This is a genomic window from Aliirhizobium wenxiniae, assembly GCF_014201355.1.
GTDB lineage: Bacteria > Pseudomonadota > Alphaproteobacteria > Rhizobiales > Rhizobiaceae > Neorhizobium > Neorhizobium wenxiniae.
The window spans coordinates 789,070-845,382 of sequence record NZ_JACHEG010000001.1; the positions used below are offsets into that span (position 1 = coordinate 789,070).

A 56,313-nucleotide genomic window follows, 5' to 3' on the forward strand; every position below is an offset into this window, starting at 1 on the left:
TCGAAATTCCTCGTAAGGAACGTCGAAATTCTGATATAGTGACCCTACATTTTGATATTGCGATGGTTCCGAAGTTCACGCTCCGGAACCTGTTTCTTTTTGTGTTCGCGGCATCCGCGGGCACGCCCCTGAAGGACAAGAAAATGGTTGAAAAGGTACCGATGACGCAGAACGGCTTTGTCCAGCTGCAGGAAGAACTGCGCTGGAGGCAGCAGGAGGAGCGTCCCCGTATCATCGAAGCGATTGCGGAAGCGCGCGCCCATGGCGACCTTTCGGAAAACGCTGAGTATCACGCTGCCAAGGAAGCCCAGAGCCACAACGAAGGCCGCATTACCGAGCTGGAAGACCTGACAGCCCGCGCAGAAGTCATCGACCTTTCCAAGATGTCCGGCTCCAAGGTAAAGTTCGGTGCCACTGTAAAATTGGTCGACGAAGATACCGAAGAGGAAAAGACCTACCAGATCGTCGGCGATCAGGAAGCCGACGTGAAGGCCGGTCGCATCTCAATCTCCTCCCCGATCGCCCGCGCTATGATCGGCAAGGAAGCAGGCGAATCGATCGAAGTCGTTGCACCTGGCGGCTCCAAGGCCTACGAGATTCTTTCCGTTTCCTGGGGCTGATACAGTGACCGAAGGCGAAACGCCTGCACAAGTGGGCGCAAGCAGCGTCGACATCAAGGATGTCGACGTCATCGCACCAAATTTCAAGAAGCGACTTTCCGGTGTAACCTCCACCATCGTGCAGCTGGTCCCTTACCAGATGAAATTGGGTATACGGATCGCAACGCTTGGACCTGGTCTTCCGGCATATCTTCCGCATATCCGCTGGACGGGCCTTTTCGGCCTGTGGCGCCCGCCAGTCGGGCGGCGCCACCGTATCTGGCATGCCCGCCGTAATAATGAGATGCTCGCCGGCCTTATTCTCAAATACGTGCTGAGCATGCCGCTAAAACTGATCTTCACCTCGGCTGCCCAGCGCCATCACAGCTCATATACTCGCTGGCTCATCCGCAGAATGGATGCCGTAGCCGCTACCAACAGTCGCTCAGGTGGCTTCCTACAAGTCGAACATACGGTGATCCGTCACGGCGTTGACCTAGACCTTTTTCATCCTCCGCAGGCTCAAGACGACACGATAGCCGCCACAGGCCTGCCCGGAACCCTGCTCGTCGGCTGCTTCGGACGCGTCCGCCACCAGAAAGGTACCGACCTCTTCGTCAAGGCGATGATTGAACTTCTACCGCAATATCCGGACTGGACGGCAGTAATCTCCGGTCGAATAACGCCAGAAAACAAGGGTTTTGCCGACAGCCTGAAGGCCGGCATCGCAAAAGCAGGACTGGAAAGACGGATTGTATTTCTCGGTGAAGTCGACGACATCAGGCCCTGGTACCGTCGGCTTGACCTTTACGTCGCCCCTTCGCGCAATGAAGGCTTTGGCTTGACCCCACTGGAGGCGATGGCATCGCAGACCGCAGTCGTTGCGAGCGACGCCGGCGCCTACGCAGAAATGATCGTTGAAGGCGAAACCGGTGCCTGCGTACCGGCCGGAGATTACGGCGCATTGCGTGATGCAATTTGTACCTACCTCGCGGCACCGTCACTCGCTGCGTTGCATGGAAAGGCAGGTCTCCGACATGCGCGCGACACGTTCGCGCTGGAGAATGAGGCAAGGTCTTTAAATCGTCTATATGAAGCGTTGATAGGGTGAGACCTATCCGATGATCAAGAAAATCAGCTCGCCTAAAAGAGATGTGAAATGACCACGACCGACAACGGACAGACCATACCGGCTTTGACGACAGAAAATTTGTGCTCGCATGAGGAATGGCAGAGCTTCTTTTCCAGGTTTTCCCATTTCGTGCTTGTCGCCAACAGCGACGACCAAACGCTCGACGCTATTCGTTCGTCCTACCCCGACACGGCTCTCTTCATTTTCTTCAATCGCGTCAACAAGGTGTTGAAAGAACCATTCGTCGGCAACTCCATCCTTGTCACGCGCAGCAATCAGGCAGGATCAGAACTCGTTTATCGAGACATTCTCGGGCAAATGGTTGCGCTTCTGCCTGCTCCGGGTTTTCTCGGCGTGATGAACATGAGAACTGTCGAATTCGAACGACTGATGGAGCCTTCGCAGTTCAAGCAGGCCCCGGCAGGAACCCTCGATCTCGCCGAATACTTCCATGATCTTTACCCACAGGAACACACGGCAAGCTCAGGCTTTGCCATGGCCCTTTGGCTTTATGAACATGTTCCGGCTTCAAAGATCGTGCTGACCGGATTTTCGGCCACCCGTGGCAAAAAGTGGAAATTGTTCCTGGTTCACGACTGGGTCTTCGAGCAATCCGTGCTCAATCTCCTTGCAATAAACGACCGCCTCGAATTTTCCGGAAAGACCGTTCGAAACCCCTATGCCCGGCTTCTCCAGCGCTTCCCGGATCTGAAGACCGAAGATGTTCTGTTCGCATCCTTGCAGACGCTATCTATGCAGCTTGAAGGCAATAAACGCCATATCGACCGATTGATTTCCGTCACCGCGCCGTTGCGTTTCCTCTATGACGGCTTCAAAGCTATGAAACGCAAATCCAAGAAAGACCGAATTCTGGCAGCCGAGCGGAAATAAACGCACTCCTCCTGCAAAAATCTTTTGCCTGACCTGCAAAGCAACCGGTACAGCACGCAAGCCCTGCACCGGCATGCTGCTGTGTCAGCTTACGACAGATCGATATCGTGCTTTTTCAGGAAGTCGATCATTCCGCAATCTTCAATGGTATCCGCTTCAACCCGCTGCAGAGTTCGCAATACGCTTTGCCGATATCGCTCGCTTGATCTTCCGTTCCCACGGTCGATTTTTTCCATGAGTTCCTGCATGGAGCGGCTATAGTAGTGATTGAGTTGCAGGAATTCCGACGAATAGAACGCTTTTTCCTTCCGCCCGTCACGTGTCGCACGCTTGCCCGCATCGTTGGAATTTATTTCACCGAACGTCCGGGTCCAGAAATGATGCACTCCCACCTGCTCGACTTCACAAGGGTCGACTATACATTTGAATGCCATCCCGTTCTTTTTGTCATTGCTCGGAATGACGCTACGCATAGTGAAGTTCAAAAGGCTCGAACCGACGGGCTTAGTCTTGTGACCGCTGGTACCAAACATATGCCATGGCAGCGACACGGCGGGGAATCCGGCAGCCCCCTCTAGCGCCTCCTCAATGGTTCTTCCCTTTTTGGGTAGCAGGAATTCGTCGACGTCTATGAAGGCCATCCATTTACACGACGCGCCGAAATTCAGGATCGCGTGCGCAAAAGCGATGACCTGCGTGTCGAGAAACTGCTTCGACCCCTCGTCGACCATCCGGCTGCTCCATGGAAAAATGGTGAACTCCTCCGGGGAGAGCACTTCCCTGATGACGTCGCAGGTCCTATCCGTCGATCCATCGTCGTAAATGTAGAAGTGACGCACTCCGACGGCCCGATGAAACAGAAGCCAGTCCGCGATGTAAGGCGCTTCATTCTTAGCCCGCGCCGCGATCACGATACCGTGTCGATCATCGCGCGGCTGCGGTGGAGAAATCAGCAGGTTTCTGGTGAAGATCTTCTTTTTGCCAAACAAGCGCATGTTCGTTTCCGTGTATTGGAAGCCGCGAAAGGTCTCGACGGCGATCAGGCCGATGCCGTACATCAACCTGCTAAAATTAGCCTTCGGAATTTAGGGATGCAAAGCGGTCATCATAGGGAAAACCGCATTTCAAAAGCGCCGACACTGAAGAAAAATTGAGCAACTCTATATTTCGCTCAGCCGCCACCTCCTTAACAAGGGAAAAGAAGGAGAGGATGCGGGCCTCAGCCCTGGCGATACCTGAGTAGGCGATATCGTTCTTCGTTTCATAGAAGCGCGGCTGGTTGGCATTGGAAATATCGATCCCGAACATTCCGATCCTCTCGGGCGCGCAATAAAGTGCAAATTGGAGGGCGCTGATTGCGACCGAACCTCCCTGGAACACTCCGGCATCGGGATCGAGCGAGATGGCTGCCTCTCCCTCGCTTTTCGCGATCGGAATACCAAGCTCGCGGACCTGCGGAATGGTGCGCCGAGCCACCCTATATGGTTTGCGAATATTGTCGATGAGAATGATCGTCTTGTCGCGCAGCCATTCGCGATCGCGTTCGCAGATAGCCCTGATAACGGCGACGGAAAAAAGACATATCATGCCCGGCCGTATTTTCTGGCGCATGAGATCGAAATGTCGCCAGACGAAGCGTTCATCCTCGATAGCCAATCCTAGTGGTTCGGCGACGGGCGAACCGATAAGACTGATAGCTCCATTGAGTAATATACCAGTTCCGCGGCCCATCCGGCCCATGTCATTTCGCATCAGCGATGGACCTGAGCCGACAATATGGATTATCGGACCTGCAGCCGCCTTGAGAACGGACGCACGGTAGAGCGATACGATACGATCATTTTTGTAAACGACAGCCCCTTCGCTGCAATCTGTGACTCGCTCAATTTCGAGACCGGGAAGCCAATCCTGCGCATGGGACCATTGCCGTCCGAAAAACAGCTTGATGGCAAGCTTCGTCGCGGAGCGGAAAAATGGGCGATCAGGTCGCGATATCAGCGTCAAACTTCCACCAAACCCAGTTGCTTCACCTGCCGGATCGTCAGCATTGTCCTCACGGTATCGACATGTTCGTCAGCAGTCAGCACCTCGATAACGAAGTCCTGGAATTGCGTCAGGTTCTCTGCGGTACAGCGCAACAGAAAATCACTGTCTCCATTCACCATCCAAGCCTCTCGCACCAGCGGCCATTGCTGCACTGTGGAGGAAAATCCCTTCAGGTCGGCATCGGACTGACGTTTCAATCCGACCATACAGAAGGCGGTAAGGTCAAAACCTAGTTTCTGGCCGTTCAGGAGCGCGTGATAACCCTCGATGATGCCGGCCTCTTCCAGCTTGCGTACACGCCGAAGACAGGGTGGCGCCGAAATGCCGACACGTTCGGCCAGCTCCACATTGGTGATGCGCCCGTCCTGCTGGAGCTCCTTCAGAATCTTTATATCGATGGCATCGAGATCGGCGCGGAGCACGGTATTCCCCCTTGGATGGGATGGCTTTTAATCGAAACAGCGTTTAACGCAAGGCGTAAGCAAATACAGCCCCGCGGAACCGCGCACCAGATGTTGCAAGCAAAGTTCGCAGGGATATTTGGGGACGTTATTACAATCCGCATGCCAAATCCGGTTCTCGGCGCCATACGCTCGCGACCAACTGTCCTGTTGTTAATGCAAGCCTGCCCTTGCACTGACGCATGGATCGACATTAGATGACAGTCAAAAAGCGGCAGAACAAAAACGCCCTTCCTATATGGGGCGGAGTTCCTATCCGCGCTTGAAAGGAAATATTCATGTCCGCTCGTCACACGGAAGTGCTGATCATCGGTTCAGGCCCCGCTGGATACACCGCCGCCATCTATGCAGCACGCGCCATGCTGAAGCCGGTCTTGATCGCCGGCATGGAACAGGGCGGCCAGCTGATGATCACCACCGATGTCGAAAACTATCCGGGCTTCGGCGATCCGATCCAAGGGCCATGGCTGATGGAGCAGATGCTCAAGCAGGCAACCCATGTGGGCGCAGAGATCGTCAACGACCTCGTGACCGAAGTCGAGACGACCGCCCGCCCCTTCACCGTCAGGACTGATTCCGGAACAGTCTGGACTGCGGACACGATCATCATTGCGACCGGCGCAAAAGCAAAATGGCTGGGCATTGAAAGCGAACAGCATTTCCAGGGCTTTGGCGTATCGGCCTGCGCTACCTGCGACGGCTTCTTCTATCGCAACAAGGATGTGATCGTCGTCGGCGGCGGAAATTCCGCCGTCGAGGAAGCGCTTTATCTGTCGAACATCGCCAAGTCGGTCACCGTCGTGCATCGCCGTGACGAGTTCCGCTCGGAAAAAATCCTGCGCGAGCGCCTCTTCCAGCGCCCCAATGTCAATGTCCTGTGGAATACCGAGATCCACGAGATCACCGGCAAGCCTGCAAAGCCGCCGCTTCCGCCTTCCGTGGAAGGCGTCAAGCTGCGCAACACGCTGACCGGCGCAATCACCGAACAGCCGATCGACGGCGTCTTCGTCGCCATTGGCCATGCGCCGGCAACGGAACTGTTCAAGGACAAGCTCAAGATGAAGGCTGGCGGCTATCTCTGGACCGCGCCCGATTCGACCGCAACCGACGTGCCCGGCATCTTTGCCGCGGGCGACGTGACCGACGACACCTTCCGGCAGGCGATCACCGCGGCCGGCATGGGCTGCATGGCCGCTCTTGAGGCCGAGCGTTATTTGGCCGGCATCCAGCCGGTCTCCATAGCTGCGGAGTAAGCATGGGCGTTCCTTTAGACTGGGATAAATTGCGCATTTTTCATGCGGCAGCCGAAGCCGGTTCATTCACGCATGCCGCCGACAAGCTGCATTTGTCCCAGTCGGCGATCAGCCGCCAGGTCAGCGCCCTCGAACAGGACGTGGGCGTAAAGCTGTTTCACCGCCATGCCCGCGGCCTGATCCTGACCGAACAGGGCGAACTGCTCTATCGCACCGCCCATGACGTCCTGCTCAAGCTGGAAACCGTCAAGGTCCAGCTGACGGAGACGACGGACAAGCCTTCCGGCAAGCTGCGCGTCACCACCACGGTCGGCCTCGGTCAGGGCTGGCTGACAGACAAGGTGCAGGAATTCCTGCAGCTTTACCCGGAAATGTCCGTGCAGCTGATTCTCGACAACGAAGAAGTCGACGTCAACATGCGCCATGCCGATTGCGCCATCCGGCTTCGCCAGCCACAGCAGTCGGATCTCATCCAGCGCAAGCTCTTCACTGTGCATATGCATGTCTATGCAGCACCGTCCTACATCAACCGCTTCGGTGAGCCACAAACCGTCGAAGATCTCGACAACCATCGGATCATTACCTTCGGCGAACCCGCGCCGAACTATCTGCTGGATGTAAACTGGCTCGAATATGCTGGCCGCAACTCTGATAACACGCGCGCCCCGCATCTGCAGATCAACAGCCAGACCTCAATCAAGCGGGCCTGCCTGCTCGGCATCGGCATCGCCGTTTTGCCGGATTATATCGTTGGACGGGATCCGGGACTGATTCAGCTGGCCATCAATGCCGACATTCCGACCTTCGACACATATTTCTGCTACCCGGATGAAATGAAGAACGCGGCAAAGCTGAAAGCCTTCCGCGACTTTATCGTCACGAAAGCCAGAAACTGGAATTTCTAAATTCCGGCACACAAAGCAAATCCAACGTGTTGCTGCCTGACTCTTGCATTTATGCAAGTTTTAAGACAAAGCCATGCGCCCAAAGCATGGCAGTCTTGCACAAAATATGATTGCGCAATGCACAAAAAACCATCATATCGCACTCAGCTGATGCACATGGTGGCTTTCCTCCCAGTTCCACCGCAGCAGCTGTTCCCCTCTGGAGGTTCATTTTTGACCTTCACACTTCAAAGGGCCCTGGAGCGATCCGGTGGCCCTCTTTTTTTGCCTTTTGCACCTAATCGCACAAAGCTGCGCCAATCTGCTGCAGCAATAATCATGTCTCTGCGTTTAATATCTTCACCAAGCCCCTTGTGTGGAGCCGTGTGCAACCCCATATTGATATCAGTCGATGGCACGATGGTTTCCCGCCATCCGCGTCGACTGTTCCCCTCTGGAGGTTTTTTGACCTTCACACTTGACGGGCCGCGGAGAAATCCGTTGGCCCGATTTTTTTGCCTCTTTAAATCGAAAAATTCCGATCTACATATCGAATGGAGGCGATATACGATGACAACCGACAAGACGGAAATTCTAAAAGCGTTAGCCCACCCGGTGAGGGTATCCTTTCTTGAATGGATGCGAACACCTGAGGAGCACTTCTGCAACCAGGCTCATCCTCTGGAAATGGGCATCTGCGCCAACCAGTTTGAAAAGAAGTGCGGGCTGTCCCAATCAACGGTCTCCGCCCACCTTGCCACACTCGAAAAGGCAGGACTGCTCAAGACGAACCGCGTCGGCCAGTGGGCATTTTACAGCCGCGACGAAGAAAATATCGCTTCCTTCCTGAATGAGCTGAAATCGACACTCTGATTCAGCTTACCTCCTCCACTACGCCAAAGGTAAAAGGACTTCTAGAATGACCACCCTCTTTGACCCGGTGAAATTTGGTGACATTGAACTGGCGAACAGGATCGTCATGGCGCCGCTAACGCGCAATCGCTCGCCCAAAGCTATTCCGAACGATCTCAACGCCGCATATTACGAACAGCGCGCCTCAGCCGGACTTCTGATAACCGAAGGTACGCCCGTGACTCAGCAGGGTCAGGGCTATGCAGATGTGCCAGGCCTCTACCTCCCTGAGGCCATTGCAGGTTGGAAAAAGGTAACTGACGCCGTTCACAAGAAGGGCGGAAAGATCGTCACCCAGATCTGGCATGTCGGCCGCGTATCGCACGTTTCGCTGCAGCCGAATGGCACAGCACCCGTCGCCCCTTCGGCAATCCCGGCTGGCGGCAAGACGTACATCATCGATGAAAATGGAAATGGCGCCTTCGCCGAGACCTCTGCTCCGCGCGCATTGGAGATCGCCGAAATTTCTGGAATTGTCGCCGATTATGCAAAGGGTGCGCGCGCCGCAATCGATGCCGGCTTTGACGGCGTGGAAATCCATGGAGCAAACGGCTACCTTATCGACCAGTTCCTCAAGGACGGCGCGAACCAGCGTACGGACGAATACGGCGGTTCGATCGAAAATCGCGTTCGCTTCGCGCTCGAAGTTGTCGATGCTGTGGCGAAGGAAATCGGTGCTGGTCGCGTCGGCATCCGCCTCTCGCCGGTGACGCCGGCCAATGGCATTACTGAAAGCCAGCCCCAGCCATTGTTCAACCACCTTGTGCACGAACTCGGCTCGCGCGGCCTTTCCTTCATTCACGTCATAGAAGGCGCAACGGGCGGAGATCGCGATTTCACCCAAGGCGGCAAGCCGTTCAATTATCACGAATTGAAGGATATCTACCGAAAGGCCGGCGGCTCAGGAGCATGGCTGGTCAATAATGGCTACGACAAGGCCGCAGCCGAGCAGGCCGTGGAAAGCGGGTATGCCGATGCAGTGGCTTTCGGCAAACTGTTCATCGCCAACCCGGATCTGGTAGAGCGCTTCCAAACGAACGCTGAGCTCAACGAGCTGGACAAGGCCACTCTCTACGGCGGTGGCGCAAAGGGCTATACCGATTATCCCAACCTCGATACGGCTGCCTGAAAGTAATCAACGAAACCGGGGGCCGCTTAACGCGGCCCTTTTGCTGTCATGGGCGAACTCGAGTTCGCGACGATCACACGTGAGCTAGCGCGCACCTGCCTGCTCGCCGTCACCATCCTGAACCTCAGCCTCAGGGCGATCGCCTCCGTCGCTGTGTTCACTGTGCCAGACACCCTTGTCGTCCTGCCAGCTGATCTCTTCCGGTTCGCCGCCAACCTGCTGTTCCGCCGCCACGATGCGCGCAGCCTGCATTGCATCTGAGCGGCTTGGAAAAGTCTCGGAGAAAACATCGCCGAGACGATAGGCCCAACCGCCGTCATGCGGCACGATCTTGTAAACGACCTTGGTCATAAATCCTCCTTAACGCGTGGCCGCATCACAACACATCGGACATCTGTCCGCCTGCGGCACCGTGGTGAAGATGCAAAAGACCGTAACAGAGTTCCAGGCCACCAAAGAAATAATGGCATTATCGTCCAAATAGCGCAAATGCTCGCCCTCTTATCAAAGGGTGCTTGATGCGCTGCACTGCAGCGTTAGATGATCGGTACGAACAGGAGCGCATTCAAGATGACGGCAATTTTGAAACAGGAGAGCTTTCTTCTTATCGCATTCGGATTTGCGATCCTCTCCTACCTGTTCGAACACACACTGCTGGAGCAAGGGCAATTCGTGTCGATGATCGCGGCCTGCGCGCTTATCGTCGTGATTGTCATGGCCTCCACCCGTGTGGCCCACCATGCTGAGGTCCTGGCACATAAGGTCGGTGACCCTTACGGCACGATGATCCTCACCCTTTCCGCAGTCGCAGTGGAAGTGCTGATTCTTGCGATCATGATGGGAAGCAGCAGCTCGCCGACCTTGGTGCGTGATACGATCTATTCGGCAGTCATGCTCGATATCAACGGCATCCTCGGGCTCGCGGCTCTGCTCGGCGGCTTGAGGCACGGAGAGCAGCCCTATAACGACGATTCGAGCCGCACATACAGCGCCATGATCCTGACGGCGATGGGCATATCCATGATCGTCCCGGAATTCATTCCGGAAGCCAAATGGCACTATTATTCCGCCTTCACCATCTTTGCGATGGTGGCCCTTTATGCGCTTTTCCTCAAGATGCAGGTCGGTACCCATAGCTATTTCTTCAGCTATAGCTATCGCAGCCAGGCTACGGCTGCAGCCGCTTCCGGTGTCGGCTCTGCTGCCGCGCCCACGCACACCCCGCCCAAGCCGGCCGAGGAGACCGAAGAACGGGAATCTGCCACAGTCTCCATCACCATCATCCTGGTCGGCGTCCTGATTATCGGCTTTCTCGCCGAATTCATGTCCGCCTTCTTGAATGAAGGGCTTGAGGGAACAGGTGCCCCACCTGCCCTGATGGCTGTTGTCGTCGCGTCGATTTCGGCGGCCCCCGAAATTCTGACCGCACTGCGCGCGGCGCTCAAGAACCGCATGCAATCGGTCGTCAACATCGCCATGGGCGCATCTCTTTCCACCGTCATCCTAACCGTACCGGTCATGGAAGCCATTGCGCTTTACACCGGTCAGCCCTTCCTCATGGCGATGACACCGGTCCAGACGGTCATGGTGGCAATCACTCTCATCGTTGCGGCGATCAACCTCAATGACGGGCAGACGAACGCGATCGAAGGCATGACGCATTTTGTGCTCTTCGCCACGTTCGTCATGCTGACCTTCCTGGGCTTATGACGAAAAGAACAGCAGCATCAACCGCCTGGAAAGGTTTCCGGATTCAATCTATCAATGAGTTGCGCTTGCCGCCGGCGTCATAAACTAAACTTGATCGACACGTGTTCGACCCTTTCGGTGCAAGCCCCTATCTCCATCCAAAGAGTTCATTTCAAAGGGAGATAGAATGAAACGCCTCACCCTCATGCTGGCCTGCACGGCTATTGCATCCGCATTCATCTCCACTCCAACTCTTGCCCAGACCACCGGCCAGCCCGCAGAAACGGGCCGCGCAAACGCCCCGGACCAAAAGCCATCCTTCGAAAATCAGACGCGCGCACCGCAACCGGCAACATTGCCGAAGATTAGCACCGAAGTTTTTGCGGATGATCTACCGCATCTGTGGGCGATGGAGTTCCTGCCCGATGGGCGCATGCTGGTCACTGCCAAACAGGGCGCCATGCATATCATCTCTAAGGAAGGCGACGCCGGCCCGGCAATCGCCGGCGTACCCGAAGTGGCGTTCGGAGGTCAGGGCGGACTGCTCGATGTCGCACTCGCACCGGATCATGCAACGTCAGGCATGATCTTCTTTTCCTTCTCGGAACCACGCGAGGATGGAAACGGCACATCTGTCGCCTCGGCGAAACTGGTGGTCGACGATAATGGCGGCGGCAAGCTCGAAGACGTGAGTGTCATCTTCCGTCAGACACCGAGTTACGACGGCCGCTCGCATTTCGGTTCGCGCCTCACTTTCGGCCCGAACAACGAGCTTTACGTAACGGTTGGGGAACGCTCAGACCGCCAGCCGCGCGTGCAAGCCCAGGAGCTCGGCAGCGGGCTTGGAAAGGTCTTCCGGATTGACGCGAGCGGCAAGGCCCTTCCCGACAATCCCTTCGTCAATACGGATGGCGCCCAGCCGGAAATCTGGAGTCTCGGCCATCGCAACATGCAGTCCGCTGCTCTGGACGCTCAGGGACGCCTCTGGACCGTCGAACACGGCCCACGTGGCGGCGACGAACTGAACAGGCCGGAGGCCGGCAAGAACTATGGCTGGCCGGAGGTCACCTACGGCGTTGAATATAACGGAAACGCGGTTGGCAGCGGCATTACGGAAAAAGCAGAAACCGAACAACCGGTTTACTACTGGGACCCGGTAATCGGCCCCTCGGGCATGGCCTTTTATGACGGCGACGCCATTCCCGAATGGAAAAATGCCTTCCTGGTTGGGGGGCTCGTCAGCCAGGGCGTCGTCGTTCTGCACATGAATGATGACAAGGTAGCTTATGAAGAACGGGTACCGCTCAACGCCCGCATCCGCGACGTAAAGGTGGGGCCGGACGGGGCAGTTTATGCCGTTACCGAACAACGGGGCGGTGGAAAATCCACGATCGTCAAGCTCACAAAGGCCTAGCATTGCCTCGACATCGGGCGAGATCAGGCCGTCCGATGTCGACATGATCATCATCATACGGCAGCCGGCGATAAACATGATAAAAATCATCATATTTATTGCAATAGGTTTTCCCGTCATCTAAGAGGCAGTGCTAACCCTTCGGCTTTCGTATCCGAGTTTCTCATGACAGCGCATTTTCGCGCCCCCTCTGCTAGCGAACATGCCTCTTCGGCCGGTGAAAACCCGCTGCTGGATCGGGCCATTCTTGCCTATTACGACGAGCTTTGCGGAAGCGTGCGACGGCGAGGCCATAATCCTGCAAATATACAGGAAATCGTCCACGACCTTTACATTCGCCTGCGCCAGAAGGACGGCGCGCTCGAGAACAAGGTGTCGCTGAAAGCCTTCCTGATACGCGCCTGCATCAATCTCGGCATCGACCGTTTTCGCCGCGAACATTTTGAAGCCTGCCTGTTTTCCGGCAGCGAACAGGAGGCGCTACAGGTCAGCGCACCGGTCGCCTCTCCTGATCAGGCGCTGGACCTCGAACATCGTCTGGGCATATTGAAGGCGGCCATCATGGAAATGTCTTTGCAGCGTAGACGCGTCTTCATTGCCAGCCGTGTCGGCAAGCTCTCGGCCGACGAAATCTCTTGCCGCATGAAAATCAGCCGCAACATGGTCGACCGACACTTGCGAAAAGCCTATCTCCATTGCCTGGATCGATTGGAAGATACGCTCTAGGCATGGCAGACACAAAGGCAAACGAGAAGAAACTTCGCGCACAGGCGGTCGACTGGATGTTGCGGCTTCAGGAATATCCGGACGATGCAGCGCTGCAGGAGCGATTTCAACATTGGCTGAATGAGGATCCAGCCAGAGGTGAGATTTTTGACCGCGCGCGCCGCGCCATGGGCGATGCCAGCCATCTTCTTAGCAATGATCTGGATTTCACTCGAAACGCAGCCCACAAACCGCTGTTGCGCCCGCGCAATGTCGTGGCAGGTCTGCTTTTGGTTATAGGTGGATCTATAGCTTTCACCTTGGCTGATGGGCCAATGCGCTTGCGTGCAGATGTCATGACAGGCACGGGCCAGAAACAAATCGTAATGCTGGCAGACGGCTCCAAGGTCGAGATGAATGCTGAATCCGCCATAGCCATCCATCTCCTGCCAAACGAGCGCAGGATAGCCCTCTTGCGAGGCGAAGCCTTTTTCGAGGTCGCAGCAGATCAGACGCGCCCTTTCATCGTGGAAGCGGGCAAAGGCACGACAACCGCACTCGGCACTGCCTTCGATATCAACCTCACGAAGCTGGAAACCACAGTGGTCGTTACCGAGCACGCCGTGATGGTCGCCTCCGAAAACGGCGATCGGGCGCATCGACTCCACGAAGGTGAGCGGATTTCCTACGATCCCGATGGCCGTCTTCAAGTCGCAGAGGCGGCAGATATGGACACCGCGACCGCTTGGAGGCAGGGCCGGATTGTTTTTGACAACGCCCCGCTGTCTTTGGTGGTGGAGCAGATCGATCGCTACATTCCAGGCAGGATCGTGATCGCGCAGTCCGATCTCGCCGACAGAAGGATTTCGGGAAGCCTGGATCTGGCGCATCCCGATACGGCCCTTGACGCCTTTGCAAACGCGATCAGCATTCGGATTACCCGGCTCGGTCCCTACCTCGCGATCCTGCGCCGTTAATTTTTTTCTCGGCCCTGTCCCAAAAACGCTTCCCCGCCCGTCAACCCGGCAGAAGTACATTTCAACGGACAGGTCCGGGGGACTATGACACATTCGACGACACACAGCAGCATGCACAGACAGCGCCGGCTGCTTGCCGTACTTTTGAGCGGTGCCGCACTATTTTCGACGGTCGAGGCGACACGCGCCCAGCAAGCTGCGACCGTTTCAATTGATATTCCCGCAGGTTCATTGACCAGAGCACTCAATACTCTCGCGGCACAGGCGGGGCTGCAGATCGCTTTCGACGCTTCGGTAGCACAGGGCGTCTCGACATCGGGCATTTCTGGAAACTTGACCGTGGAGGCAGCGCTATCTCGTCTTCTGGTCGGCACCGGCATCTCATATCGTTACTCCGGCGCATCAATGGTGACCTTGAGCAAGGCAGGTGGAGCGGATGCGGCATCCGGCGAGCAGACAACTCTGGAGCCGATCGTTCTTACCGGCAGCCGCTATTATGGCGACGGGGATCCGAGCAAATCAGTGATCGACCAGGCATCGATGGCGCGAATACAGGCTGCCAGCATTCCCGAACTCATAAAACACACACCAGGCGTCTCCATGGGCGGCGGCGTGCGACTTCAGGGGCAGACCATCTCCATCCGTGGCTTTTCCCGCCAGACCGATACACGCATCCTGCTCGACGGTGCTCCGAAGAATTTCGAAAAATACGATCAGGGAACGATCTTCGTCGAACCTGAACTGCTGAAGCGCGTAGAGATAGACAAGGGCGCCACATCTGTGCGTTACGGCAACGGCGGCTTCGGCGGCACTATCCGAATGGAAAGCAAGGATGCGGCCGACATGTTGAAGCCCGGCCAGACCTGGGGTTTCTACGGCAAGACCGCCTACCAGACGGCCAACAGGCAGTTCCTGGAAACCGGCGCACTCTACGGTCGCTCGGATTTCGGAACCCCGGTTACCTATGACGGCATCCTCTCTCTGACGTGGCGCAAGGGCGATGACATGCGGATCGGCGGGGGCGAGCGTTATCTGTTCTCCGATGAGAAGCTGGCCTCGGGCATGGGTAAATTCGGCGCGGAATTCGACGGCCACGAGATCAAGGCATCGCTGCTCTATGGTGAGAGCAACAATTGGGGACCGGTCGCTGCGATCCGCGGACAACTCGAAGTCAACGCAAGCGACATCAAAAAATACGGTTATCAGGAAGCGGTCAGGCGCCGGTTGGCCTGGCGTGAACTCAAGGATCTGACCACCACTTTCGACTATAAGTATACCGGTGCTAGCGAACTCTGGAATCCTCATTTCATGGCGAGCTACTCCTCAACGAGCCAGCACGCCACCCGTCCGGGCGATCAAAGCCCATCTGCTTCCGTTGGCGGACTGGAAAACGACGCAGCTTACTCCGACATTCATCTGGAACTGGAAAACACCTCGGATCTCACTCTGGGCGGAATGCAGCACAGCATCAACTTTGGCCTGCAATACAACGCTCACAAGCGTGACATCTCCATGTTCGACATCGCCAACAGTACAAAGCCAGACTATAATTACGGGCATTACGCCCCCTATTTCATGCCTGAAGGCACGCAGGACACCGCTTCTGCTTTCATCCGCGATACCATCAACCTGACCGACAGCCTGACCCTGACACCGGGTTTGCGCTTCGACTGGGTGCGTTCGGAAGGCGTTCCCAACGCTGCTCCGCGTTACAACAATCCGACTGCCGGCCACGATTTTTCGGCAGTCGATCATCATGGCTTCACTCCGGCCGTAAGCCTGGCCTGGACTGCGACGCCGAATATACGCTTGTTCGCCGATTGGGCTTATGCCATGCGCGCGCCCAACATTGACGAACTATATTCCAACCAGAGCGCACTTAGCTCAGCACCGGCAACGAGCCGGGAACTGCAGGCTGAACGCAACAACACAATCAATCTTGGCGTCGATTTCAACTTTGATGACGTGATCACATCCGGAGATACGCTCTCTACCCGGGTCGCAGTCTTCAACAACCACGTGACCAATCCGATAGCGCGGCGTTTCGGCAGCCGAAATCTGTCAGGCATGGGTGCCGATGGAGTGGACTGGTACTGGAACGTGCCCGCCTACTACACGACCGGCCTTGAGATCCAGGCACACTATGACACCGACTGGATGTTTGCGGATCTCGGTTTCTCGATGATGACAGGTACTCGGCATGGCGCCGTCAACGACATTCGCGGACCAAGGACCTATGTCAACGATCTGGCCCCCACCACGGCCGATCTTACACTCGGCATTAAAATGCCCGATCACGACCTGTCCTTCGGCTGGACCGGCACCTTTGTGAAGGCGCAGGACAAAACACCTATCCGGCAATACATGGGTTCCACTTACGCCCGGCCCGAAAGCCCCGGCTATGCAGTGCATGGCATCTTCCTTGACTGGACGCCGAAGCAAGGTTTCATGAAAGATACCGAGCTGCACGCAGCGATCGAGAATATCTTTGACAAGGAATACGAGCCTTATCTAAACGATGGCATTACCGCCATGCCTGGCCGCAACTTCAAGATTTCGCTCAGCCGTCGCTTCTGAAGCCGCCGCAGATCGCAAACACAAAAAAGCCCGCCGTTTCCAGCGGGCTTTTTCGTAAAAGGTAGGCAGCGATTATCTGCAGGCGCCGCAGAAGCGCTGGATGCGCTTGCAGGCTTCTTCGAGCAGCTCTTCCGAAGTCGCGTAGGAAATGCGGAAGTTGGGACCGAGGCCGAAGGCCGAACCATGAACGACAGCAACGCCTTCCGCTTCCAGAAGTTCGGAAACGAAATCCTCGTCCGTCTCGATAACCTTGCCCGACGGAGCCGTCTTGCCGATCAGGCCGGCGCAGGACGGATAAACGTAGAATGCACCTTCGGGCTTCGGGCAAACAATCCCGGTCGCCTGGTTCAGCATCGACACGACGAGATCGCGGCGGCCTTCAAAGATCGCCTTGTTCTTGGCAACGAAGTCCTGCGGGCCATTCAGCGCCTCGACGGCTGCCCACTGGGCGATTGACGATGCACCCGAGGTCTGCTGGCCCTGGATCATGTCCATGGCCTTGATCAACGGCAGCGGGCCGGCTGCATAACCGATACGCCAACCGGTCATTGCATAAGCCTTCGACACACCATTCATAGTCAGCGTGCGATCATAGAGCTTGGGCTCGACTTCCACCGGCGTCGCAAATTTGAAGTCACCAAAGGTGAGATGCTCGTACATGTCGTCGGTCAGGATCCAGACATGCGGATGCTTGAGCAGCACGTCGGTCAAAGCCTTAAGCTCGGCCGCGCTGTAGGCAGCGCCTGTCGGGTTGGACGGCGAGTTGAAGATGAACCACTTCGTCTTCGGGGTAATGGCGCTTTCCAGCTCTTCAGCCGTGAGCTTGAAATCGTTTTCCTGCTTCGTCGAAATGGCAACCGGCGTACCACCGCACAGCGCCACCATTTCAGGATAGGAAACCCAATAGGGAGCCGGAATGACGACTTCATCGCCCGGATTAAGTGTCGCCATGAAGGCATTGAAAAGAATCTGCTTGCCGCCTGTGCCGACGATCGTCTGCTGCCAATCGTAGTCGAGGCCGTTTTCGCGCTTGAACTTCGCGGCAATGGCCTTGCGCAGTTCCGGAATACCAGAAACCGGCGTGTACTTCGTCTCGCCGCGGTTGATCGCGTCGATCGCCGCCTGCTTGACGTTGTCAGGCGTGTCAAAATCCGGCTCGCCGGCCCCAAGACCGATTACGTCCCGGCCTTTCGCTTTCAGCTCGCGCGCTTTCTGAGAAACGGCGATGGTGGCGGACGGCTTTACACGGGAGAGGGCATCGGCAAGAAAGGCCATAATCGAGGTCCTGAGAGCTGTTGCAACGCGGCGAAGGTCAAAAAAATCGCCCGAAGTTGTATGTCGAATGAGGCCCGCTCTTTCAAGCGGAAAGCTTGAATACGACCTATCAAACTCCGTGAACACTCACTCGTATGGCAGGCGGGATAGTTAACGGAGGCCGACATCAGCTCGCCATATCGGCAGCACCGCCAAGCGTCTTCTCAAGGGCAAGCTCCGCAAAATCAGAAATACGGCTAAATTGCGATCCCAAAACAGGTCAACAAACTCCGCTTACCTGCCCAAGTTGCAGGTAAGCGGATGAATGGACGGCAATCCGGCCGTCCGTGCCAAATCCGTACATTATTCAATACAATCAATGATAGCTGATTGGATTTTATAGCGCCAAAGCTGTCTCGGAGGCAAAAACGCCTACGTTCCAACGGTTTCAGGAGGTTTGCCTTTTCAATCTCGCGGCACAGTTTCGCAAAACTTTTTCTTGCCAATTCCCTATAAACACAGCAATCTGCCGCGGTTCGGGCAATTTACGAGCATGGGAAGACCTATAATAATGCGATCCGAAGGCGCCAAAACTTCGGGCGGTAGACTGGGGGCAATTTGAAAAAATCTATTCCTGCCATTCGCCGCGGTAACACAGGGACCCTTTCTTAAAACTGCCTGCCGCCGCCCCTAGGGGCAATAGTGTTGTGCTGTCCGCCGCTGAACACGGACAGAAAGAAAAGGACCTGCTGCATGGCCGAAACTGGCACTGTAAAATTCTTCAATACCGATAAGGGCTTCGGCTTCATCAAGCCAGACAATGGCGGCGCCGATATCTTTGTCCACATCTCGGCCGTCCAGGCGTCTGGCCTGTCCGGTCTTTCAGAAAACCAGAAAGTAAGCTTCGACACGGAGCCGGATCGCCGCGGAAAAGGCCCTAAGGCCGTTAACCTGCAGATCGATGGCTAAGCCTGTGAGGCTTTGACCCAAGTTGGAGCCCGGCAGTCTTGCCGGGTTTTTTTATGCCATAGATTTCGATCGCGCGCCTCACACTCCTTGTGAAACGCCGTAATCTCGACGTGATCTCGCACACTTACAGATTGCTGGAATGCGTGTGACTGACCGTCTTCCTAAGCCGAATACATATCCTGCAGATAGGGATTGTTTCTGCGCTCTTCGCCAATACGCCCCCCTGGACCGTGACCACACAGGAAACCGACATCGTCGCCAAGCGGCAGGACTTTGTCCCTGATTGAATTGATAAGGGTCTGATGATCGCCACCCGGCAGATCCGTACGCCCTACCGAGCCATTGAAAAGCACATCGCCCAAATGCGCGAGGCGCTGTGCGCGGTTAAAGAAGATGACATGCCCGGGCGCATGTCCCGGGCAATGATAAATCTCGAAAACATGCTCGCCAAAGGAAACGATATCTCCCTCGGACAGCCAGCGGTCCGGAACAAGATTACGCGCCTCCATCCTCACGCCAAAAGACTGAGCCTGCGTCTCCAGCCTTTCGAGTAAAGGCAGATCGTCCACGTGCGGTCCGATGACCTCCACATTCAGGATTTCGCGAAGTTCGTCTGCGCCGCCAGCGTGATCGATATGTCCGTGGGTGATCCATATCTCTTTGATCGACAACCCATTCTCACGCACCGTCTGTTCTATCAGTGAGACGTCGCCGCCCGGATCCACGACCACGCCTTCGCGGGTTTCGTCATCGAAGAAGACTGTGCAGTTCTGCTGAAACGGAGTGACGGGAATGATCCCGGCTTGAAGTTTTCCCATGATCTCCGACCTTGGCTTGATTACGCCTTGCCGGATATATCGCCTACAGAGACAGAAATCAGCCAGAAATTCACTCGCCGGCGGCAACCATGTAGCGTGTATCAGCCGCTACCGGAGGAGCGAGCGATGCGTTGGCCAGAAGGAAAGCGCATACCACGAGCTTTAGGGCAATCACCGTTACAAAAACGGCCCGCAGCGGATGCGGCTTGGGTCTGTCAATCGTGATCGGCGGCAAGGCTGAATATGTCTGCATTAAAACTCTCCTGGGTCTCTGGCTGTTTTAATGAGGAGCACGCCATAAGGTTCCATCGCTCCGCGTAAACCGAACCTGATAGGACAGAACCCGTTAGCGGAGGAACTCGGTCGAAATCACACAAATTCTGTTGATTGTTCAAGCCGATCGCGCTTTATCGAGCACGACGCATTACAATCGCAAGGGTATGTGGCGCGGCATCTCACGCCGCACCGTAGAAAGGAACTGAACGTGTCTCGATCAATGGCGGCCAAACCCGTCAGGAAAGACCAGCTGCCAATGCCGGCAGTCGATGAAAGCCGGATCGACTTCGAGACTATCGAATTGTTCTTTTTCGCCTATCGCGATTTCATTTCCGATCCGGATGCCATTCTGGCAAGGATAGGCATGGGTCGCGCGCATCACCGCGTCGTATATTTTGTCAGCCGCCACCCGGGTTTGATGGTAAGCGACCTTCTGGAAACGCTGCAGATTACCAAGCAAAGTCTCTCGCGCGTCCTGAAGCACCTCATCGATTCCGGTTACATTCGCCAGATGGCGGGAGCGAAGGACAGGCGCGAGCGGCGCCTTTACCCCACCTTGGCCGGCCGGGAATTGTCGCTTGCCCTATCGGAGCCGCAATCATTGCGCATCGCCCATGCCATGGAAAACCTGACGCCGGGTAATCGCGAGGCCGTGAAGGAATTCCTGAAGAAAATGCGAGGCCGCGACGAAAGCCTGCCGCCCGCCGATGATGTGTAGGATGCCCTTATGACGAGAACACCGCCGACAGATGATGCACCTCACCTGCTGATCGTCGATGACGACAAGCGCATCCGCGACCTGCTCAACCGTTATCTGGCGGAACAGGGCTTTCGCGTTACGATCGCTGGCGATGCTGCGGAAGCGCGGCGCAAGCTGGAAGGCCTGCATTTCGACCTGATCATTCTGGATGTCATGATGCCGGGTGAATCCGGCTTGTCTCTGACGAAGTCGCTTTACGAAAAGAAGACGATCCCGGTTATCTTGCTGACGGCGCGCGTCGAGGCGGATGCCCGCATCGAAGGGCTGGAAGCCGGTGCCGACGATTATCTGGCAAAACCTTTCGACCCGCGCGAACTGGTTCTGCGCATCAACAATATTCTGCGCCGCAGCGCATCCGAAACACCCAAGATCGAGCAGGTGATCTTCGGACCGTTCACTTTCTCCATTTCCCGCAAGGAACTCCGTAGAGCGGCTGAAACCATTCGACTGACGGACCGGGAACAGGAAATCATGCTCATGTTTGCCATGCGCGCTGGGGATACCATCCCTCGCCATGAACTGATCGGTGATGATTCCGATGTCGGGGAGCGTACTATCGACGTTCAGATAAATCGCCTCAGGCGGAAGATAGAAGACGATCCGGCCAATCCGGTCTATCTTCAGACGGTTAGAGGCATCGGCTACAGGCTGAGCATCGACTAGCCGACCTGAAACGGTCGGCAATGGAGAAGCAATGGCGTTTTTCGACACGCTGAGACAGAACGCGGCAGCGCTCAGCATTCCGGGCTGGCGTCCATTAACTCGCTGGCTGCGACGTCGGCTGCCGACGGGGCTTTATACCCGCTCGCTGCTGATCGTTATCCTGCCCATGTTGTTACTGCAGACCGCGGTCGCCGCGGTTTTCATGGAACGGCACTGGCGCATGGTGACCGAGCGCCTTTCGGACGGTACCGTCCGAGATATTGCAGCCATTATCGAGGTCATTCGCAGCTATCCCCAAGACAGCAACTATAACGAAATCACGCGGATAGCAGACCAGACATTGGACCTGACGATCGCTGTGGAGGAGAACGGGCAATTGCCTCCGCCCCGGCCGCGGCCCTTCTTTTCAATACTGGACGGCATATTGACCGACCAGATTACCCAACAGATAAAGATGCCGTTCTGGCTCGATACCGTCGGCGATAGCAAACTCGTCGAGATCCGCATCAAACTTGATCAGCGCGTACTCAGGGTTTTTGTTCGCCGTGGCTCCACCTATGCCTCCAACACCCATATTTTCCTGGTCTGGATGGTGAGCATCGCGCTGGTTCTGGTCATCATCTCCATTCTCTTCCTGCGCGGCCAGATCCGCCCAATCCTGTCGCTTGCGGACGCCGCGGAAAGCTTTGGCAAGGGACAGAAAACAGAAGGTTTCTCTCCGCGAGGAGCCGATGAGGTCCGCCGTGCCGGCCTCGCGTTCATCCAGATGCGCGAGCGCATAGAAAGGCAACTGGAACAACGTACCGCCATGTTGGCTGGTATCAGCCACGATCTTCGCACCATACTCACCCGGTTCAAGCTGCAACTGGCGCTTGCCGGCGACAAACCGGAACTCTCCGGCATGACCGAAGACGTCAACGACATGCAGTCCATGCTGGAAGGATACCTGGCCTTCGCCAAGGGCGAAGCGGAAGAGGATTTCGGAACACTGAAGCTCGGCGAATTGCTGGAGCGCTTCCGCAGTGATTTCGAAATGCGCGGCCGCAAGCTGAGCTACGAAATCGACGGCGAAGATGAAATCGCAGTACGGCCCAACGCCTTCGCCCGCCTGGCGGGCAACCTGGTGTCCAACGCCGAGCGTTATGCCAAGACGCTGCACATTCACGCAAAACATAGCGCCAAGTGGCTCACCCTGACCTTGGACGATGACGGCCCGGGCATACCGGCTGAATCACGCGAGGAAGTTTTCAAACCCTTCTACCGGCTCGATGAAGCTCGGAATCTGGACAGTTCCGGCACCGGCCTCGGCCTTGCCATCGCCCGCGACATCGCCCGCGCGCACGGCGGCAACGTCACACTGGGAGAAAGCCCGAGCGGCGGCTTGCGGGCGATCGTGCGGATACCGGCGTGAACGATTTCGATGAGCAGACGGTTCTGGACATCCAACAAGCAGATCAGAGCGATCTGCCTGCCCTGATCGAACTGTATCAACATCTGGCAGAAGGGGATGAGAAACCGCACCTCGAATTGGCACATGGCGTATTCGAACGGTTTCGGGCCTATTCGGGCAGCATGATTGTCATCGGTTTGGCAGACGGCGTATTGGCGACATCATGCACGCTTGTCGTGATCCCCAACCTCACGCGAGGCGGTCGATCATATGGCCTGATCGAGAATGTCGTCACACACCGCAGTTTTCGAAATCGAGGTTTTGGCAAACAGATCCTCCAACATGCCGCGGACGCAGCGTGGAAGGCCAATTGTTATAAGGTGATGCTGATGACTGGCTCGAAACGGCGCGAGGTTTTGGACTTCTATCTCGCGGCTGGATTTGAGCAATCGAAGACAGGTTTTCAGATGCGGCGTCTCGCAGCACGCACGGAAACATAATCAGGCGCCGTAATTTACATGAAAACGAAATGCGAAGTAGCGAAGCTTCCGTCGCCAGCTCACATCATCTTGCGCCCGTTCGGAACACCCCGCGTAACCGAGGCAAGCACGATCGCCCCGTTCTCGTCCTCGAAGCCCAGGGTGAGCACTTCGGAACGAACCGGACCAATCTGGCGCGGCGGAAAATTCACGACACCGAGAACCTGACGACCGATCAGCTGATCAAGCGTGTAGTGCACGGTGATCTGCGCAGATGATTTCTTCACACCGATCTCGGGACCGAAATCGATCTTCAGCTTGTAGGCAGGCTTGCGGGCTTCAGGAAAGGGCTCTGCCTCGACGATGGTTCCAACCCGGATATCGACCTTTTCGAAATCCCCGTATGTAATCTCGTCTGCCATGCATGCTACCTTATCTGCCCAGCTCTTCGGCCCGTGTGCGTGCGGCGGCAATCGCCTTGTCGAAAATCGGCTGTATGCCGTCATCCGCCATCAGCACGGAAAGTGCTGCAGCCGTCGTGCCACCCGGCGACGTGACGTTCTTGCGAAGCTGCGACGCGTCCTCCGGGGACTGGTTCAACAACTCACCAGCCCCCGAGACGGTCTCCCGCGCGAGCCGCATGGCGAGGTCCGCCGGCAGGCCCAACTTGCGACCCGCCTCTGCCATGCACTCGACGAGATAGAATACATATGCAGGCCCGCTACCCGACACCGCCGTCACGGCGTCGATATCGGCTTCGGTTGCGACCCATTCAACGGGCCCGCTGACCCTGAGCAATTCATCGACAGCCTGACGCTGCGCATCACCGACGCGCGCATTGGCGAAAGCACCGGTCACACCACGGCCGATCATCGCCGGCGTATTCGGCATGGCACGAACCATGGCCGCATCGCCGAGATGGCTTTGAAGAAAGCCGAGCGTCTTGCCTGCCGCGACGGAAACGACAACGGTCTTTTCGCCGACAGCCGCCTTCAGGGGCGGCAGAACCGTGTCCATCATCTGCGGCTTGACCGCCAGGAAAAGAATGTCGGCGACCATACCCTCAGGTACGGCAGTCGCATGTCTTGCGCCTGCTGCCGAAATTTTCTCCTGCATCTTCTCCGAAGGAGACGGATCGACAACCGTGATGCGGCGACCCTCAACACCCTTGTCCAGCCAGCCGGACAGCATGGCGCCGCCCATATTACCGGCACCAACGAGGACGATCGATCCGCTGCCCGCCACCATGTTCAGCACTCGCCGACGGTTTCGAAAAGAACCGCGTCCATGGCAGCCTTGGCTTCCATGCCCGACCAGACGACGAACTGGAATGCCTGGTAATAGCTTTCGCAGGCATCGAGCGCGCTGGAAAGCAGCACTTCCACCTGCTGATTGGTCGGTTCGGCACCGCCGGCCAGAAGCAGCGACTGACGGAAAATGATCACATCCTCCTGACGCCACAAGTCGAAATGGCCCATCAGCGTCTGGCCGTTCACATGCGACAGCAGGCGGAGGATTTCGTTCATGCGCGTATCGGGGATCTTGAGATCGAAGGCACACGCGAGATGCAGCGCCTCGAAATCCTCCATCCAGGAAAATGACACGTGGTAGTCGGTCCAGCGGCCTTCCACGGTCATGGCGATTTCGTCTTCGCCGGAGCGTTCGAACGTCCAGTCGTTGGACGCAGCGACGAATTCGATCATGTCGACCGGATTCGATTGACGTTCAATTTCCAATTCCATCAGGCTCATGCGGCACCTTTTCGACCGGAATGAATGCGACGTTGCGAGATACGCCAACACGCGAAACAATTAACCGGAAACAACACTCCCGATGATCTTACGGCGCCGCCAGATTAACGCTGTAACCCTGCCTGGAGCTTACCAGTCCGTTTCGAATCATCATTTAAAATCAGTGTAGCTAGACCACTTCTAGCTTCCACCCCCTCCCCCCATTATTTCGGTGGGTTACGTGTTGAAGCGGTTCGTATCGGAGATCAGCGGAGATGGGTAAATGACTCTGTCGCTTAGCTTTTTCGGAAGTGTCCACAGGGGGGAGTTTTTTGAGGACATTCACAGCTCACCACAAGGGGACATCGTCCCGACACGGCACGGAAAAGTTAATGACAGATACGAATCGGCCTCCCATGCGGACATGAGAGGCCGAAATGATTCTGGGAGACAGGCGGCTCTGCAATCAGCCTTGCTGGGAAGCCAGCTTAGCCTCGAGCGCTTCGATACGAGCCTTCAGCGCGTCATTCTCGTCGCGAGCGCGAGCAGCCATCTCGCGCACCGCCTCGAATTCCTCACGCTTCACCACGTCCATGCTGTTGAGGAAACGATCGGCCTGCGCATGAAAAGCAGTTTCCATTTCCTTGCGTACGCCCTGGGCAGCGCCCGCTGCGTCGGTCATGATCTTTGCGAAGTCGTCGAAAATACGGTTGGTCCCGGTCGACATGTCGTCATCTCCTTGAAGCCGGCGGAAATGCCCCGGCATATCATTAAGTCCATGACAAGGAAGTAGGGCCAGCGGCGGTTTGTTGCAAGCTCCATCCACTACTGTGGTAACCGGTTGCGCGATTCCGGCTTGACCGCCACTTTTGGTAAGGCCATGGTCCGCCGACGTCGGTCAAACCGGGAACAAACATTGTACGAAGCACTGAATCTTCTCGCCATTCTGCCGTTTCCAGACATCGATCCGGTGGCATTTGCCATCGGGCCTCTTGCCGTTCACTGGTATGGCCTGGCCTATGTCGCCGGCATCATGATCGGCTGGCTTTATGCCCGCAAGCTGATCGACCGGCCGACGCTATGGAAAGGCGATGCCGCACCAATGACAAAGACGCATCTGGACGACTTCCTCGTCTGGATTGCCGTAGGTATCGTAGTCGGTGGTCGCACCGGTTATGTCCTGTTCTACGACCTGCCCGTCATGTTGGAAAACCCGATCCGCATCATCCAGATCTGGAATGGCGGTATGTCCTTCCATGGCGGCCTGATGGGCGCGATCGTTGCGATGATCCTGTTTGCTCGCAAGAACATGATCCCGGTCTGGAGCATGTTTGACATCATCGCTGCCGTCGTACCGATTGGTCTGCTTTTCGGTCGCATCGCTAATTTCATCAATGGCGAACTCTGGGGACGGTTGAGCTCAGCCCCTTGGGCGATTGTTTTCCCCACCGGCGGCCCGTTTGCCCGGCATCCGAGCCAGCTTTATGAAGCCGCGCTGGAAGGAATTGTCCTGCTCCTCCTGCTTGCCTCCCTAATTTTCGGCATCAAGGCTTTCAAAACGCCGGGGCTTATCGCAGGCATCTTTGTCATGGGTTACGGTTTGTCGCGCATTTTCGTCGAGTTTTTCCGCGAACCTGACGCGCAGCTGGGATATCTTCTTGGCACAAACTGGCTGACCATGGGCATGGTCCTTTCATCGCCGATGGTGCTGATTGGTCTTTGGGCTGCTCTGCGGGCGCTGGTTGCGGTCCGTACCGCAAAGGCATGAGGGATCGAGTCTGCCATGAGCACACCCCAAACCACTCCCCTGGCCGAAAAGATCAAGAATCTGATCCGGACAAACGGGCCCATCACCGTTACCGATTATTTCGCGCTTTGCCTCGCCGATCCTGAATACGGTTATTACCGCACCCGCGAACCTTTCGGCCGTCACGGCGATTTCATCACCGCTCCTGAAATCAGCCAACTGTTCGGCGAGATGGTCGGCATCTTCATGGTCCATGCCTGGCAGCAGCACGGCACGCCTGAAAATGTCCGTTTGGTGGAGATCGGCCCCGGCCGCGGCACGATGATGGCCGACATGTTGCGCGTCATCAAACGGATTTCGCCCGCCCTGTTCGAGCGGATGACCGTGCATCTGGTCGAAACCAGCGAGCGCCTACGTGGCGTCCAGCGAGTGACGCTCGAAGCCTATTCAACGATGATCAACTGGCACGACAGCTTCGAGGATGTCCCGGAAGGTTTCTGCCTGATCGCCGCGAACGAGCTGTTCGACGCCATCCCGATCCGACAGTTCATCAAGACGCCTACCGGTTTCCGCGAGCGGCTGATCGGCCTGGATATCAATGATGAGCTCGCATTCGCCGCCGGTGTCGCGACTGTAGATCCGGTACTTCTTCCATCTCATACCGGCGCGGTCCCGGACGGAACGATCTTTGAAGTCGCTCCCGCCCGCCAGGCTGTCATGCAGACCCTCTGCGAGCGCCTTGGGCAATACGGCGGCACCGCCTTGATTATCGATTACGGCCACATGGTCACCGGCTTCGGCGATACACTACAGGCCGTGATGAACCATGAGTTCGACCCGCCATTCGCCCATCCCGGCGAAGCGGATCTCACCAGCCATGTTGATTTCGAAGACCTTGCCAAGGTGGCGCTCGCGAGCGGCGTTCACCTCAATGGCGGCCTGCGCCAGGGCGAATTTCTCTACGGTCTCGGTCTCGCCGAACGCGCCACCGCTCTTGCCCGCGACAAGGATCCCTCAGAACAGCGCCTCATCGGCGTCGCGGTCGATCGCCTGGCGGGAGAAGGTGCGGGAAAGATGGGCGAACTTTTCAAGGTCATCGCGGTTTCAAGCCCGGCCGTGAAGCTTATGCCGTTCCGCGCGATTGATTGAACCTTGGCCGAACTGCATTGACAGATTGGCGTATATTGCGCCAATCTCGCCCGCACAAGCAGCCGCATTCGCGTGCATTACCTCGTAAAATCAACAGGATGGACGCATATATGCCGAATACCGACCTGCCTCTGCCGATCGAAAGCGAATTGCTGCGCGAACGGGCAGGCTCACGCATCCGGCACGGCTTTTTCACCCGCAAGGGCGGTGTTTCCGAGGGCATCTACGCAGGACTGAACGTCGGCATAGGTTCCGATGACGACCGCGACCGGGTCATCGAGAATCGCGCCCGTGTTGCAGCATGGTTCGAACTGCCGCTGGAGCGACTGGCGACCGTCCATCAGGTCCACTCTCCCGATGTGGTAATCGTCGACGAACAATCGGCAGCGAGCGAAAGGCCCAAGGCCGACGCGATGGTGACCAATCTTCCCGGCATCGTGCTCGGCGTATTGTCGGCCGATTGCGGCCCCATCCTGTTTGCGGATGCCGAGGCCGGCGTGATCGGCGCGGCCCACGCCGGATGGAAGGGCGCGCTCCACGGCGTGCTCGAAAACACCATTGAAGCCATGGTCTCGCTCGGCGCGGATCGCAGCCGCATCACCGCTGTCCTCGGCCCGTCGATCGGACCGAAGAGCTACGAGGTCGGACCAGAATTCGTCTCCAATTTCAAATCTGCCAACCCTTCCTACGAAATCTTCTTTTCCCCCTCGGTGAAGCAGCACCACGCGATGTTCGACCTTCCGTCACTGACCATCAAGCGTCTCACCGATGCCGGCGTAAAGGCAGAAAACCTGAACCTGGACACCTATCCGGACGCCGAGCGTTTCTTTTCCTATCGACGCACTACCCACGCAAAAGAGCCGGACTACGGCCGCCAGATTTCAGCGATAACGATCCGGGAGGATTGAGATGGCATTGCATTTCGAACGCGACGAATATTCCGCCCGCCTGAACCGGCTTCTCGCCGAGATGCAGGATCAGAAGCTCGATGCCGTGCTGATCTTCGCACAGGAAAGCATGTACTGGCTCACAGGCTATGACACGTTCGGTTATTGCTTTTTCCAGACCCTGATCGTCAAGGCGGACGGGTCGATGACGCTACTGACACGGTCGGCAGACCTGCGTCAGGCACGCCAGACGTCGATCATCGAGAATATTTCCATCTGGGTCGATCGGGTGAACGCCGACCCTACGCTCGACCTGAAGAACCTCCTGAGCGACATGGATCTGCTCGGAGCAAAAATCGGCATTGAATACGATACGCATGGCATGACCGGCCGCGTCGCCCGTCTCATAGACAACCAGCTTTCCACGTTCGGTCAGTTGATCGACGCCTCCTATCTCGTCGGCGGCCTGCGCCTGATCAAAAGCCCGGCCGAAATCGCCTATGCAAGGCATGCAGCCGAACTGGCAGACGATGCATTGGATGCGGCCCTTCCGTTGATCAAAGCCGGCGGAGATGAGTCAGACATTCTGGCAGCAATGCAGGGCGCGGTATTTTCCGGCGGCGGCGATTATCCAGCCAACGAATTCATTATCGGCTCCGGTGAAGATGCGCTTCTGTGCAGGTACAAGGCCGGCCGGCGCAAGCTCGAAGCCAATGACCAGCTGACTCTCGAATGGGCTGGTGCCTCAGCGCATTATCATGCAGCCATGATGCGTACTGTCGTGATCGGCGAGCCGTCGCTCCGACACCGCGAGCTCTACAAGGCCTGCCTGGAAACCATCCAGGCGATCGAGGAAGTGCTTCGCCCCGGCCACACCTTCGGCGATGTCTTCGACACCCATGCCCGCATCCTTGATGAACGCGGCCTTTCCCGCCACCGGCTGAACGCCTGCGGTTACTCGCTCGGTGCCCGCTTCTCGCCGTCATGGATGGAGCAGCAGATGTTCCATGTCGGCAATCCGCAGGAAATCCTTCCCGACATGACACTCTTTGTCCACATGATCATCATGGATTCCGATAGCGGCACGGCAATGACGCTCGGCCACACCTATCTGACGACCGAAGGTGCGCCGGAACCGCTCTCACGAAGAGGCCTCGACCTGATCGTCTGCTGAGCGCACTATTTCCCGCAATTGACACGTCCGAAAAGCCACCTCTAAGCTCGGTTGAGGCGGAGATTAGAGAGGTAAATGGGTGCAGCGATCGGGATCATGGCATATCGCTACAGCTCTTGCCTTCTCGCTCGCGCTTTCAGCCTGCAATACGACCGATGCCCTGACGCCGCAGGTCGATATCGGCGGTGGAACGGAAAGAACCTCCAGCCCGGTCACCCAGGCCGATACCGATCGAATGGTCGGAACCTATAACACCTCGCCGATTCAATCCGCTCCACCTGCCTCGAATATCTATGCCCATAGACATGGCAATACCTTGGATAGCCAGGCGCGGGCCTTGAACGACGGCGAGACCGTTTCGCCATCCTCATCAGGCCCACCGCCGGAATGGCAAGGGCAAGTCGCCAACGGCCAGATAGAGACGCCTTCCTCTGGTAGCCCACGGATCACCTCCCCGGCACATCAGGCGGAATTACCATCGTCATCGGCTGAGAGCGCTGGAACGATCCGTTTCCTCCCAATCATCGGCGCTCCGGTCGAAGCCGTCACACCTCTCTCGCGCCAGCTTGCAGTAGCCGCTCGCACAAGCGGTGTACGCATTAGACCTTCTTCAGATACCAACACCGAACACATCCTGAAGGGCTATTTTTCCGCCCTCTCCGATGATGGCAAGGTGACGGTCGTCTATGTCTGGGACGTACTCGACAATGGCGGCGCGCGGCTGCACCGGATGCAGGGGCAGGAAACACTATCCGCACAAGGACCAGATCCCTGGGCGGCAATACCGGCATCCGTCATGCAGTCGATTGCGGACAAGACCATATCGGGGTATCTCGACTGGCGGCAAACGGCATCCCGGCTGTAATCGGGGCTTTTTTGGGCCTCAAGTCACAGTTCATTCATAAAATTGCGTGCGCATTTGGAAAACGCTCTTGCATTCAAGGGCAGCGGCGGTAAAAGGCCCCCATCCAGCTTCAATACAGGCGGACCGAAATGAAGGTTTTCGCAGGCAATTCGAACCGGCATCTGGCCGACGCGATCTGCAGCTATCTCAATGTCCCAGTCGGAAAAGCCAGTGTAAGGCGTTTTGCAGACCAGGAAATCTTCGTAGAAATTCAGGAAAACGTGCGCGGCGAGGATGTATTCGTCATCCAGTCCACGTCGTTCCCGACCAACGATCATCTGATGGAATTGCTCATCATGATCGATGCGTTCCGGCGAGCGTCCGCACGGCGCATCACGGCGGTGCTTCCCTATTTCGGTTATGCAAGACAGGATCGCAAGGCAGGCCCGCGTACGCCGATCTCGGCCAAGCTCGTCGCCAACCTGATCACCGAGGCAGGCGCCGACCGCGTTCTGACCCTCGACCTGCATGCCGGCCAGATCCAGGGCTTCTTCGACATTCCGACGGACAACCTCTACGCCGTGCCGATCCTGGCGCGTGACGTGAAGGAAAACTACGACCTGAACAACGTCATGGTCGTATCACCCGACGTCGGCGGCGTGGTGCGTGCCCGTTCGCTCGCCAAGCGCCTCGATTGCCAGCTTGCAATCGTCGACAAGCGTCGTGAACGTGCAGGTGAATCGGAAGTCATGAACGTCATTGGTGACGTTACCGGCAAGGACTGTCTGTTGATCGACGATATCGTCGATTCCGGCGGCACGCTTTGCAACGCGGCGGAAGCCCTGTTGAAGAACGGCGCCACCAGCGTCACCGCCTACATCACCCACGGCGTTCTGTCCGGCGGCGCGGTCACCCGCATCTCCTCGTCGAAGCTGAAGGAACTGGTCATCACCGACTCGCTCCAGCCGACGACGGCAGTTCAATCCGCCCCGAACATTCGCGTCATCTCGACGGCGCAGCTTCTCGGCGAGGCGATCAACCGCACGGCGATGGAATCCTCCGTTTCCAGCCTGTTCGACTGATTGCTTCAAGCTTTCAGACGCAATTTTCCAAATCTTTCAGTCGGGCCGAAAGTCGATATCGATTTTCGGCCCGATGTTTTAGGTTGAACTCAATTCAACGGGGAGGAATCACGAATGTCATTCATATCGACCCATATGGCCAAGCTGCCGCTTCTTATACTGCTACCGCTTCTTTCTGCATGCGTCGAAGGTGGTCCGCCCTCCGGCCCAGGAGGATATTATCCACCTCCCCGCCCCGATCGCGGTCCGCAGATGTGCACCATGGACTATCGCCCGGTTTGCGGCGAAAGAGGCGGACGACTGGAAACTTTCGGCAATTCCTGCCAGGCGAATGCGCGTGGTTTCCGTGTCATCGGTTCCGGCGAATGCAGAGGCTCCGGCAGGCCGGATCGTCCGGACTGGGACCGCCCCGGTCGGCCTGACAGGCCGGATTGGGATCGCCCAGGCAGACCTGACCGTCCCGATTGGGACAGGCCGGGCAATCCCGGCAGACCTCAACCCGGTGGCATCTGCACCCGCGAATACCGCCCAGTCTGCGGCCAGCGCGGCGGCCGCACCCAGACCTTCCCCAATGCCTGCGAGGCAAACAACGCCGGTTTCGGGATCATTTCATCCGGCGAATGCCGCCGCTGATAAAAATCGCGGGAAGACAGCTGCAAAACGCCGGGGCAATCGTCCCGGCGTTTTGCATTCGGCAAACACGTTGACTATGTAGGTCCGGTACATCCAAGGAGTCCCGCATGGCCGCCCGCGACCGCTATTCCCGAAAGCTCGAATGTTCCCAGTGCGGCAACACCGGTTTTGCCGAGGTTTCCGAAATCGATGACAAGCGCGCCGCCAACCGGGATTTCCGCATCGACGAACTGCCAAAGAGTTTCCGGACGGAATTTGCCTCCACCGACCCGCGCAAGCACATGATCCGCTGCAGTGATTGCGGCTTCAAGTTCCGCTTCGAGCAAAAGTCAGTCTACGCACCGGGCGGCGAAGCGCGTCGCTGATGCTCCAGCCTCAACTCGTCAGCCAAGGCGGTCAGGCCGCCTCGGTTAGATTTTGCTTGTCGATCGGCATCGGACGCCCAAGAAGATAGCCCTGCGCTTCATGGCAGCCTTCCTGCCTCAGGATATCCAGCTGAATGGATGTCTCGACCCCTTCGGCAAGCACCGGAATGCGCAATCCCTGTCCCAGAGCCAGAATGGCCCGGACCATCGCTTTCGCTTCCTCGCTCCTATCGACATCGGCCAGAAAGCTGCGGTCGAGCTTGATCTTGTCGAACGGGAAGGACTGAAGGGTCTCCAATGACGAATAGCCGGTACCGAAATCATCGATGGCGATGGAAACACCGAGCGCCTTGATTGCCCGTAGCGCATGCAGCGCCCGCTGCTTGTCGCTGAAGATCGAACTTTCGGTAATCTCCAGCTCCAGGCGGCTAGATTTCAATCCCGTCTCGATCAGAACCCGATGAACGAGTGCCGGCATGTCCGTGTGTGCGATCTGCACAGGCGAAAGATTGACTGCAATCTTGTGTGCGACGGGCCAGCCGGCCGCCTCACGGCAAGCCTCGCGAAGCACCCATTCACCGATCGGCAGGATGGCGCCGCATTCTTCCGCAACAGGTATGAAATCTGCAGGGGAAACGAGGCCTCGCTCCGGATGACGCCAGCGCAGCAGCACCTCGTAACCGGTGATTTCTCCCGTGGGAACAGACTTCTGGACCTGATAATTCAGGTGAAGCTGCTTTTCCTCGATGGCGACCCAAAGCTCCTTCGCCATCTTGGTGCGGTCACGGGCGGCCTCATCCATTTCCACGTCGTAGAAGCAGACTTGGCCGGATAGCGATCCTTTGGCGCGATACATCGCAAGATCGGCATTGGCGATGAGCGCCTCCGGCGACTGTCCGTCATTCGGATAGAGTGCAACGCCCATGCTTGCACCGGTGCTCAGGCGATGCCCCTCGACATCCATGGGGCGGTTGAATTCGCTCATCATGCGATCCAGCAACACACTGACTTCGCCGATCTCGTCATATCGCATGGCCGCCACGAATTCGTCGCCGCCAAAACGAGCAAAGATCTGATTGGCCCCGATGACCCTGAGCATGCGGCGGGAAATTTCCTTGAGTACGGCATCGCCGACGCCATGTCCTAACTGGTCGTTGATCTGCTTGAACCTGTTCAGATCGATACCGATCACCGCCAGCCGATGGTCGGAACTCTCCGCATGCAGAACCTCGCTTTCCAGATGGCTCATGAAAGCGGCTCTATTGGGAAGCTCCGTCAGGCTGTCGTGACGCGCCATGAAAGCGATCTGCTCCTCGGAGCGAACCTGCTCACTGATATCCTCGAAGGTCGAAACCCAGCCCCCGTCGGTGAGCACGTTCAGCCCAATGCGAAATGTCTGTCCACCGGCCGTGCGGTGCACGATGCCACGCTGCCCTGATCTCATTGCAGACATATAGCGATTGTAGTGTTCTTGTGCACGCGTCAGAGCATCCTGCGGGTCGAAGTAGGACATCTCATAACCCTTGCGCACGATGTCCCAGTAACTGACCCCCGGCCCAACGAAACCTTTCGGAAACTTGAACATCTCGCGATAACGCCCGTTGCAAAGTATCAGCCTTTCGTGTCGGTCGAAAAGGCAGATGCCCTGGCTCATGTTTTCCAGCGCAAGGTCCAGATTTTGCGTGACCTGAGCGATACGGTCACTGTCTTGTTTTTGTCGGGTTATGTCGCGCGTGATCTTGGCGTAACCGATCAGAACGCCGTCCTCATCACGGATCGGCTGAATTACGACATGCGCCCAGAACCACGTACCATCTTTTCTGTATCGCTTTCCTTCTGCTTCGAAACGACCGCTATCGCGCGCCGTTGACAAGGCCAATTCGGGCATCCCCGCAGCCTGATCATCACGTGAATAGAAACGCGCGAAACTCTGGCCAATAATTTCCTTTGCAGCATATCCCTTTGCACGCTCTGCACCGGCATTCCAGTTGGTAACGACGCCTGCCGGATCCAGCATGTAAATCGCATAATCGGTCACGCCACGAACGAGCAGCTGGAAGTTCCTCTCGCTGGCCTTGGACGATCGCGCGGCGCGGCTCGAAACGATCGCGGCGGTCGCCGCCGACCCGATGAGCGACAGGGACACGACGACGATCGTCGATAACATCAGCGGCCTGGACATCGAGCCAACTTCGATAGCCATGGAAAGATCAGGAACGAAAGTCGCCGCTCCCATGGCGATAAAATGCATGCATATGATCGCCAGCGACAATATGCCCGCAGCCAGGACGACGACCTTTGCGCCTCTCGATAGCGCAATGACAAAGCCTATCGGTGCCATGAACATGGCTGCAGAAATCGCGACAAACACCAGCGAACGATCCCAGACAATCGCGCCTGCAAACTCAATGGCAGACATCCCGGTGAAATGCATGCAGGAAACTCCCGCACCGAACACAACACCCGCCCCGGCAGCCGCGGAGCGCGTCGGAATGATGAGAACGAGGGCTGCTGCTGCAAAGGTTGCTACGAAAGCCAGCCCCAGTGAAACCAGCGTCAGCGCAAAGTCGAAGCGGAAAGCATGCCCGGGATCATAGGCGAGCATCGCGACAAAGTGCGTTGCCCATATGCCGAAGCCTCCGGCTCCTGCAGCAACCGAAGCCCATATTATACGCGCAGCACGATTTGCTTCCCGTGCCCGCCCGATGAATGACACCGTTGCAAGGTTTGCCAGAAAGCAAAGTATACCCGCCACAAGCACGAGCCTAAGATTGTGTTCCTGCACCAGGCAAGTGACGACGCCATACATCAATTTCATTCCTTGAGATCGATGCTGCTTTTCGACGTCGTATATTTAACAAATCCGATACTTACTGGCTCAGTTTGCAGTTTTCGGCTGAACCAGAAGAAACTTACTTAACAATCCTGCAAGAGGTGCCTACCTAGGATGAACAGCGGGCAAATATCCCGCAACAGGTGGATGTGCGACCGCACAAATACAACACGTTGTCATATTCAGGAAACCCTTGCGTCACAGGGGGCATTGTTCTATAGGGGCGCGTCCGCGTAGACACCCTTGGAGGCAACGCGGATGGAACGCGTTCTACGCTTTCCGGTTCAGAGTGACCATTTTGATCGTCTGAACTCTCCAAATAACCTCGAAAGGAAATGCCATGAGCCAGGATTCTTACGAGCTCAAGGCCGAGGCGCGCGAACGGGTCGGTAAGGGGTCCTCCCGTGAACTTCGCCGCAACGGTTTTATTCCTGCAGTCATCTACGGTGACAAGCAGGCCCCGATTTCAATCGCCCTCAACACCAATGAGGTCACCAAGCGTATCCACGCCGGCGGCTTCATGACGACGATTGCCACCATTGATCTCGACGGCAAGAAGTACACTGTACTGCCGAAGGATTACCAGCTGGATCCGGTGCGTGACTTCACCATGCACGTCGACTTCCTGCGCGTCTCCGGTAACACCGAAGTTACCGTCGACGTTCCGGTCCACTTCGTCAACGAAGACAAGTCCGCGATCAAGCAGGGCGGCGTCCTGAACATCGTCCGTCACACGGTTGAGTTCCACTGCCCGGCCAACGCCATCCCGGAATTCATCACCGTCGACCTCGACGGCGCCAAGATCGGCGACAGCATGCACATTTCGGCCGTCAAGCTGCCGAAGGGCGTGCGCCCGGTTATCACCGACCGCGACTTCACCATCGCCACGCTCGTAGCTCCGGCTGCTGGTGTTGCTGAAGAAGAAGTTGCCGCTCCTTCCGAAGAATAATAGATATTCTTCGATTGAGACAGAAAGCCCGCCCCTCGGCGGGCTTTTTTGTTTTCGTCACGGCACGCAGCTCATGCATTTCAGCAAATATTTGGGAGAACGTGTCAGGGAAGTTTAAACATTTGGGTGGAAGGATAGTGGGGAAATACGGGGTGGTATTTTAAAAAGAGCAATATTGGGCCGGGGAAAACAAATGACTCATTCTGTTGAGAGTCGTTTCATTGCCATAATATCTGGCGCGCTTCTCGTCGTCGTGGCTCCGCTTTTTACGCTTTTCCTCGCCCTTTCGTCCCAGCAGGCTTCCCAGAGCATCGGTGAGCATGTTGATGTAGTGATGAACAGCAACACCCAGGCGCTCGGAAAACCGCTATGGGACCTGGATCTGGACAGCATCAGCCAGGTCGCACAGATGATGCTCCTTGATCAGATGGTCCATGCCGTTCAGATCAACGACACCACGGGCAAGCTCAACGTCTTCGAGGCCGATCCCGGAGCGCCAGAACTCAATACTCTCGAAGCGCGCAGCCAGACGGTAATCTATCGATCCCTGCAGGGACCCCGTGAAGTCGGCACTTTGACGATCTATGTCCCGGTTGCCAGTTGGTTCTCGGGTCTGCATCAGATCGAGTTTGCATTCATATCCATTTTCATCATCGCCATTCTGACCGTCTTCGGCGCAGCTGTTTTCGGCAATAGAACCATGGTCGTTCGGCCTTTGACACGCCTGACCGCTGCGATCGAGGCCACCCGCAGACTCGGCTCGCGACACCACGTCGACTGGCGCTCCGCCGATGAGATGGGGAGATTGGCAAAAAGTTTCAACGAGATGCAGCTTCTTCTGGAGCGCGAGGAAAAGGAACTGAAGCGAGCCCATCAGCAGACGATAGAGATTTACAACCTTACGCCGGCAATGCTGTTCTCATTGACTGCGGGCGACACCGTGGCTGCCGTGAGCGACTATTGGCTGTTGGCCACAGGCTACCAGCGAGAAGAAGTTATCGGACAGCATTTTTCGGATTTCCTTTTCGCGGCAGACCGGGCTTCTTTTGAAAATCGCAGAAGGCACGCCATGGCCCAATGCGTCACGATAGAAATCACGGTACGCTTCCTGTGCAAGAACGGCCGCATTCTCGATGTGCTGATCGCCGAAGCCGATCTCGGCGCGACCACCACGCATCTTGCTGGCTCGTTAAGTGTCATGACCGACGTGACCGAACTAAAGCAATCCGAATTCCGCAACCATCAGCAGGCGATAACCGACCATTTGACGGGGCTGCTGAACAGGCAGGGTTTCGAAGCTGCTCTGGACCGTCATATCGTCGAAGCCGACCGGATGGCGACCCAGCTCGCCTGCCTCTTCGTCGACCTCGATCGCTTCAAGGCGATCAACGACAATCATGGCCACGCAGCGGGCGACCTCGTTCTGCAGGAATTCGTCGTAAGGCTGCAACCCATGCTGCACGAGACGGATACAGTCTCCAGACTTGGCGGCGACGAATTCGCCATCGTGATCGCCGGCCCGGACGCCGAGAGCCGCAGTGCTGATCTGTGCCAGCAGATTATCGACATGTTCGAATCGCCGTTTCGTATCGAAGGAACCGGCATAAGACTGAGCGCCAGCGTGGGGGTCGCCTTTTATCCGCAACACGCCGCGACTGCCGCCGAATTGCTGCAGAAATCCGATCTGGCCATGTATGCACGCAAACGTGACGGCAAGAACGGCGCCAGAGTCTACGATCCCGCTATCCTGACAAGAACCAGGGAAAAGGCCGAAATTGAAAGCGACATCGAAGTAGGAATTGCAGCCAACTGGTTCGAAGCTCATTTTCAGCCGATCGTAGGCATGGGAAATGGCATACCCGTCGGGTTCGAAGCACTCATGCGTCTTCGCCACCCTCGCAAGGGCTTGCTTCCCCCGGCTCCGCTAGTCAGCGTTGCGGAAGAAAACGGATCGATTGCCGCAATCGGCAATCTTATTCTTGAAGACGCAATCGCCAATCTCAATCGCGTTTCTCGCCTTCCTGGCCTTGGCAATACATATGTCGCCGTGAACTTTTCGCCCTTGCAATTCGAACGCTGCCTTCCTGCACGCCTGACCAGAATGCTGGGTGAAGGGGGCATACTGCCGGCCCGCCTTGTGATCGAAATCACCGAAGCCGTATTGATGCATGACGACCCGGAGATTCGCAGAACTCTTTCCGAGCTTCACGATCTCGGTTGCCGCATCGCTCTGGACGATTTCGGCACCGGCTATTCATCTCTTAGCTATCTGAACAGATTCCCTGTCGATATCGTCAAGATTGATCAATCCTTCGTTCAGTCGCTCCTTGGTGGCGACACCGATCTGGAGCGAAAAAGCCGGATGCTGATCGAAGGCATTACGACCATTTCGCATCAGATGCAGTGCAAGGTCGTGGCGGAAGGCGTTGAAACGGCGCAGCAGCGGCAACAGCTGATGCAGATCGGCGTCGACTACGCACAGGGCTATCACTTCTCCAGGCCTCGCGAAATCAATGACTTGCTGGCAGATTTTTCTGGACACCCCAGCAAGGCATCGCTCGCCAGCTGAACGGTGAAATGTCACATTTAGATATGCATGCCAATTGCGCAGTTGCGCATGTGTAAGGACAGGCGGTGATATTGGGACATGAAGCGCACAGAGTGCATATGACAGAGCGCCTCAAGCTTCGAGGCACGACGCTTCCAGCAACATTTCGGAGGCCCGCGATGAAGATGATGATTGCACTGATCGGCATGCTCGGAGCAATAGCGCCCGCCTTTGCCCAGGCTGCGGTGACGCTCACGACTGAATCATATCCTCCGTTCATTTATCGTAACGCAGACGGGACATATGGCGGGTCGAGCGTAGAACAGGTCGCCGCGCTGATGGGGAAGGCAGGCATTCCGTTCACCATGGAGATAATGCCTTGGGCACGAGCAATCACCCTTGCCGAGACTTTGCCCATGCACTGTGCCTTTTCCGCTGCGCGCATTCCAGAACGGGAAGACCGGTTCAAATGGGTGACCCCCATCAGCATCAGCCGGCATGTCCTGGTACGCCTTAAGGGGTCTCATGTGACGGCAAGCACACTCGACGAAGCCAAGCGCTACACAATAGGCACGCACCGGGCGGACTTCACGGAGACCCTGTTGCGCGAACGAGGTTTCCCCTCGATCGATCTGAGCTCGGATTTTGAAATCACGCTCAACAAACTCCTGGAACAACGCGTTGACATGATGCCGATGTCGGACAACATCTTTGAAAAGCTAAAACTCGAAGGAAAGCCGGTGGAAATCGCTCTACCCTTTTCGGAAAGTCACTTTGGCATGGCCTGTAACAAGCAGATGCCCGATGACATGATCACCCGCATGCAGGATGGACTGGATGCACTAATCCGCGAAAAAGGCCAGGATGAAATCCTCCAGCGCTACGGACTGAAGCCTCTCCGCTTGTGGGAAAAATAGACCTATAGACATTGACAGTGCCGTCATTTCGCGGTGGTGACAGAGCGCAGAAAGACGGAGAGTTTCAATGTTGATCATTGCTGGCCTTGGCAATCCCGGAGCGCAATACGCAGGCAACCGCCACAATGTCGGTTTCATGGCCGTCGACGCCATTCAGCGACGGGCGGGCTTTTCGCCTTGGTCGAAGAAGTTCAAGGCCGTGATCTCAGAAGGCGAGATCGACGGCGAGAAGGTTCTGTTGATGAAGCCGCAGACCTTCATGAATCTCTCGGGCGAAGCCGTTGGCGAAGCCATGCGCTTCTACAAGCTGACGCCAGCAAATATCGTCGCGATCTACGACGAACTCGATCTGCCACCGGGAAGAACGCGGCTCAAGACAGCTGGAGGCCACGGTGGGCACAACGGCATCAAATCGCTCGACGCCCATTGCGGCAAGGATTATCGCCGGCTGCGCATTGGCATCGGTCACCCCGGAAACAAGGAACTGGTGCACGGACATGTCCTGGGAGATTTCGCCAAGTCTGACAAGGTCTGGCTGGAACCGCTGATGGACGCGATCGCCGACAATGCCGGGATGCTGATCAAGGGCGAGGACTCGCAGTTGATGAACAAGCTGACGCTTGCCGTAGGCGGCAAGCCAGAGCCGGAAAAACCGGCGGCAAAACAGCCGCAACCCCAAAAACCAGCCGGCCAATCCCACATCCGTCAGGCTCGCAATGGCGGAAAGCCGAACCTTCCGTCATCAGGTCCGATGGCTGATATGCTGAAGAAGATGTTCGGCCCAAAGGAGTAGCCGTACGCCGCTATTCCTCAGGCTCCGTAGTGAACATCAGCGGATAGCCCGCTTCCTTCGCAAGATCCACCGCCTCCTTGGCCTTCGTTTCGGCAATATCCTTGGCGCAGACGACAACCACGCAGGAACCAAGCCGATGCGCGGTCATCATCACCCGCAAACCCGCTTCCTCGCTCATGTGAAAAACGGCTTTCAGGACCATGGTGACAAACCCGCGCGGCGTATAATCGTCATTGAGCAGGATGACCTTGTAGAGTTTCGGTCGCTCCAGCTTGGGTTTCGATTTCGTTTTCGGGGTGAGAACCGTATCTTCGGCCATCAGCTTGACCTCCATGTGAGGAAAGCCTCAATCGGGCATAAGAGTTATCTTGCGCCGCAGCAGGAAGATTTCAAGCCATAGCGTCTCCTGAGACGGATGCAGAATATCGCAAGCCTTGACCCGCAAGGCACTTTCCCCCATAGCCACTGCAAACTCAGTTAAACGATAGGTTTCATCCCCGATGGGCTTTAAATGCGGTATCGTCGGACTGCCCAATGTCGGCAAGTCCACCCTTTTCAACGCACTGACTAAGACGGCTGCCGCGCAGGCTGCGAACTATCCGTTCTGCACGATCGAGCCGAATACTGGTGAAGTTGCTGTTCCGGACGCGCGCATGCAGCAGCTTGCGACGATCGCCGGCTCTAAGGAAATCATTCCGACCCGCATCTCCTTCGTCGACATTGCCGGCCTCGTGCGCGGCGCATCCAAGGGTGAAGGCCTGGGCAACAAGTTCCTTGCCAACATCCGCGAAGTGGACGCCGTCGTTCACGTGCTGCGCTGTTTCGAAGATGACGACATCACCCATGTCGAAGGCCGCATCAACCCGGTCGGCGATGCCGAGACGATCGAAACCGAGCTGATGCTCGCCGACCTCGAAAGCCTGGAGCGCCGCGTCGAGCAGACCCGCAAGCGCGCAACCGGCAAGGACAAAGAGTCCGTCGCTCAGCTTCCGGTCATGGAAGCCGTGATCAAGCTGCTGCAGGACGGCAAGCCGGCTCGCCTGCTCCTGCAGACGCTGGAACCTGAAGAGATCGAGATTCTCAAGAGCCTCAACCTTTTGACATCGCATCCGGTTCTCTACGTTTGCAACGTCGCCGAAGGCGACGCGGTGGACGGCAACGAGCATACCAAGGCTGTTGCCGAAATGGCAAAGGCGCAAGGCGCCGAATGCGTCATCATTTCCGCCGCGATCGAATCCGAAGTCGCTCAGCTCCCCGAGGAGGAAGCCAAGGAATTCCTTGGCGCGCTCGGCCTTGAAGAAGCAGGCCTCGACCGCCTGATCCGTGCAGGCTATCACCTGCTCGACCTGATCACCTATTTCACCGTCGGCCCGAAGGAATGCCGTGCCTGGACGATCCGTCGCGGCACCAAGGCGCCGCAGGCCGCCGGCGTCATCCATACCGATTTCGAACGAGGCTTCATCCGCGCCTTCACCATCTCCTACGACGATTACGTCGCTTACAAGGGCGAAGTCGGCGCGAAGGAAGCAGGCAAGGGTCGCGACGAAGGCAAGGAATATGTGGTCAGCGACGGCGACGTCATCCACTTCCGCTTCAACACGTAAGATCGAAAACCACGCGCTACGGCCGGGAAATTCCCGGCCGTAGCCTTATCCTCCATTGCCGAGGCGCCCCATGCTTTACCTCGAGGATTTCACCCCCGGCCGCGTTTTGGCGCTTGCCTCCTGCACGCTCGATGCCGCGGCAATCATCGAATTCGCCAGCGAATTCGATCCACAGCCGATGCATCTCGACGAAGAGGCCGGCAAGGCCAGCATTCTCGGCGGACTGGCGGCATCGGGCTGGCACACGGCAAGCCTCTTCATGCGCATGATGTATGACGGTTGGCTGGCAGATTCCTCATCCGAGGGTTCGCCCGGCATTGAATTCATGGAATGGAAGAAGCCTGTTCTTGCGGGAGATACGCTGTCCGGCCGCTCGACGGTGATCGAGGCGCGGCCGCTCCGCTCGCGGCCCGGTCTCGGCCTCGTCAAATTCCTCCACGAAGTCATCAACCAGAACGGCGAGGTCGTCATGCGCGGCGAAAACCCGATCATGTTCCGCGCCCGCCCTGCCGACGAAACGGCAACTGCGGGAGACAGGGCATGAAACTCGCCGACATCTCCCCACCCGGCCAGACGGTCGTCACCGGCTCGCTGCTATTCACCGCAGAAGACATCATAGCCTTCGCCAGGAAATACGATCCCCAGCCCTTTCATACCGATCCGGAAGCCGCAAAGAACTTTGTCTTTGGCGGCCTGTGCGCATCCGGATGGCATACCTGCGCGGGCTGGATGAAGATGTTTATTGCCTACTGGGCAAAGGAACATGCTCGCCTTCTCGCGGAAGGCATCGAGCCGCCCAAGCTCGGCCCCTCGCCCGGCTTCAAGAAGCTGCAATGGCTGAAACCCGTTTATGCCGGCGATACGATCACCTATTCGGTGACGCTCATCGAAAGCCGCCCGCTGATGTCGCGGCCAGGAACGTCGATCAACCTGACGGCCAACCAGGGCGTCAACCAGAAGGGCGAGACCGTTCTGCGCTTCGAGAGCACAGTTCTGGAATTCGATTAACGTGCAACGACCACGGCAGCCCCTGCGCCGATCATCATTGTCCCCGCAGCGCGGTTGGCCCGCCGCACGATAAGGGGATTGCGAAGCGCATACCGTGCGCGGCTGGCAAGCGCCACATGCCCGCCCACGACGACGACTTCCACGGTGAGGATGATCATCGCCAGCACCACGCCATCCGCAACGGCTAACTGGGTGCTGACTACATTCGGCAACAGCGCGATATAGAAAAGCGGCATCTTGGGATTGCCAAGATTGAGAACCACGCCAGTCAGATAGGCGCCGAGCACGCGTCCATTGGCCTGAGGCCTAAGCGCAGGCACCACCGGTTCAGCCATCCAGAGCCTGATCCCCGTCCAGACGAGATAGATCGCGCCGCCATAGCGCAGGACAGTCATTACGACACCCATCTCGCTGGCGACGACAGACAGGCCGAAAACCGCCAGCGCCAGAAACATGAGAATGCCGGTGCACGTCCCTGCCCCATAGGCAATCCCTGACAAGACACCCTGCCCGATGGTTCGGGCAACGATCGCCACATTATCCGGACCAGGACTGGCAGCAAAAAATAGAAAGGCCGCTGCAAAACCAAAAAGCGCAGTAACGTCCATCTGATTCTCCATCGTAAAGATGAAAAACTATCAGCGTCGCCTCCTCCCGCAATCCTAAGGATCTGGGGGGCACGAAAGAATGGGGCCGCGTCAAAATTCAAGTTTGCTACAAGTCCCGCCATCGCTATATCCAAAGGAATATCACGAACTACTCCTCACCACTGTGGCTGCTCAAAGCCTCCTCCCCTTATCATCAGCCTGGCTTCTCATGACATTTGAACTCATCGTCTCGCAGGGACGCATTGCCGACCGGACATCCGGAGCCATCCCCGGGGCCGCATTGACGGCAAGACTGCTTTCCAACCTCATCGGGCTTGAACCGATCGAGATCGGCAAGATTTCGTCCGCGCGGAATGACCATTGGCCGTCAGCGCTTGTAGAGGCCAATATCACGCTGACGGAGTTACAGCAGGCCGTCTCGCAAACGATCGATCGCGGCAATCGCCCACTCATGGTCGCCAACACCTGCGCCGCTAGCCTTGCCTCTCTGCCGGTCGCGGCACGGGCGCATCCGGAAGCGGTCCTTCTCTGGATCGATGCCCATGGAGACTTCAACACGCCTTTCACGACGGAAAGCGGTTATCTCGGCGGCATGGTTCTGGCAGCAGCCTGCGGCATGTGGGAGAGTGGCCACGGCAGCGGTATTGATCCGAAAAATGTCATTGTCATCGGCGGACGGGACATTGATCCCGCAGAAGCTGACCTGATGAAACAGGCCGGGCTGCGCATCATTCCCCCATCAACCGCGACGCCGCAGGCGATATTTTCCGAAATCGGCGACCGGGAGATATGGATCCATGTCGATTGGGACGTACTTGAACCCGCACATATTCCGGCCGCCTACGCGATTGCCGATGGTCTCTTGCCCAATACACTACGGGAAATTTTCTCAGCACTTCCAAAACACCGGATCGTAGGCATCGAACTCGCGGAATTCGAAGCATCCGGCGAATGGTCGAAAGATGAGAAAGCCCTTGATGTCATCGCCAACATCGTCTCGCCGCTATTGTTCGAAAGCTCAACATGATGACGCAGACAATCCGCATCGCAGCCGCCGTTATCATTCGCGCCGACGGCCAGACACTTCTTGTTCGCAAACGGGAAACGACCGCCTTCATGCAGCCCGGCGGCAAGATCGAGCCGAAGGAAACCCCGTCATCCGCTCTTCTGCGCGAACTCGTGGAGGAAATCGGCCTGCATGTTTCACCTGAAGACCTGCACCCTTTGGGCTATTTCGAAGCGCCAGCCGCCAATGAAGCAGGTTTCACCGTCTCAGCCGATGTCTTCCTGATCGAGATCGGTAATATCCATATCGCCAGATCTGCCGCGATTGAAGAACTGCGTTGGATAGATCCGGAGAAGCCGGGCGATATCACCATGGCAGAACTCACCGAGCACCACATCCTGCCCGCCTTTCTGCAGAAACGCGCCGGGGGTTAACCCGACGCGCTTGAAAGATCACGGCTCACACCGAGGCCATGCCCCGGCTTGCAAAAGGTCAGTGACCGGAGAATTCAGCCAGTGTGCGGACCTCTACGCCAAGCGCTTCGAGGTTCTTGCGGCCGCCGAGATCCGGCAGGTCGATGACGAAGCAGGCGGAGACGACTTCCGCACCGATCTGGCGCAGCAGCTTGACGGCGCCGACAGCAGTACCGCCGGTCGCGATCAGGTCGTCGCAGAGGATTACTTTTTCGCCCGGCTTTACCGCATCGACATGGATTTCCATCTCGTCGGTACCGTATTCCAGCGCATAGGCCATGCTGACCGTGCGATAGGGCAGCTTGCCCTTCTTGCGGATCGGCACAAAACCGGCCGAAAGCTGATGCGCCATAGCGCCACCCAGAATGAAGCCGCGTGCTTCCATGCCGGCAATCTTGTCGACGCCGAATCCCTCATAGGGCTTCACCAGTTCATCCACCGCGAGACGGAAGGCTGCTGCATCACCCAGCAAGGTGGTGATATCGCGAAAGATGATGCCGGGCTTGGGATAATCCGGAATGGAGCGGATCGCAGCGGCGAGGATGTCTTTGGTTGAGGCAGTCATGATAACCCTGTTAGTCGTCTTACGGCGGCATGCCTTCCGCCATTCGAACGAATGGCCTGATGGAAGATGCGCGCGCATGAAAAAGGCGGCCGAAGCCGCCTTCACTATCTTTGACCCGGCTTCGGATCAATGTTCCTTATTGGCATAGACCGACTTCTTCGTCAGGTAAATGAGCCCGCTGAAGATCACCAGAAATACCATGACCATGAAACCGGTACGCTTGCGTTCCTCCAGATGCGGCTCTGCAGCCCACATCAGGAAGGCGGCAATGTCCTTGGCATACTGATCCACCGTCTGCGGTGAACCGTCGTCATAGGTCACCTGATCGTCGGCAATCGGCGGCGCCATGGCAAGCGAGGCGGCATTGGCGAAATAGGGATTGTAATGCCCGCCTTCCGCCACTTCCACGCCTTCAGGCGGCTCCTGATAGCCGGTGATCAGCGAGTAGATATAATCCGGCCCGCCTTCCTGATACTGCGTGAAGATGTCGACGACGAATTGCGGGAAGCCGCGCGTGATACCGCGCGCCTTGCCGAGCAGCGAGAAGTCCGGCGGCGCAGCCCCGTTATTGGCCGCCGCAGCGGCCTGGTGGTTGGGGAACGGCGACGGGAAGTGGTCGGACGGCACGCCGGCACGTTCGAACATTTCGCCATCATCATTCGGGCCGTCCTGGATCTGATAGTTGGCGGCAAAGGCTTTCACCTGAGCTTCCGAATATCCAAGCTCACCGAGCGTCCGGAAAGGCACCAGCTCCATCGAATGGCAGGCAGAACAGACTTCCGTATAGACCTTCAAACCACGCTGAAGCTGCTGCTTGTCGTAATGGCCGAAAGGTCCGGCAAAGCTCCATTTCACATTCTTTGGATGGTGGATCGGATAATGCGGTGTAGCACCCTCCGCATGGGCTTCAGCCCCAGCGGCGTCGTGGTTTTCCTGCGCATTGGCCTGGGCGATACCCAATCCGGCCAGAAGCGCCAGGGAGAGAAGGCTTGTAGCAAGCTTTTTCATGTGTCGATCCCTCTCCGCGCTCACGCCGTAGCCTTGGCCGGTTCGGTCGTATCCGAGCCTGCCTTCTTGCTCTTCTGCTCCAGCACCGCTTCGGTGATCGAGTTCGGAATTCGCCGTGGCGTTTCGAACAGGCCGAGAAGCGGCATGATCACCAGGAAGAAGCCGAAGTAATAGAGCGTGCCGAGCTGCGAATAGCCGACATAATTGCCCTTCAGTTCGCCGCCGAACAGCAGCGAGATCAACCCGCCACCCTCTGCCGGCATGGCGCCGAGCCAGCCGAGGAAGATCGAGTTGGCAACGAAAATCCAGAAGAACAGCTTGTACCACGGACGATAGACGGCCGACCTGACCTTTGACGTGTCGAGCCAGGGCAGGAAGAACAGGATGATGATCGAACCGAACATCACGAGCACGCCGCCGAGCTTTGAATCGATCGGGCCGACATTGAAGGTGATCGCACGCAGCATCGCGTAGAACGGCAGGTAATACCATTCAGGCACGATATGCGCCGGTGTCTTCAGGGCGTCGGCCGGGATGTAATTGTCCGGATGGCCGAGATAGTTCGGCATGTAGAAGATGAACCAGGCATAGACGATCAGAAAGATCGACACGCCGAAAGCATCCTTCAGCGTAGCATAGGGCGTGAAAGGCACCGTATCGGTCTTCGACTTCACCTCGACGCCGGTCGGGTTCGTCTGGCCGGTGACATGCAGCGCCCAGACGTGCAGGACAACGACGCCGGCAATCATGAACGGCAGCAGATAGTGAAGCGAGAAGAACCGGTTCAGCGTCGGCTGGTCGACGGCAAAGCCGCCGAGCAGGAACTGCTGAATCCATTCACCCACCAACGGGAAGGCGGTGAAGAAGCCGGTAATGACGGTTGCGCCCCAGAAGGACATCTGTCCCCAGGGAAGCACGTAACCCATGAAGCCGGTAGCCATCATAAGCAGGTAGATGACGACGCCGAGGATCCAGAGGATTTCGCGCGGTGCCTTGTAGGAGCCGTAATAGAGACCGCGGGCAATATGCAGATAGACCGCGATGAAGAAGAAGGATGCACCATTGGAGTGCATGTAGCGCAACAGCCAGCCGTGGTTGACGTCGCGCATGATCTTTTCGACAGAGACGAAAGCCTCGGCGGTCGACGCCGTGTAATGCATTGCCAGCACAACACCACTCAGGATCTGCACGATCAGCATCACCGAGAGCATTGCACCGAATGTGTAGGCGTAATTCAGGTTACGCGGCACCGGATAGGCGACGAAACTGTCATACACCATGCGCGGCAAAGGCAGCCGCTGGTCGATCCACCGTTCGATCCCCGTCGACGGTTGATAAGACGAATGTCCACTCATATGTCAGCCCCTCACCCGATCCTGATCACGGTATCGCTTGCGAATGCGAATGTCGGAATTGCAAGGTTCTGCGGTGCAGGACCTTTTCGGATGCGGCCCGCAGTATCGTAATGCGAGCCATGGCAGGGACAGAACCATCCGTTGAAATCGCCGGACTGACCGAGCGGAACACAGCCGAGATGGGTGCAGGAGCCGATCATCACGATCCAGTTCTCCTTACCCTCACCGGCAGAGCGGTCGAGGCCAGTCGCCTCTGCATCTGCCGCGATATTGGCATTGCGGGCAACGGGATCCTTCAGGTCGGACAGTTGAACGGCATTGGCTTCTTCTACTTCCTTGGGCGTGCGGTTGCGTATGAACACCGGCTTGCCGCGCCATTTGACGGTCAGCGACATGCCCGGTTGCAGCGCTGCGACATTCACCTCGATCGAGGCGAGTGCCAGTGTTGACGCATCCGGGCGCATCTGGTCGATAAATGGCCATGCAACGGCCGCAGCACCCACAGCGCCGGCCATGCCGGTCGTCAGATAGAGGAAATCGCGGCGCGTGGGTTCGCTCACCGTTCCTTCACTTGGATTATGCTCACTCACGGTTCAACCATCCTCTCATGCAATGTCCCTGTCATCCGCATGCCTCCTCCTGGCTGTGGTCAACCTCCGTCACCATAGATCGAACACCGATTCCCCAGCAAGCCAGTGCGATCTTTGATTTGATCGCAGATAAACTTGCCGCTTGGCAAGGCCTACGACCGGATGAAGGAACATGATTTCTATTTTGGCATGTAATCGACAGGGCACTGCAACATTGTCTTGCGACACTATGCAGCGGCCATGATTTAACCTGCGATATCAATGGGGAACTTGATTTGGATCAAGCGTATTTTGCAGCCGGGTTGTGCAAACATGTTGCGTTGCAAGAGACATTTGCGCGTGCTAATTCATCCATCAAGTGAAGCTTCGGACCCGATCATGACCTCAAGAAAGATCCTTTCCGTCGCAATCTGCGTCATCGTGTCGCTCGTAATACTGGCAATCGGCACGCGATACCTGCATCCCCACTGGATGTTCGCCACACTTCATAGCCTGCAATTGCACGCGGCCGTGGCATGCAGTCTGGTTATGCTTTTTGCCTTGGCTCTTCACCGCACCCTCGTCTCCATGCTTCTGCTTGCCGGATCGCTAGCCCTTGCCGGTCACGCCGTAATCATGGGATGGGATTACACAGGGATGGCGAAGGAAAACGACGCAAATGCCCCCAGCTTCAGACTACTCTCCTTCAACATTCTGAAGGAAAATGAGAAAAACGGCGAAGCCATTGCGAGAATGATCGCCAATTCGGGCGCCGATGTCGTCAACATCATGGAAGCTGAACCACTTGAGGCTCACCTCTCATTGCTTGGCTCAAGCTATCCCTACCACATTGGCTGCGGTGTTCTGACCGCCGGATGCGATCAGCTGATGTTATCGAAAACACCGCTCGAGCGAGGAACGATCCGAAGCCTGAGCACACTGTTCAGCGACCGTTTCATTCTGGCCGAAACGGAAATCAGAGGACACAAGGTCAATATTGCCGGGATCCATACAACCAAACCCTATTTCGATGAATTCCAGACCGTAGAACTGGTGCACGCCACCCTCGCCATGGAAAAGGTGCAAGGCCCGCTTGTCCTTTCGGGCGATTTCAACGCCTCCTCGCTAGCTCCCAATATCCGCAGCTTCTTCACTTGGACAGGGCTTAGATCGGCATCGTATGAACCACCGACATGGCCTGTCAGCCTCGGCAAGTTCGGACTGCCGATCGACCATGTCTATGTCCGGGCACCGTTGAAGATCAGATCGATCTCCACTCTGCCGAGCGCTTATGGGTCAAATCATGCCGGACTGATGGCAGAGCTTGTCATCAGCAACCAGTGAAGACCTATTGTGCGGCATCGGCGGCAAGAAAGCCGCCTGTCTGCCGTGACCAGAGTTCGGAATAAAGGCCGCCTGCGGAAACCAGTTCGCTATGCGTCCCTTCTTCCACGATCCGCCCCTTGTCCATCACGATCAGGCGGTCGAGCATCGCAATCGTTGATAAGCGATGGGCAATGGCAAGCACTGTCTTGCCCTGCATAAGACCGTCGAGGCTGGCCTGGATCGCAGCCTCGACCTCTGAATCAAGCGCCGAGGTCGCCTCGTCGAGAATGAGGATCGGCGCATCCTTGAGCATGACGCGGGCAATCGCGATCCTCTGGCGCTGCCCGCCCGAAAGCTTGACGCCACGCTCGCCCACATGCGCATCGAAACCTCTGCGCCCGCGCTGGTCCACCAGATTGCAGATGAACTCGTCGGCCTGCGCCTTCTCGGCCGCGGCGAGCAGTTGCGCGTCCGTTGCATCCGGACGGCCGAAAAGAATGTTGTCGCGGATCGACCGATGCAGCAGCGACGTGTCCTGAGTGACCATGCCTATCTGCGCTCTCAGCGTTTCCTGGCTGACTTTGGAAATATCCTGGCCATCGATCTCGATCTGGCCGCCTTCCAGGTCGTAGAATCGCAAGAGCAGATTAACGAGCGTCGACTTACCCGCTCCCGAACGCCCGATAATGCCGACCTTTTCGCCGGCACGAACGGTCAGATCCAGATGATCGATGACACCTTTTTCCTTTCCGTAGTGGAAGCTGACGTCATTGAACCGGATCTGCGGCCGCTCGACCTTGAGCGCCTGCGCGCTGGGCACATCGGTCAACCCGATTGGCTGAGAAATCAGCTCTGCCGCGTTTTGTACCGTGCCGAAATTGCGCATGATCCCGTTGAACTGCGTCATCAGGCGACCAAGCAGGAAATTCAGTCGCAGCACCAGTGCCAGCGTGAAAGCGACCGCACCGGAGCTGATATTGCCCTGCAGCCAGAGATGAATGCAGAGCGCCGCCATCGACGTGATCATCACACCCGACAGCAGCGCCATAGATGCCCGAACGCCGGTGATGAACCGGGTAAACATCAGCGTCGTCGACTGGAACGTGTTGAACCCCTCTCGCATGTAGCGGTCATTCGCCTCATCGCGACCGAACAGGCGCAGCGTCTGGATATTGCTATAGGCGTCGACCATCCGGCCCGATAGCATCGAGGCAGCCTCCGCCGTCTCCTTCGAATGGTAGCGGATACGCGGCACGAAATAACGTGCGAGCGCAGTAAAGATCGCCACCCAGGCTAGCACCAACACCGCCAGCCGCCAGTCGAGCCCGCCGACCAGCATCAGCATCGACACCGAATAGATGCAGACGAACCAGACACTTTCCATCAGCGAGGTCACGAGGTCGCCCGCCGCCTGCCCGCCCGACCAGACCTTTGTCACGATCCGCCCGGCAAAATCGTTCTGGAAGAAGGACAGGGATTGCCGCGCCACATGCTGGTAGGACTGCCAGCGAACCAGATTATAAAACCCCGGCGTGATGATCTGCTGATCGACAAGCGCGGTTGCCAACGTCACCAGGAAGCGTATGGCGCCAATCAGCACCAGCATCCCGCCCAGTTCCCAGCCATGCACGGCCAGAAGACCGTCCCATCCCTGCGCGCGATCGATGCTGGCCAGAATATCGACGAGACGGCCGACAAACCAGAATAGTGCCGCCTCGATTGCAGCCGTCAGCCCGCCGAGAACCAACATGGCGAGGAATGGCGTCTTGGCCTGCCGTACATAGAACCAGATGAAGGCAATCGTTCCTTCCGGCGGCCGCAGATCCCCCTTTTCTGCAAAGGGGCTAATACGTGTCTCGAAAAAGCGGAAGAACTGGGTGATGGCCATGGCAACGGATATATGCCGGTTCCGCAATGCGGCAAAGGGCACCGAGATTACATTTCGGCAAGGATATCCGAGAGCCGGACACGCAAACGGCGGCCGAAGCCGCCGTCTGTTCAGATTTTGTCAGGTGGAACTTAGAATTCCGACCATTCCTGCTTCACCGCCGCAGCCGAAGAACCGCCGCCGAAGGCCGAGGCGATCTTGGCACCGAGCGCACGGGCCGGTGACGAAGCAGGGCGCGATGCAGTCGTTGCGGCACGTGGAGCAGTTCCTGCCATCCTCGTACCTTCACCCAGATTGAACTGCGCCAGCAATTCGGTCAGCGCCGCTGCCTGGGTCGCAAGGCTGTGGCTTGCAGCCGTCGTCTGCTCCACCATCGCAGCATTCTGCTGTGTGCCCTGGTCCATATGGTGAACCGAGGTGCTGATCTCGGAAAGACCAGTGGACTGTTCCCGTGCCGAAACGACGATCGAGCCGACATTGGTGTTGATCCGCTGCACTTCGGAAACGATCGTCTCCAGCGCCTTGCCGGTCTCGCCCACCAGCGTCACGCCATCGCGTACCTTCTCGCCGGACTTGGTGATGAGGCCCTTGATCTCGCGAGCGGCATTGGCCGAGCGCTGGGCAAGCTCGCGGACTTCCTGCGCGACAACGGCAAAGCCCTTGCCCGCTTCACCAGCACGGGCCGCCTCGACACCGGCATTGAGAGCAAGCAGGTTCGTCTGGAAGGCAATTTCATCGATGACGCCAACGATATTGCCGATTTCTGCCGAGGACTGCTCGATCGCTTCCATCGCGGCAACTGCCTGTCGAACGACCTCGCCGGAACGCTCGGCGCCGACACGCGTCTGGTCAACCAATTTGCCCGCTTCACCCGCACGCACAGCCGAATCCTTGACCGCCGTCGTTACCTCTTCCAGTGCCGCAGCCGTCTGCTCGACGGAAGCCGCCTGCTGCTCGGTCCGCTTGGAAAGATCGTCAGCCGCCGAACGGATTTCATTCGCACCCGCATCGATCATCCGCGCATTGTCACCGACGGAACGCAATGTCGTCTGCAGCTTGCCGACAGATTCATTGAAGTTGACGCGCAGCTGATCGAGCTGCTCTGCAAACTGCTGGTCCAGCCGAACAGTCATGTCGCCATCGGAAAGCTTCTTCAGCCCGCTGGCGAGGGCGTCGACGGCGAACGACACATCAGCCGCCTCGCGCGCCTTGCGCTCCTCGTTGGCGATCCGTTCGCGCTCGCCCATCGAGCGGTTGGCTTCGGTTTGTTCCTCAAGACGAACCCGCTCCAGCGCATTGTCGCGGAAAACGGCAACGGCAGCTGCCATGTCGCCGATTTCATCCGCGCGACCGGCATAAGGAATGGTGATCTGGTTGTTGCCCGCAGCCAGAGACTGCATGGAATCGGTGATCTCCGTAATCGGACGCGTCACGCGGAAAAGGCTGAGCATGGCTGCGCCGATGGCGATAGCAACGGCAAAGAGAACGCCGATGATCGTCGAGACATAGACGAACTGCGCCATCTCCTTGGTGATCCGGCCGTCTTCGACGCTGCGAACCTTGTTGTCATCAATCAGACCCTTGAGCACATCGCTGGCCTCGGCGCCCTTCGGCACCATCTGGGCGATCATATCTCTGGCTTCATAAATCCGCGACGTGCTGATCAACTGTATGAACTGGGCGCCCATGGCATCGTAATCGGCGACGAGCTTCTGCAGGGCTGCGTATTTTTCCTTCGCAGCCGGGATGGTGATGCCCTGCTCGTAGTTGTCGAAAGCTTCGGCACGCACCTTGTTGGCCGCCTGAAGCCGCTCGATCATCTGCTTTTTCTCGGCGGCGTTCGGCGCGGCAAGCGTCATCAGATATAGCTGCCGGACATCTGACAGCACACGGTCCATGTTGGCGATCAGGAGCGCGCGCTCCATGCGGCGGCCGATCGTGTCCGCCTGCGTCTCGATCTGGGCGACCGATCGCATGCCCAATGCGCCCTGAACGATAAGGATGAGAACGGTGATACCGAAAAGGGCGGGAAGAAGAAATTTGATTTTTATCGTGTTCATCGTCTCAAACCATCAAGAATACGCAATGGTGCCATGCACCGTATGCATCCCTGACAGTTACAGATAAACAAAGGCTTACCAGCCGATGCTAATTGATAGCATCGAAAAAAGTGCGACAACGAATACCCCTAAAAAGAACTGGGCGCGTATTTGTCCTTACGCATTACGTCGCAGCGGCGTCACCTGCGTGCCATATAAAAAGGAAACGGCGGATTACTCCGCCGCCTCGTCTTCAGTCAATTGATCGCCCAGGAAACCGCCGGACTGACGGTGCCAGAGATCGGCATAGATCCCGCCGCCCGAGGCCAGTTGTTCATGGGTTCCGGTCTCCACGATCCGCCCCTTGTCCAGCACGATCAGGCGATCCATTTCGGTCAGCGTCGACAGCCGATGCGCGATCGCGATCACCGTCTTGCCCTCCATCAGCGCAAACAGGTTTTCCTGGATCGCAGCCTCGACTTCCGAATCGAGCGCCGATGTCGCCTCGTCGAGCACCAGGATCGGCGCATCCTTGAGGAACACGCGGGCAATTGCGATTCGCTGTCGCTGGCCGCCGGAAAGCTTCACGCCCCGCTCACCCACATGCGCGTCGAGACCGGTGCGCCCCTGCAGGTCGGACAAGCCTTCGATGAACTCGAAGGCATTCGCTCGTTTTGCCGCCTGGATGATCTCGGCATCGGTTGCATCCGGACGGCCATAGGCGATGTTGTCGCGGATCGAACGATGCAGCAGCGAGGTGTCCTGCGTCACCACGCCGATCATGCCGCGCAAACTGTCCTGCGTTACCGCAGAAACGTCCTGCCCGTCGATGGTGATCCTGCCGCCTTCCAGATCGTAGAAGCGCAGAAGCAGGTTCATCAACGTCGTCTTGCCGGCGCCCGAGCGACCGACCAAACCGACCTTTTGGCCGGCAGCGATATCGAGCGTCAACCCGTCGATCACGCCCTTGCTCTTCCCGTAATGGAAGCGGACGCCATCGTAATGGATATGGCCCTTCTTCGTCGCCAGCGCGCGAGCCCCGTTGGCATCCGTCACGTCATGCGGCTTGGTCATCATGTTCATGCCGTCATAGACGGTACCGATCGCTTCGAAGAGCGCGGTCACTTCCCACATGATCCATTGCGACATGCCGTTGATGCGCATCGCAAGACCGATGGCAACCGCGATCGAACCGACGCTGACGCCGCCACCCATCCACAGCCAGATCCCGAGACCGGCAACGGCAAACACGGTGAGTGCGTTGTTCAGGTCGACGAAGATGTTCAAGAGACTGATCTGGCGCATCTGCCGATGCACCGTACCGAGAAACTCGCTCATCCCCTCCCTGGCATAGCTTTCCTCACGCCCCGCATGAGAAAACAGCTTTACGGTTCCGATATTCGTATAACTGTCGACGATCCGCCCGGTCATCATCGAGCGTGCATCGGCCTGCTCGCTGGAAAGCTTGCGCAGCCTCGGAATGAAGTAGCGCAGGATCAGAACGTAAAGCACGAACCAGAGGATCAGCGGCAGCACAAGCCGCCACTCGACAGCAACAACCAGCGCCAGCATCGAGACGAAAAAGCCGATCGCGTAAACGAAGACGTCGATGATCTTCATCGTCGCTTCGCGCACGGCAAGCGAGGTCTGCATCACCTTGGTCGACACGCGGCCGGCAAATTCGTTGGCGAAGAAGGCCATCGAGTGCCGCAGCAGGAAGCGGTGCATCTGCCAGCGCGCGATCATCGGGTAATTGCCGGCAAGCACCTGGTGCATGGTCACCGTGTGGACGGCCCCGGCAAGCGGCAGGCCGACAAGCACCAGCACAGCCATCCAGATCAGCTTGCCGCCCTCATCGCTCAGGAAGGTCTGGCGATCGGCCGCGGCCAACCAGTCGACGATATTGCCGAGGAATTGATAAAGCAGCACTTCCGC

56 protein-coding genes and 1 pseudogene (1 of these 57 only partly in view) are annotated in these 56,313 nt (G+C 57.3%); 36 read left to right on the plus strand and 21 right to left on the minus strand.

Annotation, left to right across the window (positions count from 1 at the left end):
- The first annotated feature begins 143 nt into the window (after positions 1 to 143).
- Genes greA through HNQ72_RS03850 form a run of 3 tightly spaced genes read left to right on the plus strand, consistent with a single transcriptional unit; the run spans position 144 to position 2,622 of the window.
- Positions 144 to 620, plus strand: coding sequence for a transcription elongation factor GreA (gene greA, locus HNQ72_RS03840; protein WP_148147529.1), 477 nt, complete (start codon positions 144 to 146; stop codon positions 618 to 620).
- A 52-nt stretch (positions 621 to 672) separates the two neighbouring features.
- Entirely contained in the window at positions 673 to 1,710 is a 1,038-nt protein-coding gene (locus tag HNQ72_RS03845) for a glycosyltransferase family 4 protein (protein ID WP_244654343.1), read from the plus strand.
- A 48-nt stretch (positions 1,711 to 1,758) separates the two neighbouring features.
- On the plus strand, positions 1,759 to 2,622 hold the full coding sequence (locus HNQ72_RS03850) for a 3-deoxy-manno-octulosonate cytidylyltransferase (RefSeq protein WP_183989688.1): 864 nt from the start codon (positions 1,759 to 1,761) through the stop codon (positions 2,620 to 2,622).
- An 89-nt stretch (positions 2,623 to 2,711) separates the two neighbouring features.
- On the opposite strand, the gene HNQ72_RS03855 is transcribed toward HNQ72_RS03850, so the two are convergent.
- The 3 genes from HNQ72_RS03855 to HNQ72_RS03865 form a co-directional block, all read right to left on the minus strand.
- Positions 2,712 to 3,611, minus strand: a complete 900-nt coding sequence (locus HNQ72_RS03855) for a glycosyltransferase family 92 protein (protein ID WP_183991284.1) — start codon at positions 3,609 to 3,611, stop codon at positions 2,712 to 2,714.
- An 82-nt stretch (positions 3,612 to 3,693) separates the two neighbouring features.
- A complete protein-coding gene (locus HNQ72_RS03860; RefSeq protein WP_308422326.1) occupies positions 3,694 to 4,374 on the minus strand; it encodes a glycosyl transferase in 681 nt (226 codons plus the stop codon).
- 248 nt (positions 4,375 to 4,622) lie between these two features.
- On the minus strand, positions 4,623 to 5,090 hold the full coding sequence (locus HNQ72_RS03865; RefSeq protein ID WP_183989690.1) for an Lrp/AsnC family transcriptional regulator: 468 nt from the start codon (positions 5,088 to 5,090) through the stop codon (positions 4,623 to 4,625).
- Positions 5,091 to 5,407: 317 nt separating this feature from the next.
- Here HNQ72_RS03865 and trxB point away from each other — a divergent pair, with 317 nt between their 5' ends.
- The 4 genes from trxB to HNQ72_RS03885 all read left to right on the plus strand — a co-directional run bounded on the left by trxB (position 5,408) and on the right by HNQ72_RS03885 (position 9,307).
- A complete protein-coding gene (trxB, locus tag HNQ72_RS03870; protein ID WP_183989692.1) occupies positions 5,408 to 6,382 on the plus strand; it encodes a thioredoxin-disulfide reductase in 975 nt (324 codons plus the stop codon).
- Positions 6,383 to 6,384: 2 nt separating this feature from the next.
- Positions 6,385 to 7,287 (plus strand): LysR family transcriptional regulator VtlR, encoded by a 903-nt coding sequence (locus tag HNQ72_RS03875; RefSeq protein WP_148147523.1) that lies wholly within the window; start codon positions 6,385 to 6,387, stop codon positions 7,285 to 7,287.
- 549 nt (positions 7,288 to 7,836) lie between these two features.
- On the plus strand, positions 7,837 to 8,139 hold the full coding sequence (locus HNQ72_RS03880; protein WP_183989694.1) for an ArsR/SmtB family transcription factor: 303 nt from the start codon (positions 7,837 to 7,839) through the stop codon (positions 8,137 to 8,139).
- 46 nt (positions 8,140 to 8,185) lie between these two features.
- Entirely contained in the window at positions 8,186 to 9,307 is a 1,122-nt protein-coding gene (locus HNQ72_RS03885; RefSeq protein WP_183989696.1) for an alkene reductase, read from the plus strand.
- Between the two features lie 84 nt (positions 9,308 to 9,391).
- On the opposite strand, the gene HNQ72_RS03890 is transcribed toward HNQ72_RS03885, so the two are convergent.
- Positions 9,392 to 9,658 (minus strand): DUF2188 domain-containing protein, encoded by a 267-nt coding sequence (locus HNQ72_RS03890; protein ID WP_112505080.1) that lies wholly within the window; start codon positions 9,656 to 9,658, stop codon positions 9,392 to 9,394.
- A gap of 219 nt (positions 9,659 to 9,877) precedes the next feature.
- Between HNQ72_RS03890 and HNQ72_RS03895 the strand changes: the two genes are divergently transcribed.
- The 6 genes and pseudogenes from HNQ72_RS03895 (at position 9,878) to HNQ72_RS03915 (ending at position 16,669) form a co-directional block, all read left to right on the plus strand.
- The gene (locus HNQ72_RS03895; RefSeq protein WP_183989698.1) at positions 9,878 to 11,017 is read left to right on the plus strand and encodes a calcium:cation antiporter; all 1,140 of its coding nucleotides are present in this window, start codon (positions 9,878 to 9,880) and stop codon (positions 11,015 to 11,017) included.
- A 184-nt stretch (positions 11,018 to 11,201) separates the two neighbouring features.
- Positions 11,202 to 12,410: a PQQ-dependent sugar dehydrogenase gene (locus tag HNQ72_RS03900; RefSeq protein ID WP_373289405.1), complete on the plus strand. Its 1,209-nt coding sequence runs from the start codon at positions 11,202 to 11,204 to the stop codon at positions 12,408 to 12,410.
- 165 nt (positions 12,411 to 12,575) lie between these two features.
- A complete protein-coding gene (locus HNQ72_RS03905; RefSeq protein WP_183989702.1) occupies positions 12,576 to 13,136 on the plus strand; it encodes an RNA polymerase sigma factor in 561 nt (186 codons plus the stop codon).
- A 56-nt stretch (positions 13,137 to 13,192) separates the two neighbouring features.
- Positions 13,193 to 13,681: pseudogene (locus tag HNQ72_RS31215) on the plus strand (FecR family protein); the annotation flags it as partial.
- A gap of 162 nt (positions 13,682 to 13,843) precedes the next feature.
- The gene (locus tag HNQ72_RS30480; RefSeq protein ID WP_244654281.1) at positions 13,844 to 14,092 is read left to right on the plus strand and encodes a FecR family protein; all 249 of its coding nucleotides are present in this window, start codon (positions 13,844 to 13,846) and stop codon (positions 14,090 to 14,092) included.
- 111 nt (positions 14,093 to 14,203) lie between these two features.
- Positions 14,204 to 16,669 (plus strand): TonB-dependent receptor, encoded by a 2,466-nt coding sequence (locus HNQ72_RS03915; protein WP_244654282.1) that lies wholly within the window; start codon positions 14,204 to 14,206, stop codon positions 16,667 to 16,669.
- Positions 16,670 to 16,741: 72 nt separating this feature from the next.
- On the opposite strand, the gene HNQ72_RS03920 is transcribed toward HNQ72_RS03915, so the two are convergent.
- The gene (locus HNQ72_RS03920) at positions 16,742 to 17,944 is read right to left on the minus strand and encodes a pyridoxal phosphate-dependent aminotransferase (RefSeq protein ID WP_183989708.1); all 1,203 of its coding nucleotides are present in this window, start codon (positions 17,942 to 17,944) and stop codon (positions 16,742 to 16,744) included.
- Between the two features lie 732 nt (positions 17,945 to 18,676).
- Between HNQ72_RS03920 and HNQ72_RS03925 the strand changes: the two genes are divergently transcribed.
- A complete protein-coding gene (locus HNQ72_RS03925; RefSeq protein WP_112456660.1) occupies positions 18,677 to 18,892 on the plus strand; it encodes a cold-shock protein in 216 nt (71 codons plus the stop codon).
- A gap of 161 nt (positions 18,893 to 19,053) precedes the next feature.
- Here HNQ72_RS03925 and HNQ72_RS03930 read toward each other — a convergent pair whose 3' ends face one another.
- Together HNQ72_RS03930 and HNQ72_RS03935 are read right to left on the minus strand one after the other, a co-directional pair.
- A complete protein-coding gene (locus HNQ72_RS03930; protein WP_183989710.1) occupies positions 19,054 to 19,710 on the minus strand; it encodes an MBL fold metallo-hydrolase in 657 nt (218 codons plus the stop codon).
- A 70-nt stretch (positions 19,711 to 19,780) separates the two neighbouring features.
- On the minus strand, positions 19,781 to 19,963 hold the full coding sequence (locus HNQ72_RS03935; RefSeq protein ID WP_183989712.1) for a hypothetical protein: 183 nt from the start codon (positions 19,961 to 19,963) through the stop codon (positions 19,781 to 19,783).
- A 279-nt stretch (positions 19,964 to 20,242) separates the two neighbouring features.
- On the opposite strand from HNQ72_RS03935, the gene HNQ72_RS03940 reads away from it, so the two are divergent.
- From HNQ72_RS03940 to HNQ72_RS03955, 4 genes are read left to right on the plus strand one after another with little or no spacing between them, the layout of a single operon-like run.
- Positions 20,243 to 20,704 (plus strand): MarR family winged helix-turn-helix transcriptional regulator, encoded by a 462-nt coding sequence (locus HNQ72_RS03940; RefSeq protein ID WP_183989714.1) that lies wholly within the window; start codon positions 20,243 to 20,245, stop codon positions 20,702 to 20,704.
- Positions 20,705 to 20,713: 9 nt separating this feature from the next.
- On the plus strand, positions 20,714 to 21,409 hold the full coding sequence (locus HNQ72_RS03945) for a response regulator (RefSeq protein ID WP_148147513.1): 696 nt from the start codon (positions 20,714 to 20,716) through the stop codon (positions 21,407 to 21,409).
- A gap of 31 nt (positions 21,410 to 21,440) precedes the next feature.
- Complete coding sequence (locus HNQ72_RS03950) at positions 21,441 to 22,820, plus strand: ATP-binding protein (protein WP_183989716.1); 1,380 nt, start codon at positions 21,441 to 21,443, stop codon at positions 22,818 to 22,820.
- A complete protein-coding gene (locus HNQ72_RS03955; RefSeq protein ID WP_244654283.1) occupies positions 22,817 to 23,299 on the plus strand; it encodes a GNAT family N-acetyltransferase in 483 nt (160 codons plus the stop codon). The genes HNQ72_RS03950 and HNQ72_RS03955 overlap by 4 nt, the downstream gene beginning before the upstream one ends.
- A gap of 59 nt (positions 23,300 to 23,358) precedes the next feature.
- Here the strand turns inward: HNQ72_RS03955 and HNQ72_RS03960 are convergent, their stop codons facing one another.
- From HNQ72_RS03960 to HNQ72_RS03975, 4 genes are all read right to left on the minus strand, one after another.
- Positions 23,359 to 23,700 carry a tRNA-binding protein gene (locus HNQ72_RS03960; RefSeq protein ID WP_183989718.1) on the minus strand — a complete coding sequence of 114 codons (342 nt, stop codon included), beginning with the start codon at positions 23,698 to 23,700 and terminating at the stop codon, positions 23,359 to 23,361.
- Positions 23,701 to 23,710: 10 nt separating this feature from the next.
- A complete protein-coding gene (gene proC / locus HNQ72_RS03965; protein WP_183989720.1) occupies positions 23,711 to 24,526 on the minus strand; it encodes a pyrroline-5-carboxylate reductase in 816 nt (271 codons plus the stop codon).
- Between the two features lie 2 nt (positions 24,527 to 24,528).
- Positions 24,529 to 25,029 carry a type III secretion system chaperone family protein gene (locus HNQ72_RS03970; protein WP_112456667.1) on the minus strand — a complete coding sequence of 167 codons (501 nt, stop codon included), beginning with the start codon at positions 25,027 to 25,029 and terminating at the stop codon, positions 24,529 to 24,531.
- 445 nt (positions 25,030 to 25,474) lie between these two features.
- Entirely contained in the window at positions 25,475 to 25,735 is a 261-nt protein-coding gene (locus HNQ72_RS03975) for an accessory factor UbiK family protein (protein ID WP_183821403.1), read from the minus strand.
- Positions 25,736 to 25,924: 189 nt separating this feature from the next.
- Here HNQ72_RS03975 and lgt point away from each other — a divergent pair, with 189 nt between their 5' ends.
- From lgt to HNQ72_RS04015, 8 genes are all read left to right on the plus strand, one after another.
- Entirely contained in the window at positions 25,925 to 26,776 is an 852-nt protein-coding gene (gene lgt, locus HNQ72_RS03980) for a prolipoprotein diacylglyceryl transferase (protein ID WP_183989722.1), read from the plus strand.
- A gap of 15 nt (positions 26,777 to 26,791) precedes the next feature.
- Positions 26,792 to 27,904, plus strand: a complete 1,113-nt coding sequence (locus HNQ72_RS03985) for a class I SAM-dependent methyltransferase (protein ID WP_183989724.1) — start codon at positions 26,792 to 26,794, stop codon at positions 27,902 to 27,904.
- Positions 27,905 to 28,014: 110 nt separating this feature from the next.
- Positions 28,015 to 28,812: a peptidoglycan editing factor PgeF gene (gene pgeF / locus HNQ72_RS03990; RefSeq protein ID WP_183989726.1), complete on the plus strand. Its 798-nt coding sequence runs from the start codon at positions 28,015 to 28,017 to the stop codon at positions 28,810 to 28,812.
- Between the two features lies 1 nt (position 28,813).
- A complete protein-coding gene (locus tag HNQ72_RS03995) occupies positions 28,814 to 29,965 on the plus strand; it encodes a M24 family metallopeptidase (RefSeq protein ID WP_183989728.1) in 1,152 nt (383 codons plus the stop codon).
- A gap of 79 nt (positions 29,966 to 30,044) precedes the next feature.
- On the plus strand, positions 30,045 to 30,830 hold the full coding sequence (locus HNQ72_RS04000) for a hypothetical protein (protein WP_244654284.1): 786 nt from the start codon (positions 30,045 to 30,047) through the stop codon (positions 30,828 to 30,830).
- A gap of 128 nt (positions 30,831 to 30,958) precedes the next feature.
- The gene (locus HNQ72_RS04005) at positions 30,959 to 31,891 is read left to right on the plus strand and encodes a ribose-phosphate pyrophosphokinase (RefSeq protein WP_183989730.1); all 933 of its coding nucleotides are present in this window, start codon (positions 30,959 to 30,961) and stop codon (positions 31,889 to 31,891) included.
- 114 nt (positions 31,892 to 32,005) lie between these two features.
- Positions 32,006 to 32,524, plus strand: a complete 519-nt coding sequence (locus HNQ72_RS04010; RefSeq protein ID WP_183989732.1) for a Kazal-type serine protease inhibitor family protein — start codon at positions 32,006 to 32,008, stop codon at positions 32,522 to 32,524.
- 107 nt (positions 32,525 to 32,631) lie between these two features.
- The gene (locus HNQ72_RS04015; protein ID WP_183989734.1) at positions 32,632 to 32,889 is read left to right on the plus strand and encodes a hypothetical protein; all 258 of its coding nucleotides are present in this window, start codon (positions 32,632 to 32,634) and stop codon (positions 32,887 to 32,889) included.
- Positions 32,890 to 32,920: 31 nt separating this feature from the next.
- Here HNQ72_RS04015 and HNQ72_RS04020 read toward each other — a convergent pair whose 3' ends face one another.
- Positions 32,921 to 35,698 carry a bifunctional diguanylate cyclase/phosphodiesterase gene (locus HNQ72_RS04020; protein ID WP_183989736.1) on the minus strand — a complete coding sequence of 926 codons (2,778 nt, stop codon included), beginning with the start codon at positions 35,696 to 35,698 and terminating at the stop codon, positions 32,921 to 32,923.
- Positions 35,699 to 36,062: 364 nt separating this feature from the next.
- On the opposite strand from HNQ72_RS04020, the gene HNQ72_RS04025 reads away from it, so the two are divergent.
- The 4 genes from HNQ72_RS04025 to pth all read left to right on the plus strand — a co-directional run bounded on the left by HNQ72_RS04025 (position 36,063) and on the right by pth (position 40,929).
- Complete coding sequence (locus tag HNQ72_RS04025) at positions 36,063 to 36,671, plus strand: 50S ribosomal protein L25/general stress protein Ctc (protein ID WP_183989738.1); 609 nt, start codon at positions 36,063 to 36,065, stop codon at positions 36,669 to 36,671.
- A 193-nt stretch (positions 36,672 to 36,864) separates the two neighbouring features.
- The gene (locus HNQ72_RS04030; RefSeq protein ID WP_183989740.1) at positions 36,865 to 39,240 is read left to right on the plus strand and encodes a putative bifunctional diguanylate cyclase/phosphodiesterase; all 2,376 of its coding nucleotides are present in this window, start codon (positions 36,865 to 36,867) and stop codon (positions 39,238 to 39,240) included.
- Positions 39,241 to 39,398: 158 nt separating this feature from the next.
- Complete coding sequence (locus HNQ72_RS04035) at positions 39,399 to 40,136, plus strand: substrate-binding periplasmic protein (RefSeq protein WP_183989742.1); 738 nt, start codon at positions 39,399 to 39,401, stop codon at positions 40,134 to 40,136.
- A 67-nt stretch (positions 40,137 to 40,203) separates the two neighbouring features.
- Complete coding sequence (pth, locus tag HNQ72_RS04040) at positions 40,204 to 40,929, plus strand: aminoacyl-tRNA hydrolase (protein WP_183989744.1); 726 nt, start codon at positions 40,204 to 40,206, stop codon at positions 40,927 to 40,929.
- Positions 40,930 to 40,939: 10 nt separating this feature from the next.
- On the opposite strand, the gene clpS is transcribed toward pth, so the two are convergent.
- Positions 40,940 to 41,248, minus strand: coding sequence for an ATP-dependent Clp protease adapter ClpS (clpS, locus tag HNQ72_RS04045; protein WP_183989746.1), 309 nt, complete (start codon positions 41,246 to 41,248; stop codon positions 40,940 to 40,942).
- Between the two features lie 181 nt (positions 41,249 to 41,429).
- Between clpS and ychF the strand changes: the two genes are divergently transcribed.
- The 3 genes from ychF to HNQ72_RS04060 all read left to right on the plus strand — a co-directional run bounded on the left by ychF (position 41,430) and on the right by HNQ72_RS04060 (position 43,541).
- Positions 41,430 to 42,533, plus strand: a complete 1,104-nt coding sequence (gene ychF / locus HNQ72_RS04050) for a redox-regulated ATPase YchF (RefSeq protein ID WP_183989748.1) — start codon at positions 41,430 to 41,432, stop codon at positions 42,531 to 42,533.
- A 70-nt stretch (positions 42,534 to 42,603) separates the two neighbouring features.
- A complete protein-coding gene (locus HNQ72_RS04055) occupies positions 42,604 to 43,077 on the plus strand; it encodes a MaoC family dehydratase (RefSeq protein ID WP_183989750.1) in 474 nt (157 codons plus the stop codon).
- The gene (locus HNQ72_RS04060) at positions 43,074 to 43,541 is read left to right on the plus strand and encodes a MaoC family dehydratase (RefSeq protein ID WP_183989752.1); all 468 of its coding nucleotides are present in this window, start codon (positions 43,074 to 43,076) and stop codon (positions 43,539 to 43,541) included. Before HNQ72_RS04055 ends, HNQ72_RS04060 begins: the two co-directional genes overlap by 4 nt.
- Here HNQ72_RS04060 and HNQ72_RS04065 read toward each other — a convergent pair.
- Positions 43,538 to 44,149, minus strand: a complete 612-nt coding sequence (locus HNQ72_RS04065; RefSeq protein WP_183989754.1) for a LysE family translocator — start codon at positions 44,147 to 44,149, stop codon at positions 43,538 to 43,540. The two genes, HNQ72_RS04060 and HNQ72_RS04065, sit on opposite strands and share 4 nt — an antisense overlap.
- A 208-nt stretch (positions 44,150 to 44,357) precedes the next feature.
- Here HNQ72_RS04065 and HNQ72_RS04070 point away from each other — a divergent pair, with 208 nt between their 5' ends.
- Both HNQ72_RS04070 and HNQ72_RS04075 read left to right on the plus strand, forming a co-directional pair.
- Positions 44,358 to 45,176 (plus strand): arginase family protein, encoded by an 819-nt coding sequence (locus HNQ72_RS04070; protein ID WP_183989756.1) that lies wholly within the window; start codon positions 44,358 to 44,360, stop codon positions 45,174 to 45,176.
- Positions 45,173 to 45,589 (plus strand): NUDIX hydrolase, encoded by a 417-nt coding sequence (locus HNQ72_RS04075; protein WP_308422327.1) that lies wholly within the window; start codon positions 45,173 to 45,175, stop codon positions 45,587 to 45,589. The genes HNQ72_RS04070 and HNQ72_RS04075 overlap by 4 nt, the downstream gene beginning before the upstream one ends.
- A 58-nt stretch (positions 45,590 to 45,647) precedes the next feature.
- Here the strand turns inward: HNQ72_RS04075 and HNQ72_RS04080 are convergent, their stop codons facing one another.
- The 4 genes from HNQ72_RS04080 to petA form a co-directional block, all read right to left on the minus strand.
- Positions 45,648 to 46,193 (minus strand): adenine phosphoribosyltransferase, encoded by a 546-nt coding sequence (locus tag HNQ72_RS04080; RefSeq protein WP_183989758.1) that lies wholly within the window; start codon positions 46,191 to 46,193, stop codon positions 45,648 to 45,650.
- A 126-nt stretch (positions 46,194 to 46,319) separates the two neighbouring features.
- The gene (locus HNQ72_RS04085) at positions 46,320 to 47,201 is read right to left on the minus strand and encodes a cytochrome c1 (RefSeq protein ID WP_183989760.1); all 882 of its coding nucleotides are present in this window, start codon (positions 47,199 to 47,201) and stop codon (positions 46,320 to 46,322) included.
- Positions 47,202 to 47,221: 20 nt separating this feature from the next.
- Positions 47,222 to 48,556, minus strand: coding sequence for a cytochrome b (locus tag HNQ72_RS04090; protein ID WP_183989762.1), 1,335 nt, complete (start codon positions 48,554 to 48,556; stop codon positions 47,222 to 47,224).
- Between the two features lie 11 nt (positions 48,557 to 48,567).
- Entirely contained in the window at positions 48,568 to 49,146 is a 579-nt protein-coding gene (petA, locus tag HNQ72_RS04095; protein ID WP_183989764.1) for a ubiquinol-cytochrome c reductase iron-sulfur subunit, read from the minus strand.
- Positions 49,147 to 49,524: 378 nt separating this feature from the next.
- Between petA and HNQ72_RS04100 the strand changes: the two genes are divergently transcribed.
- The gene (locus HNQ72_RS04100) at positions 49,525 to 50,469 is read left to right on the plus strand and encodes an endonuclease/exonuclease/phosphatase family protein (RefSeq protein WP_183989766.1); all 945 of its coding nucleotides are present in this window, start codon (positions 49,525 to 49,527) and stop codon (positions 50,467 to 50,469) included.
- A 4-nt stretch (positions 50,470 to 50,473) separates the two neighbouring features.
- Here HNQ72_RS04100 and HNQ72_RS04105 read toward each other — a convergent pair whose 3' ends face one another.
- The 3 genes from HNQ72_RS04105 to HNQ72_RS04115 form a co-directional block, all read right to left on the minus strand.
- Positions 50,474 to 52,339, minus strand: coding sequence for an ABC transporter ATP-binding protein (locus tag HNQ72_RS04105; protein WP_183989768.1), 1,866 nt, complete (start codon positions 52,337 to 52,339; stop codon positions 50,474 to 50,476).
- Positions 52,340 to 52,470: 131 nt separating this feature from the next.
- On the minus strand, positions 52,471 to 54,399 hold the full coding sequence (locus HNQ72_RS04110) for a HAMP domain-containing methyl-accepting chemotaxis protein (protein ID WP_183989770.1): 1,929 nt from the start codon (positions 54,397 to 54,399) through the stop codon (positions 52,471 to 52,473).
- Positions 54,400 to 54,612: 213 nt separating this feature from the next.
- Positions 54,613 to 56,313, minus strand: the 3' portion of a protein-coding gene (locus tag HNQ72_RS04115) for an ABC transporter ATP-binding protein (RefSeq protein ID WP_183989772.1). The gene runs 153 nt beyond the window's last position; only the last 1,701 of its 1,854 coding nucleotides appear in the window; the start codon falls outside the window, past its right edge; it ends in the stop codon at positions 54,613 to 54,615.

What these genes read in the sequence shown, in the direction of transcription:
- greA (WP_148147529.1), top strand. Translation starts at nt 144, where the DNA reads ATGGTTGAAAAGGTACCGATGACGCAGAACGGCTTTGTCCAGCTGCAG.
- HNQ72_RS03850 (WP_183989688.1), top strand. Translation starts at nt 1,759, where the DNA reads ATGACCACGACCGACAACGGACAGACCATACCGGCTTTGACGACAGAA.
- HNQ72_RS03860 (WP_308422326.1), bottom strand. Translation starts at nt 4,374, where the DNA reads ATGCGAAATGACATGGGCCGGATGGGCCGCGGAACTGGTATATTACTC.
- trxB (WP_183989692.1), top strand. Translation starts at nt 5,408, where the DNA reads ATGTCCGCTCGTCACACGGAAGTGCTGATCATCGGTTCAGGCCCCGCT.
- HNQ72_RS03875 (WP_148147523.1), top strand. Translation starts at nt 6,385, where the DNA reads ATGGGCGTTCCTTTAGACTGGGATAAATTGCGCATTTTTCATGCGGCA.
- HNQ72_RS03880 (WP_183989694.1), top strand. Translation starts at nt 7,837, where the DNA reads ATGACAACCGACAAGACGGAAATTCTAAAAGCGTTAGCCCACCCGGTG.
- HNQ72_RS03885 (WP_183989696.1), top strand. Translation starts at nt 8,186, where the DNA reads ATGACCACCCTCTTTGACCCGGTGAAATTTGGTGACATTGAACTGGCG.
- HNQ72_RS03890 (WP_112505080.1), bottom strand. Translation starts at nt 9,658, where the DNA reads ATGACCAAGGTCGTTTACAAGATCGTGCCGCATGACGGCGGTTGGGCC.
- HNQ72_RS03895 (WP_183989698.1), top strand. Translation starts at nt 9,878, where the DNA reads ATGACGGCAATTTTGAAACAGGAGAGCTTTCTTCTTATCGCATTCGGA.
- HNQ72_RS03900 (WP_373289405.1), top strand. Translation starts at nt 11,202, where the DNA reads ATGCTGGCCTGCACGGCTATTGCATCCGCATTCATCTCCACTCCAACT.
- HNQ72_RS03905 (WP_183989702.1), top strand. Translation starts at nt 12,576, where the DNA reads ATGACAGCGCATTTTCGCGCCCCCTCTGCTAGCGAACATGCCTCTTCG.
- HNQ72_RS30480 (WP_244654281.1), top strand. Translation starts at nt 13,844, where the DNA reads ATGGACACCGCGACCGCTTGGAGGCAGGGCCGGATTGTTTTTGACAAC.
- HNQ72_RS03915 (WP_244654282.1), top strand. Translation starts at nt 14,204, where the DNA reads ATGCACAGACAGCGCCGGCTGCTTGCCGTACTTTTGAGCGGTGCCGCA.
- HNQ72_RS03920 (WP_183989708.1), bottom strand. Translation starts at nt 17,944, where the DNA reads ATGGCCTTTCTTGCCGATGCCCTCTCCCGTGTAAAGCCGTCCGCCACC.
- HNQ72_RS03925 (WP_112456660.1), top strand. Translation starts at nt 18,677, where the DNA reads ATGGCCGAAACTGGCACTGTAAAATTCTTCAATACCGATAAGGGCTTC.
- HNQ72_RS03930 (WP_183989710.1), bottom strand. Translation starts at nt 19,710, where the DNA reads ATGGGAAAACTTCAAGCCGGGATCATTCCCGTCACTCCGTTTCAGCAG.
- HNQ72_RS03935 (WP_183989712.1), bottom strand. Translation starts at nt 19,963, where the DNA reads ATGCAGACATATTCAGCCTTGCCGCCGATCACGATTGACAGACCCAAG.
- HNQ72_RS03940 (WP_183989714.1), top strand. Translation starts at nt 20,243, where the DNA reads ATGCCGGCAGTCGATGAAAGCCGGATCGACTTCGAGACTATCGAATTG.
- HNQ72_RS03945 (WP_148147513.1), top strand. Translation starts at nt 20,714, where the DNA reads ATGACGAGAACACCGCCGACAGATGATGCACCTCACCTGCTGATCGTC.
- HNQ72_RS03950 (WP_183989716.1), top strand. Translation starts at nt 21,441, where the DNA reads ATGGCGTTTTTCGACACGCTGAGACAGAACGCGGCAGCGCTCAGCATT.
- HNQ72_RS03960 (WP_183989718.1), bottom strand. Translation starts at nt 23,700, where the DNA reads ATGGCAGACGAGATTACATACGGGGATTTCGAAAAGGTCGATATCCGG.
- proC (WP_183989720.1), bottom strand. Translation starts at nt 24,526, where the DNA reads ATGGTGGCGGGCAGCGGATCGATCGTCCTCGTTGGTGCCGGTAATATG.
- HNQ72_RS03970 (WP_112456667.1), bottom strand. Translation starts at nt 25,029, where the DNA reads ATGAGCCTGATGGAATTGGAAATTGAACGTCAATCGAATCCGGTCGAC.
- HNQ72_RS03975 (WP_183821403.1), bottom strand. Translation starts at nt 25,735, where the DNA reads ATGTCGACCGGGACCAACCGTATTTTCGACGACTTCGCAAAGATCATG.
- HNQ72_RS03985 (WP_183989724.1), top strand. Translation starts at nt 26,792, where the DNA reads ATGAGCACACCCCAAACCACTCCCCTGGCCGAAAAGATCAAGAATCTG.
- pgeF (WP_183989726.1), top strand. Translation starts at nt 28,015, where the DNA reads ATGCCGAATACCGACCTGCCTCTGCCGATCGAAAGCGAATTGCTGCGC.
- HNQ72_RS03995 (WP_183989728.1), top strand. Translation starts at nt 28,814, where the DNA reads ATGGCATTGCATTTCGAACGCGACGAATATTCCGCCCGCCTGAACCGG.
- HNQ72_RS04005 (WP_183989730.1), top strand. Translation starts at nt 30,959, where the DNA reads ATGAAGGTTTTCGCAGGCAATTCGAACCGGCATCTGGCCGACGCGATC.
- HNQ72_RS04010 (WP_183989732.1), top strand. Translation starts at nt 32,006, where the DNA reads ATGTCATTCATATCGACCCATATGGCCAAGCTGCCGCTTCTTATACTG.
- HNQ72_RS04015 (WP_183989734.1), top strand. Translation starts at nt 32,632, where the DNA reads ATGGCCGCCCGCGACCGCTATTCCCGAAAGCTCGAATGTTCCCAGTGC.
- HNQ72_RS04020 (WP_183989736.1), bottom strand. Translation starts at nt 35,698, where the DNA reads ATGTATGGCGTCGTCACTTGCCTGGTGCAGGAACACAATCTTAGGCTC.
- HNQ72_RS04025 (WP_183989738.1), top strand. Translation starts at nt 36,063, where the DNA reads ATGAGCCAGGATTCTTACGAGCTCAAGGCCGAGGCGCGCGAACGGGTC.
- HNQ72_RS04030 (WP_183989740.1), top strand. Translation starts at nt 36,865, where the DNA reads ATGACTCATTCTGTTGAGAGTCGTTTCATTGCCATAATATCTGGCGCG.
- HNQ72_RS04035 (WP_183989742.1), top strand. Translation starts at nt 39,399, where the DNA reads ATGAAGATGATGATTGCACTGATCGGCATGCTCGGAGCAATAGCGCCC.
- pth (WP_183989744.1), top strand. Translation starts at nt 40,204, where the DNA reads ATGTTGATCATTGCTGGCCTTGGCAATCCCGGAGCGCAATACGCAGGC.
- clpS (WP_183989746.1), bottom strand. Translation starts at nt 41,248, where the DNA reads ATGGCCGAAGATACGGTTCTCACCCCGAAAACGAAATCGAAACCCAAG.
- ychF (WP_183989748.1), top strand. Translation starts at nt 41,430, where the DNA reads ATGGGCTTTAAATGCGGTATCGTCGGACTGCCCAATGTCGGCAAGTCC.
- HNQ72_RS04055 (WP_183989750.1), top strand. Translation starts at nt 42,604, where the DNA reads ATGCTTTACCTCGAGGATTTCACCCCCGGCCGCGTTTTGGCGCTTGCC.
- HNQ72_RS04060 (WP_183989752.1), top strand. Translation starts at nt 43,074, where the DNA reads ATGAAACTCGCCGACATCTCCCCACCCGGCCAGACGGTCGTCACCGGC.
- HNQ72_RS04065 (WP_183989754.1), bottom strand. Translation starts at nt 44,149, where the DNA reads ATGGACGTTACTGCGCTTTTTGGTTTTGCAGCGGCCTTTCTATTTTTT.
- HNQ72_RS04070 (WP_183989756.1), top strand. Translation starts at nt 44,358, where the DNA reads ATGACATTTGAACTCATCGTCTCGCAGGGACGCATTGCCGACCGGACA.
- HNQ72_RS04075 (WP_308422327.1), top strand. Translation starts at nt 45,173, where the DNA reads ATGATGACGCAGACAATCCGCATCGCAGCCGCCGTTATCATTCGCGCC.
- HNQ72_RS04080 (WP_183989758.1), bottom strand. Translation starts at nt 46,193, where the DNA reads ATGACTGCCTCAACCAAAGACATCCTCGCCGCTGCGATCCGCTCCATT.
- HNQ72_RS04085 (WP_183989760.1), bottom strand. Translation starts at nt 47,201, where the DNA reads ATGAAAAAGCTTGCTACAAGCCTTCTCTCCCTGGCGCTTCTGGCCGGA.
- HNQ72_RS04090 (WP_183989762.1), bottom strand. Translation starts at nt 48,556, where the DNA reads ATGAGTGGACATTCGTCTTATCAACCGTCGACGGGGATCGAACGGTGG.
- HNQ72_RS04100 (WP_183989766.1), top strand. Translation starts at nt 49,525, where the DNA reads ATGACCTCAAGAAAGATCCTTTCCGTCGCAATCTGCGTCATCGTGTCG.
- HNQ72_RS04105 (WP_183989768.1), bottom strand. Translation starts at nt 52,339, where the DNA reads ATGGCCATCACCCAGTTCTTCCGCTTTTTCGAGACACGTATTAGCCCC.
- HNQ72_RS04110 (WP_183989770.1), bottom strand. Translation starts at nt 54,399, where the DNA reads ATGAACACGATAAAAATCAAATTTCTTCTTCCCGCCCTTTTCGGTATC.